Annotated in this window: 38 protein-coding genes and 2 pseudogenes; 28 read left to right on the top strand and 12 right to left on the bottom strand. The window is 72.0% G+C overall.

Annotation, left to right across the window (positions count from 1 at the left end):
* From ACWF9Z_RS04425 to ACWF9Z_RS04415, 3 genes and pseudogenes are all read right to left on the bottom strand, one after another.
* Positions 1 to 558: pseudogene (locus tag ACWF9Z_RS04425) on the bottom strand (hypothetical protein); the annotation flags it as partial.
* A 301-nt stretch (positions 559 to 859) separates the two neighbouring features.
* Positions 860 to 1,060 (bottom strand): annotated as a pseudogene (locus ACWF9Z_RS04420) (Uma2 family endonuclease); the annotation flags it as partial.
* Between the two features lie 170 nt (positions 1,061 to 1,230).
* The gene (locus ACWF9Z_RS04415) at positions 1,231 to 2,265 is read right to left on the bottom strand and encodes an SMP-30/gluconolactonase/LRE family protein (protein ID WP_453597343.1); all 1,035 of its coding nucleotides are present in this window, start codon (positions 2,263 to 2,265) and stop codon (positions 1,231 to 1,233) included.
* 80 nt (positions 2,266 to 2,345) lie between these two features.
* Here ACWF9Z_RS04415 and ACWF9Z_RS04410 point away from each other — a divergent pair, with 80 nt between their 5' ends.
* The 4 genes from ACWF9Z_RS04410 (at position 2,346) to ACWF9Z_RS04395 (ending at position 6,582) form a co-directional block, all read left to right on the top strand.
* Positions 2,346 to 2,783, top strand: coding sequence for a MarR family winged helix-turn-helix transcriptional regulator (locus ACWF9Z_RS04410; RefSeq protein ID WP_453597341.1), 438 nt, complete (start codon positions 2,346 to 2,348; stop codon positions 2,781 to 2,783).
* A 152-nt stretch (positions 2,784 to 2,935) separates the two neighbouring features.
* Positions 2,936 to 4,120 carry an alpha/beta hydrolase gene (locus tag ACWF9Z_RS04405; RefSeq protein ID WP_453597339.1) on the top strand — a complete coding sequence of 395 codons (1,185 nt, stop codon included), beginning with the start codon at positions 2,936 to 2,938 and terminating at the stop codon, positions 4,118 to 4,120.
* Between the two features lie 366 nt (positions 4,121 to 4,486).
* On the top strand, positions 4,487 to 5,788 hold the full coding sequence (locus ACWF9Z_RS04400; protein ID WP_453597337.1) for an alpha/beta hydrolase: 1,302 nt from the start codon (positions 4,487 to 4,489) through the stop codon (positions 5,786 to 5,788).
* Positions 5,785 to 6,582 (top strand): trypsin-like serine peptidase, encoded by a 798-nt coding sequence (locus tag ACWF9Z_RS04395; protein ID WP_453597335.1) that lies wholly within the window; start codon positions 5,785 to 5,787, stop codon positions 6,580 to 6,582. The genes ACWF9Z_RS04400 and ACWF9Z_RS04395 overlap by 4 nt, the downstream gene beginning before the upstream one ends.
* Before the next feature lie 107 nt (positions 6,583 to 6,689).
* Here ACWF9Z_RS04395 and ACWF9Z_RS04390 read toward each other — a convergent pair whose 3' ends face one another.
* Positions 6,690 to 7,580, bottom strand: a complete 891-nt coding sequence (locus tag ACWF9Z_RS04390) for an EamA family transporter (RefSeq protein WP_453597333.1) — start codon at positions 7,578 to 7,580, stop codon at positions 6,690 to 6,692.
* Between the two features lie 87 nt (positions 7,581 to 7,667).
* Positions 7,668 to 8,789: a pyridoxal-phosphate dependent enzyme gene (locus ACWF9Z_RS04385; protein ID WP_453597331.1), complete on the bottom strand. Its 1,122-nt coding sequence runs from the start codon at positions 8,787 to 8,789 to the stop codon at positions 7,668 to 7,670.
* A gap of 201 nt (positions 8,790 to 8,990) precedes the next feature.
* On the opposite strand from ACWF9Z_RS04385, the gene ACWF9Z_RS04380 reads away from it, so the two are divergent.
* From ACWF9Z_RS04380 to ACWF9Z_RS04350, 7 genes are all read left to right on the top strand, one after another.
* Entirely contained in the window at positions 8,991 to 10,574 is a 1,584-nt protein-coding gene (locus ACWF9Z_RS04380) for a S8 family peptidase (RefSeq protein WP_453597329.1), read from the top strand.
* A gap of 185 nt (positions 10,575 to 10,759) precedes the next feature.
* A complete protein-coding gene (locus ACWF9Z_RS04375) occupies positions 10,760 to 11,935 on the top strand; it encodes a DUF4190 domain-containing protein (RefSeq protein ID WP_453597327.1) in 1,176 nt (391 codons plus the stop codon).
* Positions 11,936 to 12,095: 160 nt separating this feature from the next.
* Complete coding sequence (locus tag ACWF9Z_RS04370; RefSeq protein WP_453597325.1) at positions 12,096 to 12,848, top strand: GntR family transcriptional regulator; 753 nt, start codon at positions 12,096 to 12,098, stop codon at positions 12,846 to 12,848.
* 729 nt (positions 12,849 to 13,577) lie between these two features.
* Positions 13,578 to 13,781: an SPOR domain-containing protein gene (locus tag ACWF9Z_RS04365; RefSeq protein ID WP_384654396.1), complete on the top strand. Its 204-nt coding sequence runs from the start codon at positions 13,578 to 13,580 to the stop codon at positions 13,779 to 13,781.
* Positions 13,782 to 13,855: 74 nt separating this feature from the next.
* Positions 13,856 to 14,272: a (deoxy)nucleoside triphosphate pyrophosphohydrolase gene (locus tag ACWF9Z_RS04360; RefSeq protein WP_453597323.1), complete on the top strand. Its 417-nt coding sequence runs from the start codon at positions 13,856 to 13,858 to the stop codon at positions 14,270 to 14,272.
* A 163-nt stretch (positions 14,273 to 14,435) separates the two neighbouring features.
* A complete protein-coding gene (locus tag ACWF9Z_RS04355) occupies positions 14,436 to 14,864 on the top strand; it encodes an ATP-binding protein (protein WP_453597321.1) in 429 nt (142 codons plus the stop codon).
* A 218-nt stretch (positions 14,865 to 15,082) separates the two neighbouring features.
* Positions 15,083 to 17,680, top strand: a complete 2,598-nt coding sequence (locus tag ACWF9Z_RS04350; RefSeq protein WP_453597825.1) for a SpoIIE family protein phosphatase — start codon at positions 15,083 to 15,085, stop codon at positions 17,678 to 17,680.
* Positions 17,681 to 17,769: 89 nt separating this feature from the next.
* Here ACWF9Z_RS04350 and ACWF9Z_RS04345 read toward each other — a convergent pair whose 3' ends face one another.
* The 7 genes from ACWF9Z_RS04345 to ACWF9Z_RS04315 form a co-directional block, all read right to left on the bottom strand.
* Complete coding sequence (locus ACWF9Z_RS04345) at positions 17,770 to 18,489, bottom strand: PspA/IM30 family protein (RefSeq protein WP_453597319.1); 720 nt, start codon at positions 18,487 to 18,489, stop codon at positions 17,770 to 17,772.
* Between the two features lie 43 nt (positions 18,490 to 18,532).
* A complete protein-coding gene (locus tag ACWF9Z_RS04340) occupies positions 18,533 to 20,644 on the bottom strand; it encodes a TPM domain-containing protein (protein WP_453597823.1) in 2,112 nt (703 codons plus the stop codon).
* 129 nt (positions 20,645 to 20,773) lie between these two features.
* A complete protein-coding gene (locus tag ACWF9Z_RS04335; protein ID WP_453597317.1) occupies positions 20,774 to 24,679 on the bottom strand; it encodes a protein kinase domain-containing protein in 3,906 nt (1,301 codons plus the stop codon).
* Between the two features lie 96 nt (positions 24,680 to 24,775).
* Complete coding sequence (locus ACWF9Z_RS04330) at positions 24,776 to 25,549, bottom strand: succinate dehydrogenase/fumarate reductase iron-sulfur subunit (protein WP_453597315.1); 774 nt, start codon at positions 25,547 to 25,549, stop codon at positions 24,776 to 24,778.
* The gene (locus ACWF9Z_RS04325; RefSeq protein ID WP_453597313.1) at positions 25,546 to 27,465 is read right to left on the bottom strand and encodes a fumarate reductase/succinate dehydrogenase flavoprotein subunit; all 1,920 of its coding nucleotides are present in this window, start codon (positions 27,463 to 27,465) and stop codon (positions 25,546 to 25,548) included. The genes ACWF9Z_RS04330 and ACWF9Z_RS04325 overlap by 4 nt, the downstream gene beginning before the upstream one ends.
* Position 27,466: 1 nt before the next feature.
* Positions 27,467 to 28,309, bottom strand: coding sequence for a hypothetical protein (locus tag ACWF9Z_RS04320; RefSeq protein ID WP_453597311.1), 843 nt, complete (start codon positions 28,307 to 28,309; stop codon positions 27,467 to 27,469).
* Positions 28,310 to 28,404: 95 nt separating this feature from the next.
* Entirely contained in the window at positions 28,405 to 28,626 is a 222-nt protein-coding gene (locus tag ACWF9Z_RS04315; protein WP_453597309.1) for a hypothetical protein, read from the bottom strand.
* A gap of 362 nt (positions 28,627 to 28,988) precedes the next feature.
* Between ACWF9Z_RS04315 and ACWF9Z_RS04310 the strand changes: the two genes are divergently transcribed.
* From ACWF9Z_RS04310 to ACWF9Z_RS04230, 17 genes are all read left to right on the top strand, one after another.
* Complete coding sequence (locus ACWF9Z_RS04310) at positions 28,989 to 31,442, top strand: ABC transporter family substrate-binding protein (protein ID WP_453597307.1); 2,454 nt, start codon at positions 28,989 to 28,991, stop codon at positions 31,440 to 31,442.
* Positions 31,443 to 31,816: 374 nt separating this feature from the next.
* The gene (gene typA / locus ACWF9Z_RS04305) at positions 31,817 to 33,721 is read left to right on the top strand and encodes a translational GTPase TypA (protein ID WP_453597305.1); all 1,905 of its coding nucleotides are present in this window, start codon (positions 31,817 to 31,819) and stop codon (positions 33,719 to 33,721) included.
* 452 nt (positions 33,722 to 34,173) lie between these two features.
* Positions 34,174 to 35,808, top strand: coding sequence for a peptide ABC transporter substrate-binding protein (locus ACWF9Z_RS04300; RefSeq protein WP_453597303.1), 1,635 nt, complete (start codon positions 34,174 to 34,176; stop codon positions 35,806 to 35,808).
* Between the two features lie 175 nt (positions 35,809 to 35,983).
* Positions 35,984 to 36,916 (top strand): ABC transporter permease, encoded by a 933-nt coding sequence (locus ACWF9Z_RS04295; protein WP_453597821.1) that lies wholly within the window; start codon positions 35,984 to 35,986, stop codon positions 36,914 to 36,916.
* Positions 36,909 to 37,856: an ABC transporter permease gene (locus ACWF9Z_RS04290; protein WP_453597301.1), complete on the top strand. Its 948-nt coding sequence runs from the start codon at positions 36,909 to 36,911 to the stop codon at positions 37,854 to 37,856. Before ACWF9Z_RS04295 ends, ACWF9Z_RS04290 begins: the two co-directional genes overlap by 8 nt.
* Positions 37,857 to 37,876: 20 nt before the next feature.
* On the top strand, positions 37,877 to 38,923 hold the full coding sequence (locus tag ACWF9Z_RS04285) for an ABC transporter ATP-binding protein (RefSeq protein WP_453597819.1): 1,047 nt from the start codon (positions 37,877 to 37,879) through the stop codon (positions 38,921 to 38,923).
* A complete protein-coding gene (locus ACWF9Z_RS04280) occupies positions 38,916 to 39,968 on the top strand; it encodes an ABC transporter ATP-binding protein (RefSeq protein ID WP_453597299.1) in 1,053 nt (350 codons plus the stop codon). The genes ACWF9Z_RS04285 and ACWF9Z_RS04280 overlap by 8 nt, the downstream gene beginning before the upstream one ends.
* 189 nt (positions 39,969 to 40,157) lie before the next feature.
* Entirely contained in the window at positions 40,158 to 41,096 is a 939-nt protein-coding gene (locus ACWF9Z_RS04275) for a GNAT family N-acetyltransferase (RefSeq protein ID WP_453597297.1), read from the top strand.
* 108 nt (positions 41,097 to 41,204) lie between these two features.
* Entirely contained in the window at positions 41,205 to 42,833 is a 1,629-nt protein-coding gene (locus ACWF9Z_RS04270) for a peptide ABC transporter substrate-binding protein (RefSeq protein WP_453597295.1), read from the top strand.
* Positions 42,834 to 42,863: 30 nt separating this feature from the next.
* The gene (locus ACWF9Z_RS04265; protein WP_453597293.1) at positions 42,864 to 43,787 is read left to right on the top strand and encodes an ABC transporter permease; all 924 of its coding nucleotides are present in this window, start codon (positions 42,864 to 42,866) and stop codon (positions 43,785 to 43,787) included.
* Entirely contained in the window at positions 43,780 to 44,802 is a 1,023-nt protein-coding gene (locus tag ACWF9Z_RS04260) for an ABC transporter permease (RefSeq protein WP_453597292.1), read from the top strand. Before ACWF9Z_RS04265 ends, ACWF9Z_RS04260 begins: the two co-directional genes overlap by 8 nt.
* A gap of 14 nt (positions 44,803 to 44,816) precedes the next feature.
* Complete coding sequence (locus ACWF9Z_RS04255; RefSeq protein ID WP_453597290.1) at positions 44,817 to 45,791, top strand: ABC transporter ATP-binding protein; 975 nt, start codon at positions 44,817 to 44,819, stop codon at positions 45,789 to 45,791.
* Entirely contained in the window at positions 45,784 to 46,920 is a 1,137-nt protein-coding gene (locus ACWF9Z_RS04250; RefSeq protein WP_453597289.1) for an ABC transporter ATP-binding protein, read from the top strand. Before ACWF9Z_RS04255 ends, ACWF9Z_RS04250 begins: the two co-directional genes overlap by 8 nt.
* Before the next feature lie 347 nt (positions 46,921 to 47,267).
* On the top strand, positions 47,268 to 47,462 hold the full coding sequence (locus ACWF9Z_RS04245; protein WP_453597287.1) for a hypothetical protein: 195 nt from the start codon (positions 47,268 to 47,270) through the stop codon (positions 47,460 to 47,462).
* A gap of 154 nt (positions 47,463 to 47,616) precedes the next feature.
* A complete protein-coding gene (gene mshB / locus ACWF9Z_RS04240) occupies positions 47,617 to 48,513 on the top strand; it encodes an N-acetyl-1-D-myo-inositol-2-amino-2-deoxy-alpha-D-glucopyranoside deacetylase (RefSeq protein ID WP_453597285.1) in 897 nt (298 codons plus the stop codon).
* Positions 48,510 to 48,893, top strand: coding sequence for a DUF6113 family protein (locus ACWF9Z_RS04235; protein WP_453597283.1), 384 nt, complete (start codon positions 48,510 to 48,512; stop codon positions 48,891 to 48,893). Before mshB ends, ACWF9Z_RS04235 begins: the two co-directional genes overlap by 4 nt.
* A 259-nt stretch (positions 48,894 to 49,152) precedes the next feature.
* Complete coding sequence (locus tag ACWF9Z_RS04230; RefSeq protein WP_453597281.1) at positions 49,153 to 51,297, top strand: hypothetical protein; 2,145 nt, start codon at positions 49,153 to 49,155, stop codon at positions 51,295 to 51,297.
* Positions 51,298 to 51,494 lie beyond the last annotated feature (197 nt).

The raw sequence follows: 51,494 nt of genomic DNA, 5'->3' as shown, positions 1-51,494 counted from the left end.
CCGACTCCGCGCCCGACCGCGCGCCCGCCGGCCCCAGAGTCTCACCCCACCCCCCACCGCGGCGCTGTGGGGCGGCGACACCCCCCCCGCCGGCGGGGGGGGGGGGTCGCGCCGCAGCAGCTCCAGCCGGGCTTCGTTGAGGATCTGCTCCCACGGGCCCGTGCGGGTGTTGATCTCCAACCGGCGCATGAGCGCGTGGTCCTCGGCCGTCAGCGCGATCGAGGTTCCCAGGCCCTCGCACGCGGCCAGCCACCGCTCGGGGTCCGTCACGGCACGGGCCCGTTCCGCCGCGTCGCGCACGGCCTGGCCTGACGCGTGCACCGGTCCGTCCGAGAGGAACCGCAGCACCGCCGTACCGTCAGGGTCCGCCTCTCCCCACCGGCGGGCGAGCCGCACCAGCTCCGGCCCCGACCAGGAGCGGGGTTCGACGCGGGTCTTCGCCTGGGCGAGCAGGAGCGGCCGCCCTTGCCCGTCGCGCACCTCGAAGTCGATGGCTTCGTCGGCGCCCTCCACCCGGAAGGTCTCCGCCTCCGGATACTGATCCGGGGTACGGATCAACTGCAAAATGGCACACGCTGTTTGGAAGCCCATTCCCCGCGCTGTGTCGACCCCACCCATGTGGCGTATCCCCCCTTGGCCTCGGCTCGCCTCTTAGGATGCCGGAGCTCACTGACAGCAAGGCCTGCATGTGCGGCCGTTCATGGCCTCAAGCGCAGGAGCAAAGGGGTCGGACTCTGTCGAGTCCGGCCCCTTCCGCATTCCCGTGCTGACGTGGTGCTGGCTTGTCAGCCGTTTCGGGGCGGCGTGAGCTTGTCGAGGTCGAGGCTGAGATGGAAGGGCACCGGGCGCTCGAGGGTGCCCCGGAAGATGCCTGCGCCATGAGTGTTGTGGTCAGGGCGATGACGAGGCGGCCATGCCAGGACCGCTGGGGCGACAGCATGAAGACGAGGGCTCCGTCGATCAGCTCCGTGTGGCGGGGTGCCTCGGGGAGGCGGTCGAGATCCTCCGCGGACCAGCCTTCCGCGCGCGGCGGGCGCATCCAGTCGGGCAGTGCGGTCATGGGCCAACCGTAGCGATCGGGGCCGTCACGAGCGGCGTTGTGCCGCTGATCCGCATGCGGCGCACGGATGTCGTCGGGATGCTCGTCGGGATGCTTGAGCCGCCTCGCTGCTGGTGCCCGACGGGGCCGACGGGGGACCGGGTGTCGGGTCCCCGCCGGCGGCCCGGGGGTCAGAGGCCGCGGACCGAGGCGATCGTGAAGGGCGTGGGGGTGCCCGTGGACGGCATCGGGCCGCCGTCCTTGTCGAACTGGGAGCGCACCACCAGGGTGCGGCCGCCCGGAACCTGGACCAGCGTGGTCGGTATCTGCAACGACGGGTCCGTGACCGTGCGGACCAGCCGGGCCCGGGTGCCGTCCGCCGAGAGCTGCCAGCGGCTCAGGGTGTTGCGGGTGTTCTGGGCCGCGCGCAGGACGCCGCCCGGGGCCAGGTCGAGGCCGTCGGCGGTCTTCAGGTCGCCGCCGGAGAGGGCCACGCGGGAGATCGCCCCCGAGCGCGGGTCGATGCGGTACAGGTCCCCCGCCGTCATGTCGACGGTGAGCAGGTAGCGCCCGGCCGGGTCGGCGGCGATGCCGTTGAGGCTGAAGCTGCCCGCCGGCGACGGCGTCAGCCGTCCGCTCAGGTCGTACGCGGGCAGCAGCGGGCCGGAACCGGCGGCGAGCTGGGCCGGGGTCACCCGGTAGACCACCGCGCGGACGCTGTCGGTCAGGTACGCGGTGCCGTCCGGGGTGATGGCCAGGTCGTTGAGGAAGCGGGGCTCGCTTCCGGGGATCTCGAAGTGGGCGAGGCGGGCCCCCGAGCGGGTGTCGTAGACCGAGACGCCCGACGTGGAGTCGGTCACCCAGAGCCTGCCGTGCGCGTCCACGCGCAGTCCGTTCGCGGTGTGGCGGCCGTCGGTGCCGGCGGGCAGGAACACCTCGGCCGCGCGTGCGCCGGGGCGGGCCCGGTAGACGGTGCCGTCCGTGTAGGAGCCGACGTAGACCGTGCCGGTGCGGGGATCGGCGGCTATGCCCTCGGGGAAGGCCCGCGCGGACGGGAGCCCGAAGGCCGTGGAGATCCGCACGGCCGCTGCCCTGCTGGCGGGGGGCTGGCCGCCGGAGGACTGGCCTTCGGAGGACGGGCCGTCCGAGGCCCGGGCGGCGGGGGCCGCGCCGAGGGTGAGGGCGACCGCCAGGGTGAGCAGGGAGGCGGGCAGGAGCTTCTTCATCAGTGGATGTCCCCTTCTCAATGTGTGAGTACGAAGGTAGATTAGAGCTCTAATACACGCAAGGGCTTTATGATGCCTGGATGACTTCCATGCCCGTCGAGGAGCGCATCGGCTCCCACGTGAAACGCGCCGAACAGGCGCTCCTCGGGGCCAAGAACGCCGCGGTGAAGCCGGCCGCGGTAACGGTTCCTCAGTACGCCGCGCTCCTGTGGCTCTCCGAGAAGCCCGGGATCTCCGCCGCCGCGCTCGCCCGCCTCTGCGGGGTGACTCCGCCGACCATGAACACGGTGCTGAAGAACCTCCAGGAGCGCGGCCTCATCGAGCGGACCCCGCACGAGCTGCACCGCAACGTCCTGGAGACCCGGCTCACCGACGAGGGGCGGTCGGTGATGGAGGTGGCCGACGCGGCGGCCGTCTCGGTCGAGCGCCGGCTCGCCTCCGCCTTCAGTCCGGAGGAGCGGGAGCAGCTGGTCCGGCTGCTGGGGCGGTGCGTGGAGGTCCTCGGCGACCTGAGGTGACGTCGGGGGGAAAGGTTCCGGACGGCGGAGATTCAGTGGATGTCTTTGCGCTGTTTTGGAACTCTTCGGGGGATTCACACATCAGGACTAGGGGGAACCCCCGTCCGCTCTGCCCCACTGAGGGGCAGTCATGACCGTTCGGAGCGAAGTTCGTGCACCAGGACCCGCAGCGTCCGCGGCCCGATGACCAGCCGTACGAGGCGTACGAGCGGTACGAGCCCTCCATACCCGGGCCCACCGGGCCCCCCGAACCGGAGCGCTCCGGCCGCAAGCGTTCCCGTCGCGTGATGGCGACCGGCGCGGCCGTCGCCCTCGCACTCCTCCTCGGCGGCGGCTTCGCCGCCTGGAAGCTGGACTGGTTCTCCGGCGACGGCTCCACGGTGAGCTTCGGTACGACCCCGCCCGCCGCCGGCGCGGAAACCGGGAAGGCGGTCCCGGGCGAGGCCCCGAAGAGCGCGCCCACGCCGAGCGGGGACCCCGACGTACAGCTCGAGACGGGCCCGCGGGCCACCTTCAAGCAGACCACCAGGCTGGACGACGGCACGGTGATCGCCAAGACCCGCCTCGCGGGCGCCAAGTCCGGCTTCGAGGGCGACGTCTGGGTGTGGACGCCGAAGGAGTACGAGGACCCGAAGTACGCCAAGAGCGGCTTCCCGGTCCTCATCGCGCTCCCGGGCGGCAACGGCTTTCCGGCCAACTACTGGTCCGACCGCAGCCTCGGCCTCCAGAAGGCCATCGGCGAAGGCGTCCAGGCCGGTACGAGCCTGCCGTTCATCGTGATCATGCCGGTGCTCAACCCGGACGCGAAGTACTACTACGACGGCTCCGACATACCCGGCCAGCCCAAGATGGGCACCTGGATCGCCGAGGACGTCCCGGACTTCACCCGCGCCAACTTCCGTACGTACAAGTCCCGTGACGGCTGGGCCTTCATGGGCTCCTCCTCCGGCGCCTTCGTCGGCATGAAGCAGGTCCTCCAGCACCCGGACCGGTTCAAGGCCGTGATCGCCAGCGGCGGCGAGATCGTTCCCGACTCCCCGTTCTGGAAGGGACATCAGGCGGAGATGGACGCGAACAACCCGGAGAAGCTCGCGCAGCAGCTGATCGACGCCAACGGCCCCGAGGTCTACATCAACTTCCAGGTCGGGACCAAGGAGACCGGCAAGCAGCGGATGGCGCAGTTCCAGGAGAAGTACGGCAAGGGACCGGTCAAGATCACCATCCGCGACATCCAGAACGGCGAGCACAACGGCTGGCACTACGTGCGCGGCATGAAGGAAGGCTCGCTGGAGTGGATCAGCAAGGTGCTGAAGGGCCCGAAGCCCGCGGCCGGCTGACCGCCGCCTCCCCGCCTCCCCGCCTCCCCGCCTCCCCGCCTCCCCGCCTTCCACTTCTCCACTTCTTCACTTCTCCGCCTCCCGCCTCCGCCTCGCAGCCGTGCAGCCCGGCGCCGTGCGCCCGTGCGCCCGTGCGCCCCTGCGCCCGTGGCGGCCCCGCGATCGGACGCACCCGGCCGGGGGACCGGGCGGCGGGGGACGGTCGCCGGACGTGCCGGGCGCGCGCACCGGACGTGGCTCTCGCCACGTCCACCATTCCCGGGCAACCCATCCGGTCGTTCATACCTCTGTTATGGATGTGAGGGGGGACCAATGGGTCCGGCCCGCGTTCCTGCGGGGACGCCGGAGAGGGAACGGGAAAGATCCGTGCACCAAGACCAGCAGGGCGACGGCGGCGCCACGACCGGGGACCGCCGCCCCGACCGCCGCAAGCGGCGGATCCTGATCAGCGGGGGGCTCGGCCTCACCCTCCTCGTCGGCGGGGCGGCCGCCTACCAGTACGGGCTCTTCTCGGACATAGGCGATCCCGTCTCCTTCGGAAAGGCCCACGCGACGGCCTCCACCACCACCGCCGCCTCCGCGCGGCCCGGCGTGAGCATGCCGACCGGACCGAAGGCCGAGTTCGTCCGCACCTCCCGGCTGCCGGACGGTACGCAGATCGCGCAGACGAGACTGATCGGCAAGAAGTCCGGATTCACCGGCGACGTCTGGGTGTGGGTGCCGAAGGAGTACGACGACCCGGCCTACGCCGAGAGCGCCTTCCCCGTCCTGATCTCGCTGCCGGGCGGCCGCGGGTACCCCAAGAACTACTGGGGCACCGGCCCCGGACTCGGCCTCCAGCAAGCGGTGAGCGACGGGGCGAAGGCCGGCAAGAGCCTGCCCTTCATCCTCGTCATGCCGGTGATCAACGCCGATACCAAGCACCACTTCGACGGCTCGGACATCCCCGGCCAGCCCAAGATGGGCACCTGGATGGCCGATGACGTCCCGGATTTCACGAAGGCCAATTTCCGCACCTTCACCTCACGCGACGGGTGGGCCTACATGGGCTCTTCCTCGGGCGGCTTCGGAGCCCTCAAGCACGTCCTGAAGTACCCCGACCGCTTCAAGGCGGTCATCGCGAGCGGCGCGGACCTCGTCCCCGACTCCCCGCTGTGGAACGGGAACACACGGGCCATGGACGAGAACAACCCCGAGAAGCTGGCCGCGCGGCTGATCGTGGCGGGCGGCCCGGACGTCTACCTGAACTTCCAGATCGGCACCAAGGAGAGCGGCCGGGAGAAGGCCGAGGCGTTCATGCGGGACTACGGGAAGGGCCCCGTGCACACCCGGCTCCAGGTGATCCAGGATGGTGAGCACAACGGGAAGTCGTACGTGCGCGGCATGAGGGAGGGCTCCTTGGAGTGGATCAGCAAGGTGATGTCGGCGCCCACGCCGGCGCCCCGTCCGACGCCGCCTTCGACGCCCGGGTCGACTCCCGGTTCCACGCCCGGGTCGACGCCCGTGTCGGCCCACGGCTCGAGGCCCGGATCGGCCTCCCGCCCGGCCCCCCGCCTGACTCCCGGCGCGGCTCCCCTTCCGACGCCGGACCCGACGCCGGACCCGACGCCGGACCCGACGTCGGAGGCGGACCGGGACGGCAGCGCGGAAGACGCCGCGGGGCCATGAGCCCGGGGGTCAGGTCAGTCGCCTCCGCCACGGCGGCCGGGGTCGCCGCGCTGCTCGCGGTGGTCTTCGTCAAGACCTCCGGCGGCTACGAGGACCGGCACGCGCTCCCGTTCCCGACCGTCGGGGTGCTCATGGCCAACGGGGAACACTGGTGCACGGCCAGCGTCGTCGACAGTCCGCGGGGCAACGTGGTCGCCACCGCCGCGCACTGCGTGGCCCCCGCCGGCGAGGGCGGGCGGCCGGGTGAGGTCGCGCACGACGGGCTGGCCATCGGCGAGCTCGCCTTCGCCCCCGCCTTCTCCGGCGAGGGCTCGGGGAAGCAGCCCCTCGGCGTGTGGAAGGTGCGCTCCGTCCAGGTCGACGAGCGCTGGACGAAGTGGGGCGAGGACACCGCCGACTTCGCCTTCCTCACGGTCGACCCGGACGAGGACGGGCGCAGCCTGCAGGAGGTCGTGGGGCGCGACGAGACCCCGAAGCCCGCCTGGACCTCCGGCTACGACCGCGAGGTGACCGTGGTCGGGTACCCGGAATCGCAGCACAACCCGGAGAACAAGCCCGTCGCCTGTACGACCCAGAGCCGCCACGACGAGGACGACGCCGCCATGCTGTACATCAACTGCTCCGGGTTCTGGACCGGGACCAGCGGCAGCCCGTGGATCGCCGACCGGGGCGGCCCGGGGCGGCCCGGGCAGCTGATCGGGGTGCTGAGCGGCGGGAACACGGACGTGGACTCGACGGCGGCCCTGTTCGACGGCCGGGCGAAGGCGCTCTACGAGCGTGCGGCGAAGGGCTGACCCGAGCCCGCCGGCGGCGGCCGCCGAAAGGCCGCCCGTCAGACCCGTCGGGCGGACCGGACCCCTCGGGCCGGGCCCCTCGGACCGGGCCCCTCGGGCCGGGGCGCTCAGGTACGCCGCTCCGTGCTGACGATCACGCTCACCGCGGCCACGACGATCGCGCCGCCGAGCACGATCGGCCAGGTCAGGGACTCGTCGAGGATGAGCCAGCCGAGGGCGACGGCCACGACCGGATTCACGTAGGCGTACGTGGCCACCAGCGAGAGCGGAGCCGCCCGCAGGAGCCACACGTACGAGGTGAAACCGACGAGCGAGCCGAAGAGCACGAGGTAGCCGAGGGCCAGCCAGGACCCGGTCGCGTACGACCCGGGGTGCAGGCCGTGGTGCTCGCCGCGGCACAGGCCGACGACGATTCCGCCGGCCCCGCCCGCGAGCATCTGGTAGGCGCTGCCGGTGAAGGGGTTGGCGGGCAGGGTGAGCTTCGACGCCGAGAACGAGCCCAGCGACCAGAGGACCGAGGCCCCGAGGACCAGGAGCACCCCGGCGAGACCGGTCTCGCCGTCGATCCCCGGGCTGCACAGGACGGCGAGTCCGGCGAGTCCCAGCAACACCCCGGCCAGGGTGCGCGGCGACGGGCGGTCTCCGGTGCCGGCCCGCAGACAGACCAGCCACATGGGCACGGCGGCGACCAGGAGGGCGGCGAGGCCGGAGGGGACCGAGGTCTCGGCGAGGACGACGAGGCCGTTGCCGCCGAGGATCAGGAGCAGGCCGACCAGGACGGCGGAGCGCACCTGGGCACCGGTGGCCCTGAGGGCGGCGGGGCCGTCGCGCCAGGCGACGATCGCGGCCAACAGCACCCCGGCGGTGAGGAAGCGGGCGCCCGCGGAGAGGAACGGAGGCATGGTGTCGACGACGATCCGGATGCCGAGGTAGGTCGAGCCCCAGACGACGTAGACGAGGCCGAGGGCGGTCCAGACGCGGGCCGTTGAGGTGGGCATGACCGGAAGCCTATGTCGTTGGCCGCTGCACCCATCAGGCGTCTCGCGGCAGGGGCCGCGGCCGCCGAGAGGCTGCGACGGCGCCGCTCAGGCCGCCGGCGCGGCCGGTCCCGACGTGGCGCCCGCGCCGCACAGGGGAACCACCGCGCTGCGGTCCTGGAGGGGGTTGCCGGGGGCGCCCGGGCCCACCGCGGCCCAGCAGGCCGCGGCCGTCGGTTCCACGAAGAGGCCGCGCCGGGCCAGATCGAGCCGGGCCGCGCGGACGCGGTCGTCGGTGACGGTCAGGAAGGTGCCGCCGGACGCCCGGACGGCGGCGAGGATCTGGCGGGCCCGGGGCGGAGCCGGGATGGCGATGCCCTCCGCCAGCGTGGGGAGCTCGGGCACGGCCCCGGCGTCCTCGGCGCCCGCGTGGAAGGCCGAGGCCAGCGGGGCCACGGCCGCCGACTGCACGGCGATCAGCGCCGGCGGGCGGACCCCGCGGCGGGCCAGCTCCTCCACGGCCAGCGCGGCCCCGAGCAGCAGGGTGCCGTTGCCGACCGGGACCACGAGCACCTCGGGGAGGTGCCCGCCGAGCGCCTCCCACACCTCGTACACGTAGGTCTTCGTGCCGTGCAGGAAGTACGGGTTGAACACGTGGCTGGCGTAGAAGACCCCCGGGAGGTCGGCCTCGGCGCGGGCCGCCCCGGCCGCCGCCTCGCGCCCGCCCGGGACCGTCCGCACCACCGCGCCGTGCGCGCGCATCCGCTCCGTCTTGCTCCGCGCGGTGCCCTCCGGCACGAACACCTCGCAACTCAGTCCCGCCCGCGCGCAGTACGCCGCGCACGCGGTCCCCGCGTTGCCGCTGCTGTCCGCCACCACCCGCTTCGGGCCGAGCCGGCGCGCCAGCTCCGCGAGCATCACCGCGCCCCGGTCCTTGAACGACAACGTGGGCATGAGGAAGTCGAGTTTGGCGTGGACCCGCTCGGCCAGCGGCACCAGCGGGGTGTTCCCCTCGGCCAGCGTCACGGCGTAGGCCCCCGGCAGCGGCAGCGCGGATCCGTACCGCCAGAGCGAGGGCGGTCCGGCGTGGGGTTCCAGCGGGGCGGCCGGATCGGGAGTGAAGTCGAGGTCCCACGGGCCGCCGCAGAGGGGACAGCACCACGGCGCGGTCCGGACGTCGGCGCGCGCCCCGTCCTCGGCGCAGACGTAGCCGGGCAGTGCGTGCGTCATGTGCTGACCGCCTTTGCTCGTTCATGGCTGTCGTATGGCACGGATGTTACGCGTTCGTTGTCCTCTTGTGGGGAGGTGAGTCTGTGGGTCAACCTTTCGTCAGCGGCGCGCCGTTGGGCTGAATTACTTGTCATGGTCATGCCTAAAGCGACGTGTCCGCGCACCCCCCGCAGCGCACCGCCTATGAGGAGGACCCCTCGCATGTCCGTGATGCGTCACACCCGCCGCAAGGCCGCCGGCATCGGCGCGGCCGCCACCTTGGCCCTCACGCTCGGCGTCGCCGCCGCGTTACCGGCCTCGGCCGCCTCGGCCGCTTCGGACGCCCCGCAGGGCGTCATCGAGAACGCCGGCGCCGCGGGCACCGTCCCCGGCAGCTACATCGTGACCCTGCGCGACTCCGCGGCCCGTGCCACGGCCGACAGCGGAAAGGCCGTGGCCAAGCGGTACGGCGCCACGATCGACCGGACCTACGCCGCGGCCCTCAACGGCTACTCCGTGGAGGCCTCCGAGGCGCAGGCCAGGAAGCTCGCCGCCGACCCGGCCGTGGCGTCGGTCGTGCAGAACCGGACCTTCACCGTCGACACCACCCAGCCGAACCCGCCCTCCTGGGGCCTGGACCGGATCGACCAGCGCGCGCTCCCGCTCGACAGCGGCTACACCTACCCGGACACGGCGGGCGAGGGCGTGACGGCGTACATCATCGACACGGGGGTGCGCATCACGCACACCGAGTTCGGCGGGCGGGCCTCCTACGGCTACGACGCCATCGACAACGACAACACCGCGCAGGACGGCCACGGCCACGGCACCCACGTCGCCGGCACCGTCGGGGGCGGCTCGTACGGCGTGGCCAAGAAGGTGAAGATCGTCGGCGTGCGCGTGCTCGACAACAACGGCTCGGGTACGACCGCCCAGGTCGTCGCCGGCATCGACTGGGTGACCCAGCACGCCGTCAAACCGGCCGTGGCGAACATGTCGCTCGGCGGCGGCGCCGACTCCGCGCTCGACACCGCCGTGCGCAACTCCATAGCCAGCGGCATCACCTACGGGGTGGCCGCGGGCAACGAGTCCACGAACGCCGCCACCAAGTCCCCGGCCCGCGTGGCCGAGGCGATCACCGTCGGCGCCACGACCAGCACCGACGCCAAGGCGAGCTACTCCAACTACGGCACGGTCCTGGACCTCTTCGCGCCCGGCTCCTCCATCACCTCCTCCTGGGGCACCGGCGACACCAACACGAACACCATCTCCGGCACCTCGATGGCGACCCCGCACGTGGTCGGCGCCGCCGCGCTCCACCTCGCGGCCAACCCGGCGGCCACGCCGGCCCAGGTCTCCACGGCCCTCGTGAACGCGGCCACGCCGAACGTCGTGACCGGCGCCGGCACCGGCTCCCCGAACCGGCTGCTCAACGTCGGGGGCTCCACCACCCCGCCGAACCCGGGCACCCGCTTCGAGAACACGGCGGACTACGCGGTCAACGACAACGCCACCGTCGAGTCGCCGATCACCGTCAGCGGGATCTCCGGCAACGCCCCGGCGACGCTGAGCGTCCCGGTCGACATCAAGCACACCTACGTCGGTGACCTGAAGGTCGACCTGGTCGCCCCCGACGGCACGGTCTACGGCCTGCGCAACCGCACCGGCGGAAGCGCGGACGACATCGTGCAGACCTTCACGGTGAACGCCTCGGCCGAGGTGGCCAACGGCGTGTGGAAGCTCCGGGTCGCCGACCTCGCGAACGCCGACACGGGGAAGATCGACTCCTGGGCGCTCCAGTTCTGAGCGGTCGTGGTCCGTGCCGGGTCCGGCGCGGAACACGGCGTGAAACGACGACGGGTTGAACAGCGGGGGCGACCGTTTCGGCGGTCGCCCCCAACTGCGTACTATTCGCGCATTCGTACGCGCGCACGCCTGAGCGAACGCTTCCGTCGCCGCCACCGCCCCGCCCTGATGGAGCACTTCGACCCGTGACCAACCCGCCCCCGCCCCTCTGGCCCGCCCCGCCGCCGCCCCCGCCCCCGTACGGGTACCCGTACGGGCCGCCCGCGCTCAACGGCTTCGCGCTCGCCTCGCTGCTGGTCGGGCTGCTCTGCTTCCCGCCCCTGGGGGTCGTCCTCGCGATCGTGGCCCTGGTGCAGACGGCCAAGAGGGGCGAGCGGGGCCGGGGCCTCGCCGTCTGCGGCCTGGCCGTCTCGCTGGTGATGACCGCGGTGATGGTGTTCGCCGTGCCGCGGGTCGCGGACACGCTCTTCGAGCGGGCCCGCGCGCTGGGCGCGCTGGAGCCGTACGAGGACGTCGAGGGCGAGCTGACCGACATCGACGAGCTGCGTGCGGGCGAGTGCTTCAACGTCCCCGGCGGGGACCTGCTGGAGGAGGACCCCTTCGTGTACCGGATCGCCTGCGCGCGGGTCCACGACGCGGAGGTCACGGCCTCGACCACGCTGAGCGGACCGCGGTTCCCGGGCGTCGAGGAGCTCAAACGGTCGGCGAACGAGGACTGCTGGCGGGCGCAGGACGCGTACGCGATGGACACCTGGGCGCTGCCCCCGTACGCGGAGATGTTCTACTTCGCCCCCTCGCGCGGGTCCTGGGGCGACGGCGACCGGCGCGTGGTGTGCGTGATCGGCACGGCGGAGCAGGAGCACACGGGAAGCCTGCGCAAGGACGCCGGGATGCTGAAGCCGGAGCAGGTGACCTTCCTGCACGCGATGAACGAGGCCGACCAGGCGCTGGGCGGCTCGCCCGAGCAGGGCGTCGAGGACGCGCTGGTGGAGTACCTGGCCTGGGCGCGCCGGGTGGACGAGGCGCTGGCCGCCGAGTCGCGGATGCTCGACGGGGCGAAGGGGCGGCCGGAGCTGGCCGGGCCGGCGGGCGTGCAGAAGGAGCGGGTCGAGGCCGCGCGGCGCCAATGGCAGAAGGCGGCGCGCGCGTCGGACCCGGAAGCGTTCTCCGAGGCCTGGAGCCGGGCGCTCGCCGAGCTACCGGTGGCGGCGGAGAAGGCGCTGCGCGGGGCGTACGGACTGTCGACGACCGTCCCGCAGTGGCTGGAGGAGGCGGAACGGGACGGCCCGAGCGTGGAATCGGTCCGACTGCGACGCGTACCGGGTCAGGTGCCGGGACAGGTACCGGGACGCGTGCTGTGACGTGCGGAGGTGTCGGGGCGGTGTCCGCGCGGTGCTGGTGTGACGCGTGGGTTTGAGTGACCTGGCTTCATCACTTCGGGTGAAACTCTGGCCCTTGCTTGCGGCGTACAACCGTCGGTTGCCAGGCTGTAGCTGTCTGTCAACCTGATGGGAGTGGCCAGTGACTTTCGGCGAGCAGCCGGCCTATCTGCGCGTCGCCGGGGATCTGCGACGGAAGATCGTCGATGGGTCCCTGCCCCCGCACGCCAGGCTCCCTTCCCAGGCCCGGATCCGCGAGGAGTACGGGGTCTCCGACACCGTGGCGCTGGAGGCGCGCAAGGTCCTCATGGCGGAGGGCCTGGTCGAAGGCAGATCCGGGTCCGGCACGTACGTGCGGGAGCAGCCCGTCCCCCGGCGGGTGGCCCGCACCGGCTACCGCACGGGCGGGGTCTCGACCCCGTTCCGCCAGGAACAGGCGGAGGCGGGCGCGCGCGGCACCTGGGACTCCGGCAGCGAGCAGACCGGGGCCCCGCCGGACATCGCCGAGCGGCTCGGCATCGAACCCGGCGAGCGGGTGATGCGGACGCGGTACGTCTTCCGCGACGCGGGGGAGGCGATGATGCTGTCCACCTCCTGGGAGCCGCTGACCGTGACGGGCCGGACGCCGGTGATGCTGCCCGAGGAGGGGCCGCTCGGCGGCGCGGGGGTCGTCGACCGGATGGCGGCGATCGACGTGGTCGTGGACAACGTGGTGGAGGAGGTCGGCGCCCGGCCGGGCCTGGCGGAGGAGAGCCTGCTGCTCGGCGGGGTCCCGGGCCACGTGGTGCTGGTGATCGGGCGCACGTACTTCGCGTCCGGCCGTGCCGTGGAGACGGCGGACGTCGTGGTCCCGGCCGACCGCTACCGCCTCGCGTACCACCTGCCGGTCCGCTGAGCGGACGCCGACGACGGCGTGCGGGCGGGGTGATGCCCGGGCAGCGTCTGGAGCACCCCTGCCCCGCGGACTTCGCGCCCGGCGCCTGACACCGGCCCCGGCCCCGGCCTCGACCCCGGCCTCTGTGCCCCCTCGGCGCCGGCTCCGGCCTCCGCGCCCCCTCGGGCTCGGGCCCGGCCTCGGACTCCGCGCGGGCATCGGGGACTTGCTCATCGCGCGCCTGCTCGTCGCGCGGCCCTTTCGGGACATACGCCGAAGCGTTCCCGGCCTCCGACTCGCGCGCGTCCTGCGCCCGTTGACCGCGGGGCTGGCGAAGGAGAAGCGCTGCCTGGCCAGGCCGGACACCGTCGGCGGCCCGGACGGGGAGGCGGACGGACGTCACCGCGACGTGTCCGCGCTCCGTCCGCGCGGCCCCGTACGAGCTGCCCGCCACCGCCGACCGTCCCGTCCGGTGCGGCGCGATCTGCTCGCTCGGTTGTTCCCGCGACGCGACCTGCGGGGATGCCGGCCGCCGGCAGACCCCGGGGAGAGCGGTGATTCCGCCGGCGCGCACCGTGCGCCGGGTCTGAACCGGCGCGCACGGCGCACTCGTACGCGTGGCCGGATGCGTACGCCTGTGAGGTACCTCTTCGTGAAAAACCATATCCGCTGCGTAAAGGTCGGGCGTAGGCTCAGGCATATGCGCAATGCGGTTTCCCGGGCAGGTACGTCGGCGGAGGGTGAAACGCGATGAACGACAGCGGTGCCCTGCTCCCGTGGCTGGTCATACGTGAGGACGACAACGGCAACCGCTACCGGGTGGGCCGCTACGCCACCCGGGCAGAAGCCCAGAAGGTTGCCGACAGCCTCGAAGACAGGGGACACAAGCAGCTCTACTGGATCGAGCGGCTCGTCCAGGGCAGCACCACCAGCCAGACCGCCACGATGAACTGAGCGTCCCGAGCGAAGTGAGCGTCCAGAACGAAGTGAGCGTCGCAGCGGCAACGCCGCTGCCATAGGCTCCGCCCATGACGGTACGCGTGGTCGTGGGCGGAGCCCTTTGTCATGACGGGCGCCTGCTGGCGGCCCGCCGCAGCGCACCCCCGGAGCTCGCCGGCCGCTGGGAACTCCCGGGCGGCAAGACCGAGCCGGGCGAATCGGGGCCCGAGGCGCTCGTGCGCGAACTGCGCGAGGAGCTCGGCGTCGAGACCGAGGCGCTCGAGCGGATCCCGGGGGAGTGGCCGCTGAAGCCGGGCCTGGTCCTGCACGTGTGGACCGCCCGGCTGCTCTCCGGCGATCCCGTTCCGCTGGAGGACCACGACGAGCTGCGCTGGCTCGGTCCCCACGAGCTCGACTCGGTGGACTGGCTCGACCAGGACCGCCCGGCGGTCGCCGAGGCCGGCCGGCGGCTGGAGTCCGCGGCCCGGGTTCACGGGGGCGCGTGACGTCGGGCTCTAGGCCGTCTGCGCCACAGTGCGCCGGTTCGTGGGGGGCCGAGTGGTACGACGCCCTGAATATCGGGTATGTCGCTATTAATCCGCATATGTACTTGTCCCCCGTGGTTCTGTCCCTGTCGAACCGGACTGGGGTCGCCACCCGGCCCGGGAAGTGATCGGCGTGATCGACACAGACGGCGAGTGTGCCGAATGGGCCTTCCCCGCCGAACCGGGTGCCGTCCGCACCGCCCGTCACGCGGTCCGCGGCGCCCTTCGCGACTGGGGTCTCGAGGCCGTCGGCGATGTCACCGTCCTGCTGGTCAGCGAGCTGGTCACCAACTCCCTTCGCTACGCCTCCGGACCCATCGGGGTCCGGCTGGTACGGCGTGATCCGGCCGCCCCGGGCGCGCCCTCGGGCCCTGCGCTCCTCGTGGAGGTTTCCGATCCTCTTCCGGATCCGCCCCGCGAGCGCGTCGCCGACACCGACGACGAGGGGGGCCGGGGGCTCCACCTGGTGGCGGCCTCGGCGCAGCGCTGGGGGACCCGGCACGGGAAGTCGGGCAAGACGGTGTGGTTCGAGTTGGCTCTTCCTGGTCAGTAACAAGGGGAAGGGCGGCCAGGGGACACCCCCCGGACGGAGTCCGCGGAGAGCGCACGGCATGGCTGGAAAACAACGGGATCCTTTTGTGATCGCGAAGGCCGTGCCGTAAGGCGCCGCGGTGCTGAATACTTCGGTCATGGCCGGTCCGGTTGCGGTGAGCTGGAGGGGACGGTCGCGTGAGCGAGATACCTGAACAGGCACATCAGGCCCGTGTGCCCGTGGAACCCGTGCGCAGGGACACCTGGCACGACTCCTTGTGGCACAACAGCCCGCCTGGCTCGATATATGACTACATAAAGGTCGCTTCGTTCTCGATCGGGCCCGACGGTCTCATCGACCAATGGAGTCTGCGCGCCGAGGAACTCTTCGGGCTGACCCCGGCGCAGGCCGTCGGCCGCGACCCGGTCGACGCCTTCATGCCGGCCGAACTGCGATCCGCCGGGCACCGCCGCGTGGCCGAGATCCTCGACGGCAAGGAATGGACGGGCCTGATCCCCTTCCGGATCCCGGGCGGGGACGGCGCGCACGGGGTGGCCGAGATCTATGTGATGCCCACCCGGACCGAAGCCGCCGAGCGCGCCGCGCTCTGTGTGGTGGTCGACGTGCGTGCGCTGCGGCGGATCGAATCCGATCTGGCGGCCTCCCAGGCCATTTTCGGTCAATCTCCCTTCGGTTTCCTGCTCTTCGGTACGGACCTCACCGTGCAGCGCGCCAACCGCCGCTTCGCGACCGTCTTCGGCGGCGCCGCCGAGGAACACCGGGGCCGCACCGTCCACGACTACCTGCCCGCGCACGAGGCCGACCGGATGGCCGAGGCCCTGCGCAGGGTCCTGGAGACCGGCGACGCGGTCAACGACCTCCAGATCACCGGAGCCGCCCCCGGCAGCCGGGAGAAACGGCACTGGTCCATCAACCTCTACCGGGTCCACGGCGGCTCCGGGACCCCCGTCGGCGTCGCCGGCATCGGCATCGACGTCACCCGTCGCCACCTCGCCGCCCGCGAGGCCGCCGGGGTCCGGCGCAACCTGGCCCTGCTGAACGAGGCCGGACACCGCATCGGCAACTCGCTCGACCTGGAGACCACCGCCCGCGAACTCCTCGACGTCACCGTCCCCGGCTTCTGCGACCTGGCCGCCGTCGACCTCTACCAGGGGCTCCTGCTCGGCGACGACGACCGCCCCGCCCGCCCCCAGGGGCCGGGCGTGCCCAGCCTGCCCGGCCAGGGCCCGGGCCGGGCGCCCTCGGCGCCGCTGCGGCGGGTCGCCTTCGCCTCCGCGGTCTCGGACGCGCCGCTGTCGGGCACGGGCGCGCTGGTCTCCGTAGGGGAGATCCACCGGTATCCGGCCGGGTCGCCGGGCGCCGTCGCGCTGCGCACGGCGCGGCCGCGGCTGCTGGACGGCGCCGGACCGCAGTCCGGTGACCTCGTCCAGTCCACCCTCGTCGTCCCGCTCGTCGCGCACGACACGGTGGTCGGACTCGCGCAGTTCTCCCGTACGAAGGGCAGCGAGCCCTTCGGCGAACGGGACCGGGCGGTCGCCGTCGAACTCGCCGCGCGGGCCGCCGTCTGCATCGACAACGCGCGGCTCTACCGCCGCGAACACGAGCGCGCGCTGATCCTGCAGCGCAGCCTGCTGCCCCCCGGGGACCCGGAGGCGGCCGGGCTCGACATCGCCTGCCGCTACCTGCCGGGCAACGCGGCCACCGAGGTCGGCGGCGACTGGTTCGACGTCATCGAGCTGCCGGGGCACCGCACCGCGCTGGTCGTCGGAGACGTCATGGGCCGCGGCCTGCGGGCCGCCGTGGCCATGGGCGAACTGCGCACGGCCGTACGGACGCTGGCGCTGCTCGACCTGGAACCGGCCGAAGTGCTGACCGCGCTGGACGAGATCGCCCGGGGGCTCGGCGCGCCCGGCGGCTCCCAGCAGGCCTCGCGCGCCGCGCTGCACTCGCGGGACGCGGACCGTTCGGAGGTGTACCTCGCCACGTGCGTGTACGCCGTGTACGACCCGGTGACCCGGCGCTGCACCATCGCGAACGCGGGCCACATGCCGCCGGTGCTGGTGGAACCGAAGGAGGAGGGCTCCCCGGCCCGGCCCGGACTGCTCCTGGAGATCCCGACGGGGCTGCCGCTGGGCGTGGGCGGCGAGCCGTTCGAGGAGGTCGAGGTCGAACTCCCGGAGGGCGCGCTGCTCGCGCTGTACACCGACGGCCTGGTCGAATCGCGGGACCACCCGCTGGAAGAGGGCCTGACGGGCCTGCGCGACGCGCTGGCCGACCCCTCGCGCCCGCTGGAGGAGGTCTGCGACCGGGTCCTCAACTCCCTCGACACCCGGCACGGGGAGGACGACATCGCGCTGCTGATGGCCCGGGTCCAGGGCCTGCCGGTGGACGCCGTCGGCGACTGGCAGCTGCCGCGCGAGGCCCGGTCGGTGGGCCGGGCCCGGGAACTGGCGCGGGCCAAGCTGCCGGCCTGGGGGCTGGAAGGGCTGCTGGACACGACGGAGCTGCTGGTCAGCGAGCTCGTGACGAACGCCCTGCGCTACGGCGAGGGCGAGATCCGGCTGCGGCTGCTGCTGGACCGGACCCTCGTCTGCGAGGTCTGGGACGCGAACCTGGTCCAGCCGAGGCGTCGGCGCGCGCGCGACACCGACGAGGGGGGCCGCGGCCTCCAGCTCGTCGGCCTGCTCTCGGCGGGCTGGGGCACCCGGCGCACCCACCGGGGCAAGACGGTCTGGTTCGAGCTCCCGCTCCCGGGCGCGGTGGCGGAGTCGGTGACCGAGCTCTCCGCCGAGCAACTGCTGAGCATGTACGGGTAGGGGGCGCGGCCCCGCCGCGGGCCCGGCCCGGGGAGGCGGGGCCCCGGGAGGCGGGGCCCGGGCAGGCGGGGCCCGGGCGGGGCCGGGGCTCAGGCCGCCCGGCCGGCCTTCAGCGCGGCGAGGCGGGCCTCGATCTCCGAGGCCTTGCCGAGGTCCTCCAGGGATTCGAACTGCGCGTCCAGCGAGGACGCGGCCAGCTCCTGCTTGCCCAGCGCCATGGCCTCCTGGCGCCGGACCTTGTCCTCGAAGCGGTTCAGATCGCTGGTGGGGTCCATCAGGTCGATGTTCTTGACCGCGTCCATCATCGTGTTCTGCGCCTGCGCGGTCCTGGCGCGCGCCACCAGCTCGTCCCGCTTGGACGTCAGCTCGGTCAGCTTGTCCTTCATCGACTCCAGGCCCGACTTCAGCTTGTCCACGACGTCGGTCTGGGCGGTGATCGTCGGCTCGGCCGTCGTCGCCTCCTTCTCCGACTGCATCTGGCGGCCGAGGGCCACCTTGGCGAGGCGGTCGAACGTGTCCGCGTCCGCGGCCGCACCCGACGCCCGCAACTCGTCCGCCTTCCTGCTCGCCGCGAGGGCCTTGCCGCCCCACTCGGCGGCCGCGTCCACGTCCTCCTTGTGGTCCGCCTCCAGCATCCGCAGATTGCCGATGGTGGTGGCGACGGCCTGCTCCGCCTCCGAGATGTTGTTCGTGTAGTCGCGGATCAGCTGGTCCAGCATCTTCTGCGGGTCCTCGGCCTGGTCCAGCAGGGAGTTGATGTTGGCCTTGGCGAGCTGGGTGACCCGGCCGAGGATGGTCTGCTTGCTCATGTCGATGCCTCCGTGGGGAAGGGGAAGGGGGAGGGACGGTCCGTCAGAAGCGGCCACCGCCGCCCATGCGGCCGCGGGTCCCGCCGCCGCCGAAGGAGCCGGGGCCGCTCCCGCCTCCACCGCCGCCGAAGCCCCCGCCGAAACCGCCGCCCCCGCCGCCGAACCCACCGCCGCGGCGGCCGCCGTCGAGGATCCCGCCGAGGATGATCCCGCCGAGCACCGCGCCGCTCATGCCGCCGCCCTGACGCCGGCCGCCGCTGCCGTACGGGTTCTGGTACGCCTCCACGTCCTGCTCGGCCAGCTGTTGCGCCTGCCGCGCGAGCGACTCGGCCCGCTGCGCCTCCGCCAGCGCGCCGGGCGGGTCCGAGGACGCGAGGGCCGTGGACCGCTCGAGGTGGCGCTGCGCCTCCGCCAGCCGCGTACGGGCCTGGCTGCCGACCGCGCCCCTGCTGGTGGTGACGTAGTCCGCCGCCGCGCCGACCGCGCTGCGGGCCGTGAGCAGGGCCTGGTCGAGCAGGGCCGCCGACCGCTGACGGCCCGACTCGCGCTCGCGGGCCCCCGCCAGCGCCTCGTCGAGGGCCGCGTCCGCCTCCTCCACCCGGCGCAGGGCGTCCATCGGGTCGTACCGGCCGGCGCTCTGCTCCTGGCGGACGTCGGCCAGTACGGCTTCCGCCCGGCCGATCCGGCCGCGCAGGTCCGCGGTCGAGGTGCCCTCGGTGGTACCGGTCAGCAGCCCGCGCGCGTCGGCGAGGTCCGTGTCCGTCTCGTTCAGCGCGACGGACAGTTTCCCGGCGGCCTCCGCCAGCTCCTGTGCCCGCCGCTCCACCGCGTCGACCAGGGTCGCCGCCTGGTCCACGGCGCCCTCGGCGGCCCGGACGTGCACGGCGGCCTTGCCGTTGTCCCCGGAGCCGATCGCGGCGCGGGCCTCGCCGAGGCTGCTCGTCGCGAACAGCAATCGGTCCTTGGCCTGTTCGGGGTGGGTGGCCACGGGCGCGGACGCGGAGTCCGCGTACTGCCGGCCGAGGGCCGTGAGGGTGGCCTCCGCCGTCGTCGTACGGCCCGTCAGCGCGCGGAACCGGGCCTCCACGGCGGCCAGGGCCTGCGGGGCGTTCTTCTCCAGGTCCCGCAGCCGGTCGAAGTCGTCCGCCTGGGCGTCGAGCCGCCGGTTCGCCTCCGTGCAGCGGGCCACGATCTCGTCCAGCATCCGGCGGCGGGTGGCGTCGTCCTCCGGGTAGGCGTCGTCGAGCTGCTGGCGCAGCCGGAACGCGGCCGTCAGCTCGCTCGTGCCGAAGTCCACGGCCGCCGTGAACGCCGCCACCGCCTCCTCGCCGAACTCGGCGGTGGCGAAGCCGAGTTCCTCGGTGCTGGTGCGGATCGCGTCATCGGTCCCCACCAGCATGGCCTTGGCCCGGACGTCCAGATCGGGGAGCGGCAGCGGGGCGGGCGCCGTGTCCTGGCCGGACCAGCCGGTGGTCTTCGGGCCCCCGGAGGTGCCGGCTCCGGCTCCGGCCGACCGGCGCTTGCGGCGGGTGTACGCGTACGCGCCCAGGGCGCCGGCCGCGCCGACCGCCACCACCGGGAGGACGAAGTCCCCGGCGCCGTTCTCGCCGCTCGCCGCGGCGCCGCCGGGGTCGGCCTCGCCGGGGACGACGACGGGCGCCGGGACGGGCTGCCCGCCCAGGACCGCGTCATAGCCGTTCGCGGCGCCGATCGCGGCGCCCGCCCAGTCGTTCTGCCGCAGGGCGGGCTCGATGGCGGTCCGCGCGACCTCCGCGAGCTGCTCCTTGGTGAAACCGGACTCGGCGTCGGCCGAATAGGCGTACTGGCGGGCGCCGGTGGCGATGGCCAGCAGCAGGTCGTTCTGGCCCAGGCCGTTCTTCTGGGCGGTGGCGTCGGCCCAGCTCTGCGCGGAGCGGCCGGAGAAGTCGCGGACGTAGGTGACGAACAGCTGGATCTTCCGGTCGGCGTACAGCTTGTCCAGCGCGGCGGTGACGGCGGGCTCGCGGTCGCCCAGGGCGTTCACCCGGTCGGTGATCTGCCCCTGCTGCGACAGGGTGACGGGATCGTCGGCGCGGGCGGCGGGCGCGCCGGCCGCCGCCCAGCCGGTGAGCGCGAGCAGCGCGGCGGCGAGGGCGAGGCAGGTCCGGACGGGTATCCCGGCGGGGGCGCGTCTCTTCGTCCTGCTTCTCGGCGGAGTCACATTGGGGAGATTATGGGCGAATGAGCTGCTCCGCACCCGGAGGTTGCCCCGCCCGTCCCTGCTCTGAGCGGCCCGTGGGGCCGGTCAGGGCAGGGGCCAGGCCGAGAGGCTGGGGCGGGACAGGACGAGGTGGCCGGCGACCAGGAGGACGTCGTCGAGGGCGAGGGTGAGGGTGAGGTCCTCCCACAGGCGACGGCGCTTGCCCGTTGCCGGGTCCAGGACGGCGATGAACGGGTCGTCCGGCCCGAGCAGCCTCCAGCGGCGGCCACCGCCGGAGGCCTTCACGTAGAGCCCGCCCGGTCGCAGGCCCAGCAGTTCGAGCGCGCACGCAGGGCCCCCGCGCCGGGTCAGTGACCTCAGCCACCGCAGCGCCCCGGTCCGCGCGTCGAGTGCGACCACCAGGTCCACGCCCTGTTCCGGGCGGTACGCCGCCGCGAACACCGTGTCGCCCTCGATCAGCAGCCGCTCTGCCGGAGCGCCCAGCCCGTACCTCCACATCTCCCGGCCCGAGTCGCGGTCCAGCGCGACGAGCCAGGTCCCGTCCAGGAGGTGGACGGGCTGCCCCTTGACCACGCCCTCGGCGGGCCAGCTCCGCCGCTGTGACCACACCTGCCGTCCGGTGGACAGGTCCAGCCCCTGGAGCTCCCGGTCGTCCGCGAGGACCAGACGGTCGCCCGCCAAGGCCGGCAACCGGGTGGTGTCACGCAGGGCGCGCCGCCACAGGATCTCGCCCGTCGGCGCCCACAGCGCGGTCAGGTCCCCCGGCGCCCCGTGCACCAGCACCGGCCCCGCGGTCCGCAGCGGCCGCCACGACGGCAGGTCCCGCCACCACCGCACCCGCCCGTCGTGCGGCTCCCGCGCCACCAGCCGTGCCCCCGGTTCGAGGTCCCGCCGTACCTGGACGTACACCGTGGTGGCGTCCGCCAGGCAGGACACCAGCAACCGCCCGGATCCGGGCAGTGGCGCAGCGTTCGTGCCCTCGTCGGCGTGGGCCGTCCAGCGCGTCGTGCCCGCGTCGGCCTGTACGTAGCCCACCTCGGTCCCCGACCGCCACACCACGTGGGTACCGGCCGCGTACAAGGCGTCCGGCTTCACGCCCGTGTGCCAGGCGCGGGTCCCGGGGTCCGCGCGCGGGGGCGACGGTCGCGCCGTGGGTTGCGCGCCGATGAGGCGGACATGCGCCCCGGGAGCCACCGCGGGCCCCGAGTCCGGGCCGCCCAGAGCCGTCGTGCGGTGCGTCGGGGCACTCCCCGCGTCGGCGGATGCCTCCGTCAGCCACGGCGTCCGGCCCGTCGCCACGCACTCCCGCGCGATACCGGCCAACGCGCGGGCCCGCTGTACCGGATCCGGCAGGTCGCGGGCCAGGTCCGCGCGTTCCCGTGCCACCGCCGGGTCCAGCGGCGGCCGAGCCGACTGCTCGACCCGGGCCCGGGCCCCGGCCAGCGCGGACAGGGCGTGGCCGGCCTTCTCGTCGCCGGCCTCCTCCGGATGGCGGCGCAGCAGGGCGGCCGCCTGGGTGCGCAGCCGCTCGGCCTGTACGAGCCGGCCCTGCTCGGCGTGGTGCGCGGCTTCCTCGCGCAGCCAGGCCGCCCGCTCCTCCAGGAACCGGGGCAGCTCCTCCTCGGCATGGTCCAGTGCCCGGGTCCCGCCCGCCGGGTCCCCGGCCTCGGCGCGGTCGCTCGCCACCTGGCACAGCGCCAGCAGCCGGCCCCCGGCGGAGCCGATCCGCTCGCTCAGGCGCAGGGCGACGTCCAGGTCGCGCGGGGCGAGGGCCAGTACCAGGTCGTAGGTGGTGGCGGCGCGCTGCCCCGGGTCCTGGATCCGGGACAGCCGGTGCTCGGCCTCGCTCGGGCGGGCGGCCGTTGCGGCGGTGTCGATGCGCACGCGGAGCCGCTTCTCGGCCGGAGTGCCCGCGAAGTGGTACTCGGCTATCTGCGCAGCCTGCTCGGGGGCGAGCCGGGCCAGCTCCTCCGCGACCGCACACAGCGGGCCCTCGCGGCGCGAGCCGAACACGGTGAACAGCGCCTGTTGCGCGTCGGTCAGCAGGCGGCGCGCCCGCGCGGGGGCGTGCGCCGCCGTGGCTCCGGCCAGGCCCGTCAGCAGCCGGGCCACCCGCGCCCCGTCGCCCCCGCCGCCGATCCACGCCGCGACCTCGGCGTCGGCCAGCAGCCGGCGCGCGAGCTCCGCGTCGAAGCGCGCAGCCGCGTCGGCGGCGACCGCCAGCACCTCGACCCGCGCCTCATCGCCCGCCGGCACCTCCCGCAACGCGTCCTCGACCTCGCCGAGCACCCCCCGCGCAAACTCCCCGGCCCCGCCCGAGCCCTTCTCCCGGTCCCAGTCCCGATCCGCCTCGCCGGCTCCGTCCCGCTCCCGCTCCGGCGTCCCGGCCGCTGCCCGGTCGTGGTCCGCGACCCGCGCAGCGGCCTGGTCCCGATCCCGGTACCAGCCCCCGTCGTGGGCGACGGCTCCGTTCCCAGCCGCCTCGGCGTCCCCATTCCGGTACCCATCCCGATCCGGCTCGTCGGTTCCGTTCCGGTCCCGGTCCCGGTCCGTGGCCCCGGTCCGTTCCGCGGTCCGGGGCCCGGACCCGGTGGCGATCCGGGGATCGACCGTGGCCCCGTCGCGGGTTCGGGGATCGGCGCCCCGCCCGTCCTGGGCCCTGCCTCCGCCCCCGGTCCCGGTGTCAGCCTCGGTCGGGCCCTCCGCCTGACTCCCGGTCCCGATGCCGGGCTCGGCTCGCTCCCCAGCCCCGGCGACGGCCCCGGCCCCGACTCTGCGGGCGGCGCCCACCCCGGCCCCGGGGAGGGCGTCGGCCTCGGTCCCGGCAGGATGCTCCGCACCGGCACCGGCACCCGCACCCGCACCCGCACCGGCACCCGCACCGGCACCGGCACCCGCACCGGCACCGGCACCCGCACCGGCACCGGCACCCGCACCGGCACCGGCACTGGCACCGGCACTGGCACCGGCACCCGCACCGGCACCGGCACTGGCACCGGCACTGGCACCGGCACCGACCCCGTCCCCGACCCCGTCCCCGACCTCGACCCCGTCCGCGACCCCCACCTCGGCCAGGCCTCGCGCGCCGGCCCCGCCGGGGGCTGCGGCCCGGTCCTCGCCCAAGGGGCCGGCCTCGGGGCCCTCCGGGCCCGGCCGCTCCCGGTCGGCCGATCCGCGCTGCAGCCCCCGCAGGGCCACCGCCACCGCCACCGCCGACTCCGGGCGGTCCGCCGCGGCCTTCGCCAGCAGGTGGAGCACCAGACGGTCCAGCTCCGGAGCCACGGGGGAAGCCGACCCGCGCAGCGGGCGCGGGGGGTCCTCGATGTGGCGGCGCATCAGGACGTAGGGGCCGTCGGCCTCCCCGAAGGGCGGGTCCCCGCTCAGCAGGGCGTACAGCACGCACCCCAGCGCGTACAGATCGCACCGGGCGTCCACCCGCTCGCCCCGCCACTGTTCGGGGGCCATGTACGGCGGGCTGCCGAAGATCCGGCCGGTCACCGTCCAGCCCGCGGTGGCGTCCGAGGAGTGCGCGATGCCGAAGTCGCAGATCTTCAGCCGGCCCCCGGGCAGCAGGAAGAGGTTGGCGGGCTTCAAGTCCCGGTGGATCACCGACCGCTCGTGCGCGGCGGCCAGCGCCTCCGCGGTCTGCGCGGCCAGTTCCAGCGCGGCCTCCACCGGCAGCCCGCCCGGCACCCGGGCCAGGGCGCTGCGCAGGTCCTCGCCCGCGAGCAGCTCCATCACGATGAAGAGCCGGCCGTCCTCCTGGCCCACGTCGTGCACCACGGTGATCCCGGGGTGCTGGAGCCGCGCACCGATGGTGGCCTCGCGCCGGAAGCGGGCGACCACCTCGTCGTTCGTGGCCGCTTCCAGCAGCACCTTCACCGCCACGGCGCGATCGAGCGCCGTGTCGTGCGCCCGCCACACCTCGCCCATGCCGCCCTGACCGAGCCGCCGGTCGAGGCGGTACCGGCCCGCCAGCTGATCCCCCACCCGCACCGAGAATGCCCCCTGACATCACGTCAACGACGTTGCTACAGGGGGCATTCTGTACTGCCAAGTGAACAACCGGGGGTTGATCGGAGGCTGTTACCGGCTGGGACGGCGCCCGATCTTGTTCCCCAGCCACACCAGGGGGTCGTACTTGCGGTCCACGGCCCGCTCCTTCAGCGGGATCAGCGCGTTGTCGGTGATCTTGATGCCTTCCGGGCAGACCTCCGTACAGCACTTGGTGATGTTGCAGAGGCCGAGACCGTGTTCCTCCTGGGCCGTGCTCTTGCGGTCCAGTCCCGCCTCGCCCGCCGCGTCCAGGGGGTGCATGTCCAGTTCCGCCACCCGCATCAGGAAGCGGGGTCCGGCGAAGGCGGCCTTGTTCTCCTCGTGGTCACGCACCACGTGGCAGGTGTCCTGGCACAGGAAGCACTCGATGCACTTGCGGAACTCCTGCGAGCGCTCCACGTCGACCTGCTGCATCCGGTACTCGCCCGGCGCGACCCCGGCCGGGGGCACGAAGGCCGGGATCTCGCGCGCCTTCAGGTAGTTGAAGGACACGTCCGTCACCAGGTCGCGGACCACCGGGAAGGCCCGCAGCGGGGTCACGGTGATCGTCTCCTCGCGGGAGAAGGTCGACATGCGCGTCATGCACAGCAGCCGCGGCCGGCCGTTGATCTCCGCGCTGCACGAACCGCACTTGCCCGCCTTGCAGTTCCAGCGCACCGCGAGGTCCGAGGCCTGGGTGGCCTGGAGCCGGTGGACGATGTCCAGCACCACCTCCCCGTCGTGCACCTCCACGGTGAAGTCGCGCAGCTCGCCGCCCTCCGCGTCGCCCCGCCAGATCCGGAACGCGGCATCGTAGGTAGTCACTCGTAGAGCTCCTCTTCGGCGAGGTACTTGACCAGCTCTTCCTTCTCGAAGAGCGCGAGCAGGTCGGGTCGGATGGGGTCGGTGCGCACCCGGGTCAGCTCGATCCGGTCCGCCGCCGGATCGGACGGGGCGGGGTCGACCGGCCGGCACAGCAGGTTCACCGGCCGCCAGGACCGCTCCATCGCCGGGCAGTCCTCACGGGTGTGCCCGCCCCGGCTCTCGGTGCGCTCCAGGGCCGCGCGGGCCACGCATTCGCTGACCAGCAGCATGTTCCGCAGGTCGAGCGCCAGGTGCCAGCCCGGATTGAACTGCCGGTGCCCCTCGACCCCGGCGCGCGAGGCCCGTTCCCGCAGGGACCGGAGCCTTTCCAGGGCTTCGGCCATCTCGCCCTCGCGGCGGATGATGCCGACGAGGTCGTTCATGGTCGTCTGGAGCTCCTGGTGCAGGGTGTACGGGTTCTCCGCGCCCTCGGCGGCGTGGAACGGGGCCAGCGCCTCCGTGGCCGCCTCGTCCACCCGGGCCTGGTCCACCACCGGCAGCCGGCCCGCCGCGGCGGCCGCGTGCTCCGCGGCGTGCAGCCCGGCCCGGCGGCCGAAGACGAGCAGGTCGGAGAGGGAGTTCCCGCCGAGCCGGTTCGAACCGTGCATCCCGCCCGCGACCTCGCCGGCCGCGAAGAGGCCGGGCACGCCGACCGTGGCGGCGGTGTCGGAGTCGACCGCGATGCCGCCCATCACGTAGTGGCAGGTCGGGCCGACCTCCATCGGCTCGGCGGTGATGTCCACGTCCGCCAGCTCCTTGAACTGGTGGTACATCGACGGGAGCCGGCGCCTGATCCGCTCGGCCGGCATGCGGGTGGACACGTCCAGGAACACCCCGCCGTGCGGGGTCCCGCGTCCGGCCTTGACCTCGGAGTTGATGGCGCGGGCCACCTCGTCGCGGGGGAGCAGCTCGGGCGGGCGCCGGTTGTGGTCGGGGTCCTCGTACCAGCGGTCGCCCTCCTCCTCGGACTCCGCGTACTTCTCCTTGAAGACGTCCGGGACGTAGTCGAACATGAACCGCTTGCCCTCGCTGTTGCGCAGCACCCCGCCGTCGCCGCGCACCGACTCGGTGACGAGGATGCCCTTCACGGACGGCGGCCAGACCATGCCGGTCGGGTGGAACTGCACGAACTCCATGTTCAGCAGCGGCGCCCCCGCGAGCAGCGCCAGCGCGTGACCGTCGCCCGTGTACTCCCAGGAGTTCGAGGTGGTCTTGAAGGACTTGCCGATGCCGCCCGTGGACAGCACGACCGCCGGGGCCTCCAGGACGAAGAAGCGTCCGGTCTCGCGCTCGTAGCAGAAGGTGCCGGCGACCCGGTCCCCGTCCTTGGGGCTGTGATCCTTCAAAATCCGGGTGACCGTGCACTCCTGGAACACCTTGAGCCGGGCCTCGTGGTCCCCGGACTCCTCGAAGTCCTGCTGCTGGAGCTGGACGATCTTCTGCTGGAGGGTGCGGATCAGCTCCAGGCCGGTCCGGTCGCCGACGTGCGCGAGGCGCGGGTACTCGTGCCCGCCGAAGTTGCGCTGCGAGATCTTCCCGTCGGGCGTCCGGTCGAAGAGCGCGCCCCAGGTCTCCAGTTCCCAGACCCGGTCCGGGGCCTCCTTGGCGTGCAGCTCGGCCATCCGCCACTGGTTGAGGAACTTGCCGCCGCGCAGGGTGTCGCGGAAGTGCACCTGCCAGTTGTCGCCCTCGTTGACGTTGCCCATGGAGGCGGCGATCCCGCCCTCCGCCATCACGGTGTGGGCCTTGCCGAAGAGGGACTTGCAGATCACGGCCGTCCGGGCGCCGCGCTCCCGGGCCTCGATCGCGGCCCGCAGCCCGGCGCCGCCCGCGCCGACCACGACCACGTCCCACTGCTGCCGTTCCACTTGAGCCATCTCAGAAGATCCTCGGGTCGTCGAAAGCGCCGCTGGCCAGCAGGTACACGTAGAAATCGCACGAGGCGACGCTGATCAGGGAGGCCCACGCCAGCTGCATGTGGCGGGTGTTGAGCCTGCTGACCCAGCCCCACAGGCGGTAGCGCACCGGGTGCTTGGAGAAGTGCTTGAGGCGGCCGCCCATGATGTGCCGGCAGGAGTGGCAGGACAGGGTGTAGGCCCAGATCAGCGCGATGTTGACCAGGAACAGCAGCGTCCCGAGGCCCATGTGGCCCCAGGCGTACCGGTCGTCGCGGAAGGTCAGCACGGTGTCGTAGGTGAGGATGCCGGCGACCGGCACCGCCGCGTAGAAGAAGTAGCGGTGCATGTTCTGGAGGATCAGCGGGAAGCGGGTCTCACCGCTGTACGAGGCGTGCGGCTCGGCGACGGCGCAGGCGGGCGGCGAGGCCCAGAAGCCCCGGTAGTAGGCCTTGCGGTAGTAGTAGCAGGTCAGCCGGAAACCGAGCGGGAAGACCAGGATGAGCAGCGCGGGGGACAGGCCCCACCAGCTGCCGAAGAGGTCGAGGTTGGGTCCGCCGCGCATCTCCTGGCAGTTCTCCGCGAGGCACGGGGAGTAGAAGGGGGAGACGTACGGGGCCGCGTAGTAGTCGGCGCCGGCGAAGGCCCGCCAGGTCGAGTAGACGATGAAGGCGAGCAGTCCGGCCGCGGTGCCGGCGGGGGCGAGCCACCACCGGTCGGTCCGCAGGTGCCGGGCCGCGATCGCGGCCCGCGAGGCGCCGTGGACGCCGCTGGGCCGCTGGTCGGGTGGGCCGAGGGGAGGGGTCGAGGTGCTGCCTGTGGCCAAGAGGGACTCCGGGTGGAGTGATGAGGGGTGGCCCAGGAGACCCGGCCGCCGTCACTGGGGTGGCCGGGTCTGGTGGGGTGTGCTTCGGGCACGGGTCAGGGCGCGCGGCGGTCGCGGGCGCCGAGTCCCTCGTCGTCGGAATCCGTCCACAGCGCGCTGTCGTACGGGGTGTCCGGGACGCTGACCATCGGGCCCCGGCTCGCGGGCCCGGGGGTGTCCGGTGCTTTCCGGGCGACGTCCTGTTCGAGTCGCTCCACGGAGCGGACCAGCTCGTTCAGGTTGCGCCGTACGGCTGTCAAATCATCTTGCAGGGACATGACTTGCCCTCACTTCCGCAGGTGCGGTGGCAACGCTCATGTGCGCCTGCGAGTGTCGCGCCTTCCGTCCCCGGTTGTGAAGGGACGTGCAGCGATTGCGGGCGCGCAGGCGCGATCCGTGCGCCCTCCCCGTCTCCATTTTCGTCCCTCTTACGGGGGAACGCCTCCTCGGGAACCCGCCGGATTGGTCCGCACGGGTGGGGTTGACGGCGTGGCGAAGGCCCGCTGCGGCGGGTCCGGCGAGGTGTCGATTTCAGTGGGTTTCGGCACCCAGTGTGATCAGCTCCATATACCGCCGAACGTGATCAAGGCCCCCTTCTCACGCCCCGCTCCGCCCACGCCCCGCCCCGGAGGTACCACCCATGTCCCAGAGAAGGCGCAGGTCCTTGGCGCTCCTGACCTCGGGAGTTCTTGCACTGCCGCTGCTCACGGGATGCGGCGCGGGTGAAGACGAGGGCGGGCCGGCCGCGGCCGGGCCGGACATCGCGGCGGCGACCCGCGACAAGGTCGCCGACGGCGGGGTGCTGCGCTGGGCCGTGGACGCCCTGCCCGGCACCCTCAACACCTTCCAGGCCGACGCGGACGTCACCACCAACCGGATCGCCGGGGCGGTGCTGCCCCAGCTGTTCGTGCTGAACGGCAAGGGGCGCCCGGTGGCCAATCCCGACTACTTGGAGAAGGCCGAGGTCGTCGAGCGGGAGCCCAAGCAGGTCGTCCTGTACAAGCTCAACCAGCAGGCGGTGTGGAGCGACGGCCGGGAGATCGGCGCCGCCGACTTCGTCGCCCAGTGGCGGGCTCTGAACGGCAAGGACTCGGCCTACTGGACCGCGCGCAACGCCGGCTACGACCGGATCGAGAAGATCGAGCGCGGCAAGACGGACCTCGAGGTCAAGGTCACGTTCGTCAGGCCGTACGCCGACTGGCGCTCCCTCTTCTCCCCGCTCTACCCCAAGCAGGTCACCGGGACCCCGGAAGCCTTCAACGAAGGTGCCCGGGGCACCCTCAAGGTCACGGCGGGCCCCTTCGGGCTCGGCGCCATCGACAAGAAGACCGGCACCGCCGCCCTGACCCGCAACCCGCGCTGGTGGGGCGCCCCCGCCAAGCTCGACTCCCTGGTCCTGACGGCCGTCCCCCGGGCCGAGCGCCCGGCCGCGCTGGCCGCCGGCAAGCTCGACCTCGCGGAGATCGACCGCGCGGGCGCCGACCGGATCGCACTGGCGGGCCGCGAGGCCGACAAGGCCGACAAGGCCGACAAGGCCGCCCAGGCCGACGGGGCCCACGGGCCCGGCGCCTCCGTGACGGCCGCGCAGGCCACCCTGTCGTGGGCGCTCGCCTACGGCACGGACGAGGCCAAGGCCACGGCCGAGCAGGAGACCCGCAAGAAGCACGCGGAGGCGGTCGCGCGGTTCGCGGAGGAGCAGAACGCCCTGCGCGGCTTCACGGTCCGCAAATCGCTGGAGCCCGCCTACACCCAGCTCGCCATGAACGGGTCCACCGGACCCCTCGCCGACGAGCGCGTCCGCCGGGCCGTGGCCCGCGCCCTGGACCGCCAGGCCCTCGCCGACATCGTCCTCAAGCCGCTCGGCCTGCCCGCGAAGCCCGTGGGCAGCCACCTGGCGCTGGCCGGGCAGCAGGCGTACGCCGACAACAGCGACGCCCTCGGCGGTCAGGACACCCAGGCCGCGCAGGCCCTGCTCGCGGACGCCGGCTGGCGCCGGGGCGGCAAGATCACCGAGCCGAACGGCGCGAAGGCGGGCGCCGAGGCCGCGAAGGAGCACGACGACGGAAAGACCCCGGAGGGTCCCGGCACCGGCAACGACGGGCTGTACATCGTCGGCCAGGACGAGAGCAACGGCGACGACAAGCCCGCGGCCCGGGCCGGGGCGGCCCTGAAGGCCGACCACCCGGACCACCCCGACGGCCGCCCCGAAGGCCCCGAGGACCCGGCCGGCATCGGACTGCCCGAAGGCCCGTACGCCCGCCACGGGGAGATCGCCGACACCGACGCCGACGGAGCCCGGCCCTCTCCGGTGCTCGCCCCCGGGCCCTTCGCGGCCGGCCAGGAGCAGCTGCTGCGCACCCAGGCGGCCCAGGCCGCCCTGGCGGCCACCGCGGCCACGGCGGACGGGGTGGACGACGGCAAGCGCAGCCCGGCCCTGGACGCCGAGAGCGTCGCCGAGGCCGCCGACCCGGGAGCCAGGGCCAGCGTCGCCCCGGCCCCCGCCAAGCAGGCCGTGCGCACCTCCGGAAACACCCTCGCCAAGGACGGCAAGGCGCTCAGCCTGCGCTTCGTCCTGCCGGCCGGGCCCGGCTCGGAGGCCCTGCGCACCGTCGGCGAGCGGATCGCCCAGATGCTCCAGAAGGTCGGCGTGCGGACGGAGCTGATCAAGGTGGCCGACGAGAGCTTCTTCAAGGACCACGTCGCCTCGGGCCAGTACGACCTGGCCCTGTACTCCTGGCCCGCGACCGCCTACCCGGCCACGGACGCCCGGCCGATCTTCGCGAAGCCGGAGCCGGCCGCCGACGGCTCGCTCCTGGTCGAGCAGAACTACACGCGGGTCGGTACCGACCACATCGACCAGCTCTTCGACCAGGCGGCCGGCGAGCTGGACGAGGAGCAGGCCCGCGATCTGATGCGCAAGGCGGACGCCCGGATCTGGGCCGCGGCCGGCTCCGTCCCGCTCTACCAGCGCCCCGAGCTGGTGGCGGTGAAGCCGAGCCTGGCCAACGCCGGAGCCTTCGGCCTGGGGGCGCCGCGCTACCAGGACATCGGCTGGCAGAAGCCCCCGACGGCCAAGGACAAGAAGAAGAAGTAGCCGGGAACCCGAAGCGGCGGGCGGAGCGGAAGGAGAAGTCGTGACGAAGAGGTCGTGACCGCCGGGTTCCCGCCAGGTTGAGTCTTCGGTCAAAACCTCAGAAGTGACTCAAGTCTCTTGCCCGCCGGAGTACCCGGCGGGCAAGGTCGTGCATACCCGTTGACCCGCGTGTATTCAGGCACTGACGACGGCCGGACCCCCCCACCCGTTCCCCGGCCCGGCTCAGTCGTCCAGCCCCTTGACAGACCCCCCGGCGGGCGCTTCCCGTCATTCGACGTAGGATGGGGTAAGGCCGTGGCAGGTTTTCCGCCCGGCCGAGGCTCGCGTGCCGGACCGTACGCGTCGCCATCCACGATCCCGGGAGAAGCGCCGAAGTGCCCACGCGCCACGACATCCGTAACGTCGCCATCGTCGCCCACGTCGACCATGGCAAGACGACCATCGTCGATGCCATGCTCAAGCAGGCCGGTGCCTTCGCCGCCCACCAGCACCTCGACGACCGCATGATGGACTCGAACGACCTGGAGCGTGAGAAGGGCATCACGATCCTCGCCAAGAACACGGCGGTGAAGTACCACCCGAAGGACGGGTCGGCCCCGATCACGATCAACATCATCGACACCCCCGGCCACGCCGACTTCGGTGGTGAGGTCGAGCGCGGCCTGTCGATGGTCGACGCCGTCGTCCTGCTGGTGGACGCCTCCGAGGGTCCCCTGCCCCAGACCCGCTTCGTCCTGCGCAAGGCCCTGCAGGCGAAGATGCCGGTCATCCTCTGCATCAACAAGACGGACCGTCCGGACTCCCGGATCGACGAGGTCGTCAACGAGACGTACGACCTCTTCCTCGACCTGGACGCCGACGAGGAGCAGATCGAGTTCCCGATCGTCTACGCCTGTGGCCGTGACGGCGTCGCCTCGCTGACCAAGCCGGAGGACGGCACCGTCCCCGCGGACAGCGACAGCCTGGAGCCCTTCTTCTCCACCATCCTGGCCCACGTGCCGGCCCCGGTGTACGACGACGAGGCGCCCCTCCAGGCCCACGTCACCAACCTGGACGCTGACAACTTCCTCGGCCGCATCGCGCTGGTGCGCGTCGAGCAGGGCGAGCTCCGCAAGGGCCAGACCGTCGCGTGGATCAAGCGTGACGGCAGCATCTCCAACGTCCGTATCACCGAGCTGATGATGACCGAGGCGCTCACCCGCAAGCCGGCCGAGGTGGCGGGCCCGGGTGACATCTGCGCGGTCGCCGGTTTCCCCGAGATCATGATCGGCGAGACCCTGGCCGACCCGGAGAACCCGATCGCGCTCCCGCTGATCTCGGTCGACGAGCCGGCGATCTCCATGACCATCGGTACGAACACCTCCCCGATGGTCGGCCGCGGCGGCAGCGGCAAGGGCGCGGACGCCAAGTCCGCGGTCAAGGACCGCAAGGTCACCGCCCGCCAGGTCAAGGACCGTCTGGACCGCGAGCTGATCGGTAACGTCTCGCTCCGCGTGCTCGACACCGAGCGCCCGGACGCCTGGGAGGTCCAGGGCCGTGGTGAGCTCGCGCTCGCCATCCTGGTCGAGCAGATGCGCCGCGAGGGCTTCGAGCTGACCATCGGCAAGCCGCAGGTCGTCACGCAGGAGATCGACGGCAAGGTGCACGAGCCGGTCGAGCGCATGACGGTCGACGTCCCCGAGGAGCACATGGGCGCGGTCACGCAGCTCATGGGCGTCCGCAAGGGCCGCATGGACAACATGTCGAACCACGGCTCCGGCTGGGTCCGCATGGAGTTCGTCGTCCCGTCGCGCGGTCTCATCGGCTTCCGTACCGAGTTCCTGACCGGTACGCGCGGCACGGGCATCGCCCACTCGATCCACGAGGGCCACGAGCCGTGGTTCGGCCAGCTGGTGACCCGTAACAACGGTTCGCTGGTCGCCGACCGCGCCGGTGCGGTCACGCCGTTCGCGATGATCAACCTGCAGGAGCGCGGCGTCCTGTTCACCGAGCCCGGCACCGAGGTGTACGAGGGCATGATCGTCGGCGAGAACTCGCGCTCCGACGACATGGACGTGAACATCACCAAGGAGAAGAAGCTCACCAACATGCGTGCGGCTTCCGCGGACAACACCGAGAACGTGGTGCCGCCGCGCAAGCTCTCCCTGGAGCAGTCCCTGGAGTTCTGCCGCGACGACGAGTGCGTCGAGGTGACCCCGGAGGCCGTCCGCATCCGCAAGGTCGTCCTGGACCAGAAGGACCGCTCGCGCACCGCCTCGCGCGCCAAGTCCGGCAAGTAGTCACGGACTAGTCGAGTGGGACCCACGTCACACCCGGGTGCCGCCTGACGGCAGCTTTTCCGGGCAGCCCCTCCCGTCACGATCATCGTGACGGGAGGGGCTGTTCACTTTTGTCAAGTGGATTGTTTCCATCCGATGTCCGGATACCGACCGTGACACTCCGGAAGAAGAACTAACAGTCCGTTTCGTAGGTGTCTGTCTCCTATCCGTTTGTCCGGATTTCGGGTTTTAGCCGTAGTGCGATGTTGTGAAAACGAGACCACTTAAGTGTGGTTTACGGTCTGGCAGTCCCTGAGGATGGCTCCATTGAGCTCGGGTCAATGGGTCACACGCTGTGGGGAGCGGCGACTCACGAGCACACTCGGGACACCGGTACTCATCGCCGTCAGGGGTGTCGGCGAAACACACCTGTGTCCTTCACATCAGACAGTGGACTCATGAGGAGGAAACCCATGCGCGGTGCCAAGAGCGCCAAGTGGGTAACGGGCGCGATCGTCGTCGCCCTGGCAGCGACTGCCTGTGGTGGCGGTGACGACAAGGCGACCGCCAAGGGTGAGGTCGACCCGAACGGCATCTACTCCGTCGAGGTGGGCGAGCCGGAGAAGCTCCTCCAGCCGGCCGACACGATGGAGTCCAACGGCTCGATCGTCCTGTCCGGCCTGTTCTCGCAGCTGGTCGACTACGACGCCGACGGCAAGCTGACGATGGTCAACGCCGAGTCGGTCGAGTCCAAGGACAGCAAGCTCTGGACCGTCAAGCTCAAGCCGGGCTGGACCTTCCACGACGGCACCAAGGTGACCGCCGAGTCCTACGTCAAGGCGTGGAACTGGGCCGCGAACATCAACAACAAGCAGGGCAACGCGTCCTGGTTCGCCGACATCAAGGGCTTCGAGGCGCTGCACCCGGAGGCCGAGGGCGCCAAGCCCACCGCCGAGGCGCTCGAGGGCCTGAAGGTCGTCGACGAGAACTCGTTCACCATCGAGCTCGCCACCGCGGTTCCGTACTTCGCGTACAAGCTCGGCTACGAGGTCTTCTCCCCGCTGCCCGAGTCCTTCTACAAGGACCCCGCGGCCGCCGGTGAGAAGCCGGTCGGCAACGGCCCGTACAAGTTCAAGTCGTGGGAGCACAAGAAGCAGATCGAGCTCACGCGCTTCGACGACTACAAGGGCGAGAACAAGGCGAAGAACGGTGGTGTTCTCCTCAAGAACTACTCCACCGTCGAGACCGCCTACGAGGACCTGAAGTCGGGCAACGTCGACGTCCTGCGCTCGATCGGCCCGAAGGACCTCCCGGTCTACCGCGCCGACCTCGGTGACCGTGCCGTCGACCAGGCGTACTCGGCCATCCAGACCCTGGCCATCGCGTTCTACGCCGACCAGTGGAAGACCCCGAAGCCGGTTGACCCGAAGGTCATCCAGGGCCTCTCGATGGCGATCGACCGCGACACCATCACCAAGACCGTGCTCCAGGGCACCCGCGAGCCGGCCACGGGCTGGGTCGCCAAGGGCGTCCTCGGCTACACGCCGAACGCGACCGGTGACGTCACCAAGTTCGACCCGGCGAAGGCCAAGGCCCTCATCGCCGAGGGTGGTGGCGTTCCGAACAACGAGATCTCCATCCAGTTCAACTCGGACGGCGGTCACAAGGAGTGGGTCGAGGCTGTCTGCAACAGCATCACCAACGCCACGGGCGTCAAGTGCGTCGGTGACGCCAAGCCCGACTTCCAGGCCGACCTCCAGGCCCGCAAGTCGAAGCAGGTCAAGTCGATCTACCGCTCCGGCTGGGTCCTCGACTACCCGGTGAACGCGAACTTCATCAGCGACCTGTTCCGCACGGGCGCCGGTGGCAACCAGGGCGGGTTCTCCAACCCGGACCTGGACGCGAAGATCGCCGCGGCCGACAGCGCCGCGACCCTGGACGAGTCCGTGAAGGCCTACCAGGCCGTCGAGAAGGACCTCGTCAACTACATGCCGTCGATCCCCATGTGGTACTACAAGGTCAACGCTGGCTTCTCCGAGAAGGTCCAGAACGTGACGTACGCCCAGGACGGCGACCCGATCCTCGAGGGTGTCGAGGTCAAGAAGTAAGTCCTACCGCGTAATTCCGCTCGAAACGGATGTGGGCCGGCGGGGAGCCGGCCCACATCCGGGCCTATATGCAGCGCCCGGGGGGCCCTTTCGCGACGCAGTGACGATTCGTCACGCGCGTGCGTGGCGAAAGGGCCCGTCCGGCTGCGCCTGCCGCATCTTCTACGGAGGCATGATGGGGCGCTATGTCGCACGACGACTGCTCCAGATGATCCCGGTCTTCTTCGGGACGACCCTGCTCATCTTCATGATGGTTTACAGCCTGCCCGGTGACCCCGTGGCCGGACTCTTCGGGGACAAGGGAACGGACCCCGCCACACTGGCCGCTCTGCGGCACCAGCACGGACTGGACCTCCCGATCTGGGAGCAGTACTACAACTACATCACCGGCATCCTGTTCCACTTCGACTTCGGGCAGCAGATCCGCAGCGGACGTGAGATCACCGATGTCATCGGCAAGGCCTTCCCGGTCACGCTCCGACTGGCCTTCCTGGCGTTCGCCATCGAGATCGTGCTGGGTCTGACCCTCGGGATCCTCGCCGGCCTCAAGGCCGGCAAGCTGGTCGACAACCTGATCCTGATCCTGACCCTGCTGATCATCTCGATGCCGGTCTTCGTGCTCGGCTTCATCGTGAAGTCGGTGTTCGCGTTCCAGCTCGGCTGGATCTCGCCGAACGTCAGCATCAACGAGACCTGGAGCGAGCTGCTCGCACCGGCCATCGTGCTGGGTTCGTTGTCACTGGCCTACGTGGCCCGCCTGACCCGCACCTCGATGGCCGAGAACCTGCGCGCCGACTACGTGCGCACCGCCGTCGCCAAGGGTCTGCCCAAGCGCCGCGTCATCGGTGTGCACCTGATGCGCAACTCGATGATCCCCGTCGTCACCTTCCTGGGCACCGACATCGGCGCCCTCATGGGCGGCGCCGTCGTCACCGAGGGCATCTTCAACGTCAAGGGCGTCGGCGGTCTGATCTACGACTCGATCGTCCGCCGCGAGGGCCTCACCGTGGTCGGTGTCGTCACCGTCCTGGTCGTCGTCTACCTCATAGCCAGCCTTCTCGTCGACCTCCTCTACGCGGTCATGGACCCGAGGATCCGGTATGCCTGACCTGACCCAGACCGAAACCGTGACGGCCGAGACCACCTCGGCGCCCGGCGCCCCGGTGGCCCCGGAGAAGACCGAGAAGGCGCGCAGCCTCTGGGGCGACGCCTGGGCCGACCTGCGTCGCAACCCGTACTTCGTCGTCTCCTCGGTGCTGATCTTCATCCTCCTGGTGATCGCCGCGTTCCCGAGCCTGTTCACCAGCGTCGACCCCACCAAGGGCGACCTGGTGCACCACTTCCTCGGCAAGCCGGAGCTCTCCAAGGTCGGTTCGCCCGACTGGCTCGGGTGGGACGGCCAGGGCCGCAGCGTCTACGCGCGCCTCGTCTACGGCACCAGGGCCTCGATCATCGTCGCCGTCTCGGTGACGGCGATCGTCACCGTGATCGGCGGCATCACCGGCATGATCGCCGGTTACTTCGGCGGCCTGACCGACGCGATCATGTCGCGCATCACCGACATCTTCTTCGGCATCCCGTTCCTGCTCGGCGCGATGGTCGTCCTCCAGGCCTTCGCCCAGCGCACGGTGTGGACGGTCGTCTTCGCCCTGGCGTTCCTCGGCTGGACGCAGATCAACCGCGTCATGCGCGGCGCGGTCATCACCGTGAAGCAGGCCGACTACGTGCACGCCGCGAAGGCATTGGGCGCCGGTACCACCCGGATCCTGATCAAGCACATCCTGCCGAACGCGATGGCCCCCGTGATCGTGGTCTCCACGATCGCGCTCGGCGGTTACATCGCGGCCGAGGCGACCCTGTCCTACCTCGGTCTGGGCCTCGCGTCCCCGACCATTTCGTGGGGTGTGGACATCTCGGCGGGTGCCGCGCAGATCCGAGTGGCGCAGCACATCCTGCTGTACCCCTCGATCATGCTCAGCATCACCGTTCTCGCCTTCATCATGCTCGGCGAAGCGGTCCGCAACGCCCTCGACCCGAAGCTGCGCTGAGGAGGGCGTAAGTGATCACCATGGACAACACCTCCAGCGTTCCCTCCCCGCGTGACGGGGAACCGCAGACGCCGCTCCTCGAAGTGCGCGACCTGCACGTCGAGTTCCACACCCGCGACGGTGTGGCCAAGGCCGTCAACGGCGTCAACTACAGCGTGAGCGCCGGCGAGACCCTCGCCGTCCTCGGCGAGTCCGGCTCCGGCAAGTCCGTGACGGCTCAGGCCATCATGGGCATCCTCGACATGCCCCCCGGCAAGATCCCGCAGGGCGAGATCCTCTTCCGCGGCCAGGACATGCTCAAGATGAGCTTCGAGGAGCGGCGCAAGCTGCGCGGCCGGAAGATCGCCATGATCTTCCAGGACGCGCTGTCCTCGCTGAACCCGGTGCTCACCGTCGGCTACCAGCTGGGCGAGATGTTCCGCGTCCACCAGGGGATGTCGAAGAAGGACGCCCGCCTCAAGGCCATCGAGCTGATGGACAAGGTCAAGATCCCGGCGGCGAAGGAGCGGGTGGACGACTACCCGCACCACTTCTCCGGCGGTATGCGCCAGCGCATCATGATCGCCATGGCGATCGCGCTGGAGCCGGACCTGATCATCGCGGACGAGCCGACCACGGCCCTGGACGTCACCGTCCAGGCCCAGGTCATGGACCTCCTCGCGGAGCTCCAGCGCGAGCTGAACATGGGCCTGATCCTGATCACCCACGACCTCGGCGTGGTCGCCGACGTCGCGGACAAGATCGCGGTCATGTACGCCGGCCGGATCGTCGAGACCGCTCCGGTCCACGAGATCTACAAGCGCCCGGCGCACCCGTACACGCGCGGCCTGCTCGACTCGATCCCGCGCCTGGACCAGAAGGGCCAGGAGCTCTTCGCGATCAAGGGCCTGCCGCCCAACCTGCTGCGCCTGCCCTCCGGCTGCTCGTTCAACCCGCGCTGCACCGTCGCGCAGGACGTCTGCCGGACGGACCTCCCCCTGCTCCAGCCCGTCAGCGAGCAGGACGGCACCGAGCTGGTCGGTCGCCACAGCGCGTGCCACTTCTGGAAGGAGCAGATCCATGGCTGAGCTCACCAAGAGCACCCCCGAGCGCGAGCCGATCCTCCAGGTCCGCAACCTGGTCAAGCACTTCCCGCTGACCCAGGGCATCCTGTTCAAGAAGCAGGTCGGCGCGGTCAAGGCGGTCGACGGGATCTCCTTCGACCTGTACCGCGGCGAGACCCTCGGCATCGTCGGCGAGTCCGGCTGTGGCAAGTCCACCGTCGCCAAGCTGCTGATGAACCTGGAGCGCGCCACCGCGGGCGAGGTCTTCTACAAGGGCCAGGACATCACCAAGCTGTCCGGCCGCGCCCTGAAGGCCGTCCGCCGCAACATCCAGATGGTCTTCCAGGACCCGTACACCTCGCTGAACCCGCGCATGACGGTCGGCGACATCATCGGGGAGACCTACGAGATCCACCCCGAGGTGGCTCCCAAGGGCGACCGGCGCCGCAAGGTGCAGGAGCTCCTGGACGTCGTCGGCCTGAACCCGGAGTACATCAACCGGTACCCGCACCAGTTCTCCGGCGGCCAGCGCCAGCGCATCGGCATCGCCCGCGGCCTCGCGCTCAACCCGGAGATCATCATCTGCGACGAGCCGGTCTCCGCGCTCGACGTGTCGGTGCAGGCCCAGGTCATCAACCTGATGGAGAAGCTGCAGGAGGAGTTCGACCTCTCCTACCTCTTCATCGCGCACGACCTCTCGATCGTCCGGCACATCTCGGACCGTGTGGGCGTCATGTACCTCGGCAAGATGGCCGAGATCGGTACCGACGCGCAGATCTACGAGCACCCGACCCACCCGTACACGCAGGCGCTGCTCTCCGCGGTGCCGGTGCCGGACCCGGAGGCCCGCGAGGGCCGCGACCGGATCATCCTCACCGGTGACGTCCCCTCGCCGGCCAACCCGCCGTCGGGCTGCCGCTTCCGCACCCGCTGCTGGAAGGCCGAGGAGAAGTGCTCCGTGGAGGAGCCGCTCCTCGCGATCCCGGAGCGCTTCCAGGGAGTCACCTCCCCGGCCGCGCACGAGTCGGCGTGTCACTTCGCGGAGGAGAAGGCCGTCCTGGCCGTCTGACCTCCCGCAGGCGACGAACCCGCGGCGCCCGGCACCGGATCCCTTCCGGTGCCGGGCGCTTCGGCGTTCGCGGCTCGGGCGTCGGCGGTGTGCGCGGTGTACGCGGTGAGCGCGCCGCCGTACCCCGTACGGGGGGCGCGGCCGGACAGCGGGTTGCGGACCCGCCCCGGCCGGTTCGAGAGTGGTCCGATGACCGACATGCCGACCGTACGGCCCGCCGGGCCTTCAGACGCCGCGGACCTCTGCGGTCTCCTCAACGCCGTCGACGTGATCGAGACCGGCCGCCCCGCAACCGACCTCGCCGCCGTGGAGACCGACCTCCACCACCCCGACGTGGACCTCGCCAGGGATTCCTGGCTCGCCTTCGAGGGCGGCCGGCTGGTCGCCTACGCCCTGGTCTGGGCCGACTCCGGGCCCGGCAGGATCGACTCCGACCACTGCGTCCTGCCCGGACACCCCGCGGCTTCGGGCCGGCTCCTGGACCTGGCGGAGGCCCGGGCCCGCGAACTGGCCGCCGGAGCCGCCCGCGCCCGCCTGCGGCTGCGGCTCAACGCCGAGCCCACCCTCGACACCGGCCTGCTGGCCGGCCGCGGTTACCGCACGGTGCGCCGCCACCAGGTGATGACCCGGGCCCTGGACCCGGCCGCCGACCTGCCCCCGGCCGCTCCCGCCGGTCTCACCCTCCGGCCCTGCGACGGGGGCGAGGCGGAGCGCCGCCGCGCCCACGCCCTGATCGAGGAGACCTTCGCCGGACACTTCGGCCACGTGGAGCGCGCCTACGAACCCTGGCTGGACCACATCGACGGCCGCGGCCTCGACTGGTCGCTGGTGTGGATCGCCGCCCTGCCCGCGCGGGGCGACGTGGGCGTCCTGCTGACCCGCGACGACCGCACCAGCATGGGCTGGCTGAGCCGTCTCGGCGTACGGGGCGACGTGCGCGGCCGGGGCATCGGCAGCCACCTGCTGCGCCACGGCTTCGCCGCCTACGCGGCGCGCGGCCGCGCCGTCGTGGGCCTGGGCGTGGACACGGGCAACGAGACCGGCGCGCTCGCGCTGTACGAGGCGCACGGCATGCGGACGCACCACGCGGTGGACACCTGGGAGCTGCCTTTGCACTCGCAGGGGTGACAGGCAAGGGACGCGAGGGTGCAATCGGTCCAACGAGGCGTGTGCGGGGCCGCTCATGGGGTGACATAGGGCCCTAAGTGAGTCTTGGGATCCAGGAGGAGGCACTCCATGCGCGGAGCCACCCACGCCACATGGGCCGCATGCGCGGTGGCCGTCGCCCTCGCGGCCACGGCCTGCGGCGGCGGAAGCGACAACGGCGGAGGCGGCGCGGCGGGGATCGTCAGCTCCTCGTGGGGTGACCCGCAGAACCCGCTGGAGCCCGCCAATACCAACGAGGTGCAGGGCGGCAAGGTCCTCGACATGCTCTTCCGGGGCCTCAAGCGCTACGACCCGAAGACGGGCGAGGCCCTCGACATGGTCGCCGAGAAGATCGCGACGACCGACAGCCAGAACTTCACGGTCACCCTGAAGGACGGCTGGAAGTTCAGCAACGGCGAGCCGGTCACCGCCCGGTCCTTCGTCGACGCCTGGAACTACGGCGCGGACGTGCGCAACAAGCAGAACAACTCGCCGTTCTTCTCCGACATCGTCGGTTACGCGGATGTCCACCCCACCACGGGCGAGCCCAAGGCCAAGACGATGTCCGGACTGGTCGTCAAGGACGACAAGACCTTCACGGTCGCCCTGAAGAACAAGTTCTCCACCTGGCCCGAGACCCTCGGCTACCAGGCCTTCTCCCCCTTGCCCCAGGCCTTCTTCACCGACCACGCCGGCTGGCTGAACAAGCCGATCGGCAACGGCCCGTACACGGTGGACTCGTACACCAAGGGCACCGGCATGAAGCTGCGCACGTGGGACACCTACCCCGGTCCGGACAAGGCGCAGAACGGCGGTGTGGACCTGAAGGTCTACACCGACAACAACACCGCCTACACCGATCTGATCTCCGGCAACCTGGACCTCGTCGACGACATCCCCGCCCAGCAGCTGAAGAACGTCGCGAACGACCTCGGCGACCGCTACATCAACCAGCCGGCCCTCATCATCCAGACCCTCACCTTCCCGCTGTACGACCCGCAGTGGAACAAGGAGGGCATGGAGAAGGTCCGCCGCGGCATCTCCATGGCGATCAACCGCGACGAGATCACCAAGCAGATCTTCCGGGAGACCCGCACCCCGGCCAAGGACTGGACCTCCCCGGCGCTCGGCGAGAAGGGCGGCTTCTCCGCCACCGCCTGTGGCGAGGCCTGCTCCTTCAACCCCGTCGAGGCCAAGAAGCTCATCCAGGAGGCCGGCGGACTGCCCGGCGGGAAGGTCACGCTGACGTCCAACGTGGACACCGGCTCGCACCGCGACTGGATGGACGCCGTCTGCAACAGCATCAACAACGCGCTGGGCGAGGGCCCGGTCTGCACGGTCAATCCGGTCGGCACCTTCGCCGACTTCCGCAACCAGCAGAGCAGCTTCAAGCTGACCGGCCCCTTCCGCTCCGGCTGGCAGGCCGACTACCCCCTGATCCAGAACTTCCTCCAGCCCCTCTACTACACCGGGGCCTCCTCCAACTACGGCAAGTTCAGCAACGCGGACTTCGACAAGCTCGTGGACGAGGCCAACCAGGAGAGCGACGCGGCCAAGGCCGTCGCGAAGTTCCAGGAGTCCGAGAAGATCCTCGCCGCGCAGATGCCCTCCATCCCGCTCTGGTACCAGAACGGCAGCGCGGGCTACGCCGAGCGGCTCTCGGACGTGGCGCTCAACCAGTTCAGCGTCCCCGTCTACGACCAGATCAAGGTCAGCTGACCCTTTCCCGGATCGATCCTGGAGCAGTCCATGGGACGTTATGTGATCCGGCGGCTGCTCCAGATGATCCCGGTGTTCATCGGCAGCACGTTCCTGATCTTCTTCATGGTGTACGCGCTCGGTGACCCGGTCGCCGCCCTCTTCGGAGACAAGGCCCCCGACCCGGCCACCGCCGCGCGCATCCGCAAGGACCTCTACCTCGACCGCCCGCTGTGGGAGCAGTACCTCCACTACATGGGCCAGATCTTCCAGGGAGACTTCGGCACGGCCTTCAACGGCCAGCCCGTCACCGAGCTGATGGCCAGCGCCTTCCCCGTCACCCTGCGCCTGACCATCGTCGCGATCTTCTTCGAGATCGTCATCGGCATCACCCTCGGCGTGGTCAGCGGCCTGCGCCGCGGCAAGTCCGTCGACACCACCGTGCTCGTGCTCACCCTCGTCGTCATCTCCGTACCGACGTTCGTGACGGGCTATCTGCTCCAGTACCTCTTCGGCGTCAAATGGGGCTGGGTACGGCCTACCGTCTCCCCGGACGCCCCCTTCAGCGAGCTGATCCTGCCCGGCATCGTCCTCGCGCTGGTCTCCCTCGCCTACGTCACCCGGCTCTCGCGCACCTCCATCGCCGAGAACGTCAAGGCCGACTACGTGCGCACCGCCGTCGCCAAGGGCCTCCCGCGCCGCCGGGTCGTCACCCGCCACCTGCTGCGCAACTCGCTCATCCCCGTCGTCACCTTCATCGGCACCGACATCGGCGCCCTGATGGGCGGCGCCATCGTCACGGAACGGATCTTCAACATCCACGGCGTCGGATACCAGCTCTACCAGGGCATCCTGCGCAACAACTCCCCGACGGTGGTCGGCTTCGTGACCATCCTCGTCATCGTGTTCCTGCTGGCGAACCTGCTCGTCGACCTGCTCTACGCGGTCCTGGACCCGAGGATCCGTTATGCCTGACCCCGAGCGTCCCGAAGGGCCCGGCGGCTACGACCCCGTCGGGCCCCGTCCGCGCGAGGCGGTCTCGCCGACCGGTCAGGGGGGACCCATGGATCTGGCCCTGGAAGAGGCCGAGAGCGTCGAGGGCATCGAGGGGACCGGCCCGCGGGGCGGGACCGGCCCCGGCGAGAAGCCCCGCTCCCTGTGGTCCGACGCCTGGCACCAGCTGCGCCGCAACCCCGTCTTCGTCATCTCCTCGCTGATGATCCTCTTCCTCGTGATCATCTCGATCTGGCCGCAGCTCATCGCGAGCGGAGACCCGTTGCAGTGCGACCTGTCCAAGTCGCAGCAGGGCTCCTCCCCGGGCCACCCCTTCGGCTACGACACCCAGGGCTGCGACGTGTACACCCGTACCGTCTACGGGGCCCGCGCCTCCATCACCGTGGGCGTCTGCGCCACCCTCGGGGCCGCCCTGCTCGGCTCGGTGCTCGGCGGGCTCGCCGGATTCTTCGGCGGCTGGGGCGACGCGCTGCTCTCCCGGGTCGCCGACATCTTCTTCGGCATCCCCGTCGTCCTCGGCGGCCTGGTCTTCCTGTCCGTGGTCACCAGCACCACCGTCTGGCCGGTCGTCGGCTTCATCGTGCTCCTCGGCTGGCCGCAGATCGCCCGCATCGGCCGCGGCTCCGTCATCACCGCCAAACAGAACGACTACGTCCAGGCCGCCCGGGCCCTGGGCGCCGGCAACGGCCGCATGATGCTCCGGCACGTGGCGCCCAACGCCGTCGCCCCCGTCATCGTCGTCGCCACCATCGCGCTCGGCACGTACATCGCCCTGGAGGCCACCCTGTCCTTCCTGGGCGTCGGCCTGCGCCCGCCCACCGTCTCCTGGGGCATCGACATCTCCAACGCGGCCCCGCAGATCCGCAACGCCCCGCACATGCTGCTCTGGCCGGCCGGCGCGCTGAGCCTGACGGTGCTCGCCTTCATCATGCTCGGCGACGCGGTACGCGACGCCCTCGACCCCAAGCTGCGCTGAGGAGCCCCCCGCACATGCTGCTCGAAGTGCGCGACCTGCACGTGGAGTTCAAGACGCGCGACGGAGTCGCCAAGGCCGTCAACGGCGTCGACTACTCGGTGGCCGAGGGCGAGACGCTGGCCGTGCTCGGTGAGTCGGGCTCCGGCAAGTCGGTCACCGCCCAGGCCGTGATGGGCATCCTCGACGTGCCGCCGGGCCGGATCGCGGGCGGCGAGATCCTCTTCAAGGGCAAGGACCTCCTCACGATGAGGGAGGAGGAACGCCGTAAGATCCGCGGCGCCGAGATGGCGATGATCTTCCAGGACGCGCTCTCCTCCCTGAACCCGGTCCTCAGCGTGGGCGCGCAGCTCGGCGAGATGTACGAGATCCACCGCGGGATGTCCCGCAAGGACGCCCGGGCCAAGGCCGTCGAGCTGATGGACCGCGTGAAGATCCCGGCGGCGAAGGAGCGGGTGGGGGACTATCCGCACCAGTTCTCCGGCGGCATGCGCCAGCGCATCATGATCGCGATGGCGATGGCGCTGGAACCCTCGCTGATCATCGCGGACGAGCCGACCACGGCCCTGGACGTCACCGTCCAGGCCCAGGTCATGGACCTCCTCGCGGAGCTCCAGCGCGAGCTGAACATGGGCCTGATCCTGATCACCCACGACCTCGGCGTCGTCGCCGACGTCGCGGACAAGATCGCGGTCATGTACGCCGGCCGGATCGTCGAGACCGCCCCCGTCCACGAGATCTACGCCGCGCCCGCGCACCCGTACACCCGCGGCCTGCTCGACTCGATCCCGCGCCTGGACCAGAAGGGCCAGGAGCTCTACGCCATCAAGGGCCTGCCGCCCAACCTGCTGGCCATCCCGCCCGGCTGCGCCTTCAATCCGCGCTGCCCGATGGCGCGGGCCGCCTGCCGCGCCGACGTCCCGCCGCTGGCCGAGGTCGCACCCGAGCGGGCCAGCGCGTGCTTCTTCTGGAAGGAGTGCCTCGGTGGCTGAGTCCCAGGCGTCCGGTGAATCGATCCTCGAAGTGACCGACCTGGTCAAGTACTACCCGCTGACCCAGGGCATCCTCTTCAGGAAGCAGGTCGGCGCGGTCAAGGCCGTCGACGGGGTCTCCTTCGGGCTCCGGGCGGGCGAGACCCTGGGGATCGTGGGGGAGTCGGGCTGCGGCAAGTCCACCGTCGCCAAACTGCTGGTCAACCTGGAGCGCCCGACGGCGGGCGCGATCAGGTACAAGGGCGAGGACCTCGCCAAACTGTCCGGCCGGGCCCTGAAGGCCGTGCGCCGCAACATCCAGATGGTGTTCCAGGACCCGTACACCTCCCTGAACCCGCGCATGACGGTCGGCGACATCATCGGGGAGCCGTACGACATCCACCCCGAGGTGGCGCCCAGGGGCGACCGGCGCCGCCGGGTGCGGGAACTGCTCGACGTGGTCGGCCTGAATCCGGAGTACATCAACCGGTACCCGCACCAGTTCTCCGGCGGCCAGCGCCAGCGCATCGGCATCGCCCGCGGCCTCGCCCTCCAGCCGGAGATCATCGTCGCCGACGAGCCGGTCTCCGCGCTCGACGTCTCCGTCCAGGCCCAGGTGATCAACCTCCTGGACCGGCTGCAGAGCGAGTTCAGCCTCTCCTACGTCTTCATCGCGCACGACCTCTCGATCGTCCGGCACATCTCCGACCGGGTCGGCGTCATGTACCTGGGCCGGATCGTCGAGATCGGCACCGACGCCCAGATCTACGAGCACCCCACCCACCCGTACACCCAGGCCCTGCTGTCCGCGGTCCCAGTGCCGGACCCCCGTGCCCGCGCCCGCCGCGAGCGGATCATCCTCTCCGGTGACGTCCCCTCGCCGGCCAACCCGCCGTCGGGCTGCCGCTTCCGCACCCGCTGCTGGAAGGCCGAGGCCCGGTGCGCGACCGAGGTCCCGCTGCTGGAGATCCCCTCCTTCCTCCCGGGCGGGCCGAACGCCCACCCCTCGGCCTGCCACTTCGCGGCCGAGCGCCAGGTGGTGCCGCCGTCGGACCCGCCCCCGTCGGGCGCACCCCGTACGGCCGCACCTGCCCCGGGGACACCCCCGCCGGGACCGCCGCCGCAGACGGGACCGCTGACCAAGGAATGAACACCCGGCCCCCGGGAGCGCTCATTTTTCGCCACAGCTGAGAAGGGCGGCACAACGTCGTTCACACAGAGGCAACTTGACCGTTTCTGCCCCGAGATGTGGACCGGGCAGTCTGAACGGAAGGCGGCCGTGCGGGTGCCGACAGCCGGCCGGGGAGGCGCACAGCCTCCCCGGCCGGCGTTCGCATGCCCCCGCACATGCGCGCCGTGCGCCCCTCGTGCTGCCGGAATCGATCGATGCTCTGGTACGGAAAGTTATGATCCGTAGCGCACGGTGGGTATGACTCTGCCGAGCACCGAGTTGCGAGTACGCGTACTGATGTCCGCTCGACGTGGAGGTGAAACGCCGTGGCGCTATCGATCTCGGCCGTGGTGCTGCTGGCAGTCATCGTCTTCCTGCTGGTCCGGCGTTCGGGCCTGAAGACGGGACACGCGGTGGTCTGCGTACTGCTCGGCTTCTATCTGGCGAGTTCGACCATGGCTCCGACGCTCTCGGAGCTCACCTCGAACGTCGCGAGCATGATCAGCGGCCTCAAGCTGTAGACCGCCGGTCCGGCGGTCCGCCGGCCCGCCCGTCCGCCGGCCCGCCCGTCCGCCGTACGGCACGTCGCCGTACGGCACGCAGTCGTGGGGTCCGCCGCCGTCCGGGGCGGTGCCTTGTGGGGCCGGGGCACCGCGTCCTCGTAGTCTTGCCCCCATGAACGGTCTTCCCGCCCGTCGGCTCCTCCTGGTGCACGCGCACCCGGACGACGAGTCGATCAACAACGGCGTCACCATGGCCAAGTACGCGGCCGAGGGCGCCCACGTCACGTTGGTGACCTGCACGCTCGGCGAGGAGGGCGAGGTCATCCCGCCCGGACTCGCCCATCTGGCGGCCGACCGCGACGACGTCCTCGGCACCCACCGCGTCGGCGAGCTCGCCGCGGCCATGCGCGAACTGGGCGTCACCGACCACCGTTTCCTCGGCGGCCCCGGCCGCTTCCGGGACTCCGGGATGATGGGCGCCGAGCAGAACCACCGGCCCGGCGCCTTCTGGTCCGCCGACGTGGACGAGGCCGCCGCGTACCTCGTGGAGGTGATCCGCGAACTGCGCCCCCAGGTCCTCGTCACCTACGACCCGGACGGCGGCTACGGCCACCCCGACCACATCCAGGCCCACCGCGTCGCCACGCGCGCCGCCGAGCTGGCCGCGGAGTCCGCGTACCGCCGGGACCTCGGCGAGGCGCACGCGGTCGAGAAGGTCTACTGGAACCGCGTTCCGCGCTCGGTCGTCGAGGAGGGCTTCGCCCGCCTGCGCGCGGCCGCGGGCGCGACGCCCTTCCCGGGACTGGCCCGTCCCGAGGACGTGCCGGGAGTGGTGGCCGACGAGCGGATCACCGCCGAGATCGACGCCGACGAGGCGCTGGTGGCCGCCAAGGCCGCCGCGATGCGGGCCCACGCCACCCAGATCGCCGTGGACGGCCCCTTCTTCGCGCTCTCCAACGACCTGGCCCAGCCGTTGTTCGCGCGCGAGTACTACGAGCTGGTCGCGGGCCGGCCGGGCGCCCCCGCCGGCGAGCGCGAGCGGGACCTGTTCGCGGGGGTGCGGGCATGAGCGGTACGTGGACACCGGGACGCATCGCCACCGTGCTGGGCCTGTTGGTGGCCGGCGTCCTGACCGGCGTGGCCGGCTGGCTCGTCGTGGACCTGTGGTTCCCGGGCGGGCTGGTGCTGGCGCTGCTCGCCCTCGCGGGGCTGTTCCTCGGTGGCCGGATCGCCCTCGGGACCGGCATCGGGGTGGGGGCGGCCGCGGCCGGCTGGTTCCTCGCCTACGTGATCCTCAGCGTCCCCCGGCCGGAAGGGGACTTCCTGCTCAGTTCGTCCGGAATCGGCATGTACACCTACCTTTTGGGCGGAGTGGTGATCGCTGTGATGTGCGCCACGGTGAGCGGTCTGGGGGACCGGCCGGTTTCGGCCTCCAGGCCCCCCAAGTGACGGGCCGTCGGAGCGATCCGAGACCGTGACGAGCTGCTCGGCAGGCGGCCTGACGGAGGCTCGGCAGGGCCTCGGCGGGCGGCCGCCACCCGCCGGACGGCGGCTCGGCGGGCCCCCGGAGGGGGCGTGAGGGAGGCCAAGAGGAACCCTTCGTTCCCGGTGGCCGGGTGCGCGCGGGCGGTGGCCAGTATGGTGGACGCGCCGCCGAGCTGCCCGCGCACGGTATGACGGGCGGCGGAGCCAACCGGGAGAACCTGCCTTGAGTCGTGAAACTGACAGTCCGTCCGCCGGGCCCAACGGGCGCGGCGGAGCCGCCTACCCCTCGGGCACGCCGCCGTATGGAACCGGCCAGAATCCGTCCACGACTGTGCCGCCGGGACCTGGCGCGGCGACCACCCCGGAGGAGAGTCCTGTGACCGCCAAGCCCGCCAAGCCGTCCGCGCCCGATGCCGAGGGGCCGAAGACGGAGACCACGCTGACGACCCGGATCCGGATCAACATCCCCGGATCGCGGCCGATTCCGCCCGTGGTCGTACGCAAGCCCATGCCCGAGGCCGAAGCCGAGCCGGAGCCCGCACCGGCTCCCGCCCCGGAGCCGGCGCCCGAGCCGGCCGCGGCCGAGGAGTCCTCGAGCAACTGGTTCGCCCCGCGCAAGGCCGCGCCGGCCCCGCCGCAGGGCCAGGCGCCGGCCCAGGCGCCGCTCCCGACGTCGGGAGCGGCGCCCGGGGGGAGCGCCGCACCGCGCTTCGACACGCCCGCACAGGGCTTCGCCCCGCCTCCGGCGGGCCCGCGCCCGGGCGCCCCGACGGGCCCCGGCGCCGGACCGGGCCAGGGACAGGCCCCCGGCCCGGGCGCCGCCCCCGGCTACGCCGCCCCGCAGGCCGGCTCCGCCGGTCCCCGTACCGGTGGCCCCGCGGGCCCCGGCCAGGGCCCCGGCTTCCCCGGTCCCGGTCAGCGCCCGGGTTCCGGACCCGGCCAGGGCCCCGGACCCGGCCAGAGCTTCGGCTCCCCCTCCGGCCCCGGCCCGCAGCCCGGCCAAGGGGGCGGCACGGGGCAGGGCTTCGGCTCCGGCGTCGGCCCCGGCCCCGGCCAGGGACCGGGCGCCCCGGTGCCCGGAGCCCCGGCCGGTCCCGGCTTCGGCATGCCCGCGGGGCACCGCCCCGGCGGACCCGGAGTCGGCGGCACCCAGGAGGTGCCCGTGTACGGGTCCGGCCCGGGAGGCCCGGCCGGTCCGACCGGCGGCCCCGCGCTGGGGACCGTACCGGTGGGCGAGGCGCAGGAGCCCACCTGGCCCGGCCCCGAGCTCGGCGAGGACGACCCCGGCGCGTACCCGCACCCGGGCTCCGCGCCCGCCGCGTACCCCCGCCCCACCCCCGTCCCCGCCGCCGACCGCGGCCCGGTGCAGACCGTGCCCGCCCCGGCGCCCGCGGGCAACAAGGCCAAGGCGCCCGCCCGGCCCGCCAAGAAGGGCCGCAACAAGCTCGTCCTGATCGGCGGCGGCCTCTTCGCGCTCTTCGGCGTGGCCTACGGCGCCGGCCTGCTCCTGAACCACTCCGACGTCCCCAAGGGCACCACCGTCCTCGGCGTCGACATCGGCGGCACCCGCGACGAGGCCGTCGCCAAGCTCCAGACCGCCTTCGGCAACCGCGCCGCCGGCCCCCTCCAGCTCACCGTCAGCGGCAAGCCGGTGGAGCTGAAGCCCGAGAAGGCCGGCCTGAGCCTGGACAGCCAGACCACCGTCCGCAACGCGGCGGGCAGCGACTACAACCCCGTCACGGTCATCGGCTCCCTCTTCGGCAGCGAGCGCGCCGCCGAGCCCGTCCTGCCCACCGACGACGAGAAGCTGCAGGTGGCCCTCCAGGAGCTGGCCGGCACGGCCGGTTCCGTCACCGAGGGCAGCATCACCTTCGACACCGGCAAGCCGGTCGCCGTCGCGGGCAAGCCCGGCTCCACCCTGGACGTGGACGGCTCCATGCTCCTGGTCAAGCAGGCCTTCCGCGACATGGTCGCCACCGGCAAGGCGGCCCCGGTCGAACTGCCCGTCGCCACCAAGGACCCGGTCATCGACCAGGCCGAACTGGACCGGGCCATGAAGGAGTTCGCCGAGCCCGCGATGTCGGCGCCCGTCATCGTCAAGGCGGGCGCCAAGTCCCTCCCCTTCGGCGCCAAGTCCCTGCCCAAGATCCTCAGCATGCAGGCCGTGGACGGCCACCTCGTCGAGAAGTACGACCTGGAAGCGCTCAAAACGACCTATGGGAACACCTTCGACGGCGTCCTCATCATGCGCGGCACCGGCGAGAAGACCGCCGTCACCCCGCAGGACGTCGCCGGAGCCCTCGGCAAGGCGCTGCGCGGCAAGACGGCCGCCGAGCGGACCGCGGTCATCGAGACCAACGCGAGCTGACGGGCCGCCCCGAAGCCGCCGCCGGCCGGCCGGCCGGGCGCGCCCCGCCGCCGGGCGCGCGCGCGGGCCGCGCCCCCGCGCCCAGGCCACGCGGGCCCTCACCCCGACCCCGCCGCCGCGCGCGCTCTGCACGGACAGCCATGCCCAGGCGTTGCCGCCCTCCAGCATGCCGAGGATGACCGCGGTCAACCCGATCG

This window comes from Streptomyces sp. NPDC054961, assembly GCF_053609145.1.
The sequence above is the reverse complement of the archived record's forward strand: the minus strand, read 5'-3'. Positions and strand labels throughout refer to the sequence as shown.

Coding starts and splice junctions, on each gene's coding strand:
- ACWF9Z_RS04415 (WP_453597343.1), bottom strand. CDS start 2,265: ATGAAGAAGCTCCTGCCCGCCTCCCTGCTCACCCTGGCGGTCGCCCTC.
- ACWF9Z_RS04410 (WP_453597341.1), top strand. CDS start 2,346: ATGACTTCCATGCCCGTCGAGGAGCGCATCGGCTCCCACGTGAAACGC.
- ACWF9Z_RS04395 (WP_453597335.1), top strand. CDS start 5,785: ATGAGCCCGGGGGTCAGGTCAGTCGCCTCCGCCACGGCGGCCGGGGTC.
- ACWF9Z_RS04390 (WP_453597333.1), bottom strand. CDS start 7,580: ATGCCCACCTCAACGGCCCGCGTCTGGACCGCCCTCGGCCTCGTCTAC.
- ACWF9Z_RS04385 (WP_453597331.1), bottom strand. CDS start 8,789: ATGACGCACGCACTGCCCGGCTACGTCTGCGCCGAGGACGGGGCGCGC.
- ACWF9Z_RS04380 (WP_453597329.1), top strand. CDS start 8,991: ATGTCCGTGATGCGTCACACCCGCCGCAAGGCCGCCGGCATCGGCGCG.
- ACWF9Z_RS04365 (WP_384654396.1), top strand. CDS start 13,578: ATGAACGACAGCGGTGCCCTGCTCCCGTGGCTGGTCATACGTGAGGAC.
- ACWF9Z_RS04360 (WP_453597323.1), top strand. CDS start 13,856: ATGACGGTACGCGTGGTCGTGGGCGGAGCCCTTTGTCATGACGGGCGC.
- ACWF9Z_RS04345 (WP_453597319.1), bottom strand. CDS start 18,489: ATGAGCAAGCAGACCATCCTCGGCCGGGTCACCCAGCTCGCCAAGGCC.
- ACWF9Z_RS04325 (WP_453597313.1), bottom strand. CDS start 27,465: ATGGCTCAAGTGGAACGGCAGCAGTGGGACGTGGTCGTGGTCGGCGCG.
- ACWF9Z_RS04315 (WP_453597309.1), bottom strand. CDS start 28,626: ATGTCCCTGCAAGATGATTTGACAGCCGTACGGCGCAACCTGAACGAG.
- ACWF9Z_RS04310 (WP_453597307.1), top strand. CDS start 28,989: ATGTCCCAGAGAAGGCGCAGGTCCTTGGCGCTCCTGACCTCGGGAGTT.
- ACWF9Z_RS04300 (WP_453597303.1), top strand. CDS start 34,174: ATGCGCGGTGCCAAGAGCGCCAAGTGGGTAACGGGCGCGATCGTCGTC.
- ACWF9Z_RS04295 (WP_453597821.1), top strand. CDS start 35,984: ATGGGGCGCTATGTCGCACGACGACTGCTCCAGATGATCCCGGTCTTC.
- ACWF9Z_RS04290 (WP_453597301.1), top strand. CDS start 36,909: ATGCCTGACCTGACCCAGACCGAAACCGTGACGGCCGAGACCACCTCG.
- ACWF9Z_RS04285 (WP_453597819.1), top strand. CDS start 37,877: ATGGACAACACCTCCAGCGTTCCCTCCCCGCGTGACGGGGAACCGCAG.
- ACWF9Z_RS04280 (WP_453597299.1), top strand. CDS start 38,916: ATGGCTGAGCTCACCAAGAGCACCCCCGAGCGCGAGCCGATCCTCCAG.
- ACWF9Z_RS04275 (WP_453597297.1), top strand. CDS start 40,158: ATGACCGACATGCCGACCGTACGGCCCGCCGGGCCTTCAGACGCCGCG.
- ACWF9Z_RS04270 (WP_453597295.1), top strand. CDS start 41,205: ATGCGCGGAGCCACCCACGCCACATGGGCCGCATGCGCGGTGGCCGTC.
- ACWF9Z_RS04265 (WP_453597293.1), top strand. CDS start 42,864: ATGGGACGTTATGTGATCCGGCGGCTGCTCCAGATGATCCCGGTGTTC.
- ACWF9Z_RS04260 (WP_453597292.1), top strand. CDS start 43,780: ATGCCTGACCCCGAGCGTCCCGAAGGGCCCGGCGGCTACGACCCCGTC.
- ACWF9Z_RS04255 (WP_453597290.1), top strand. CDS start 44,817: ATGCTGCTCGAAGTGCGCGACCTGCACGTGGAGTTCAAGACGCGCGAC.
- mshB (WP_453597285.1), top strand. CDS start 47,617: ATGAACGGTCTTCCCGCCCGTCGGCTCCTCCTGGTGCACGCGCACCCG.
- ACWF9Z_RS04235 (WP_453597283.1), top strand. CDS start 48,510: ATGAGCGGTACGTGGACACCGGGACGCATCGCCACCGTGCTGGGCCTG.